General features: G+C 37.0%; 65 protein-coding genes, 1 pseudogene and 1 riboswitch (1 of these 67 running past the window's edge). Of the genes and pseudogenes, 22 read left to right on the top strand and 44 right to left on the bottom strand.

The window, feature by feature from the left end:
• Positions 1 to 105 precede the first annotated feature (105 nt).
• Together galU and JFU18_RS18425 are read right to left on the bottom strand one after the other, a co-directional pair.
• A complete protein-coding gene (galU, locus tag JFU18_RS18430) occupies positions 106 to 993 on the bottom strand; it encodes a UTP--glucose-1-phosphate uridylyltransferase GalU (protein WP_002015869.1) in 888 nt (295 codons plus the stop codon).
• Positions 994 to 1,145: 152 nt separating this feature from the next.
• A complete protein-coding gene (locus JFU18_RS18425) occupies positions 1,146 to 2,870 on the bottom strand; it encodes a phospho-sugar mutase (RefSeq protein ID WP_085312689.1) in 1,725 nt (574 codons plus the stop codon).
• A 143-nt stretch (positions 2,871 to 3,013) separates the two neighbouring features.
• Here JFU18_RS18425 and cdaS point away from each other — a divergent pair, with 143 nt between their 5' ends.
• On the top strand, positions 3,014 to 3,619 hold the full coding sequence (cdaS, locus tag JFU18_RS18420; RefSeq protein WP_002067925.1) for a sporulation-specific diadenylate cyclase CdaS: 606 nt from the start codon (positions 3,014 to 3,016) through the stop codon (positions 3,617 to 3,619).
• A 189-nt stretch (positions 3,620 to 3,808) separates the two neighbouring features.
• On the opposite strand, the gene pepA is transcribed toward cdaS, so the two are convergent.
• The 5 genes from pepA to JFU18_RS18395 all read right to left on the bottom strand — a co-directional run bounded on the left by pepA (position 3,809) and on the right by JFU18_RS18395 (position 8,432).
• Positions 3,809 to 5,293, bottom strand: coding sequence for a cytosol aminopeptidase (gene pepA / locus JFU18_RS18415; RefSeq protein WP_201034449.1), 1,485 nt, complete (start codon positions 5,291 to 5,293; stop codon positions 3,809 to 3,811).
• A gap of 276 nt (positions 5,294 to 5,569) precedes the next feature.
• On the bottom strand, positions 5,570 to 6,196 hold the full coding sequence (locus tag JFU18_RS18410) for a 3D domain-containing protein (protein WP_033709844.1): 627 nt from the start codon (positions 6,194 to 6,196) through the stop codon (positions 5,570 to 5,572).
• An 86-nt stretch (positions 6,197 to 6,282) separates the two neighbouring features.
• Positions 6,283 to 6,600 (bottom strand): YuiB family protein, encoded by a 318-nt coding sequence (locus JFU18_RS18405; RefSeq protein ID WP_002089308.1) that lies wholly within the window; start codon positions 6,598 to 6,600, stop codon positions 6,283 to 6,285.
• The gene (locus JFU18_RS18400; protein WP_002015875.1) at positions 6,597 to 7,103 is read right to left on the bottom strand and encodes an NUDIX hydrolase; all 507 of its coding nucleotides are present in this window, start codon (positions 7,101 to 7,103) and stop codon (positions 6,597 to 6,599) included. The genes JFU18_RS18405 and JFU18_RS18400 overlap by 4 nt, the downstream gene beginning before the upstream one ends.
• 120 nt (positions 7,104 to 7,223) lie before the next feature.
• Positions 7,224 to 8,432, bottom strand: coding sequence for an NAD(P)/FAD-dependent oxidoreductase (locus JFU18_RS18395; RefSeq protein ID WP_002067919.1), 1,209 nt, complete (start codon positions 8,430 to 8,432; stop codon positions 7,224 to 7,226).
• 464 nt (positions 8,433 to 8,896) lie between these two features.
• Between JFU18_RS18395 and JFU18_RS18390 the strand changes: the two genes are divergently transcribed.
• The 3 genes from JFU18_RS18390 (at position 8,897) to JFU18_RS18380 (ending at position 12,074) form a co-directional block, all read left to right on the top strand.
• Positions 8,897 to 9,886, top strand: a complete 990-nt coding sequence (locus tag JFU18_RS18390) for an NAD(P)/FAD-dependent oxidoreductase (RefSeq protein WP_012261913.1) — start codon at positions 8,897 to 8,899, stop codon at positions 9,884 to 9,886.
• Positions 9,887 to 10,064: 178 nt separating this feature from the next.
• Positions 10,065 to 10,541, top strand: a complete 477-nt coding sequence (locus tag JFU18_RS18385; RefSeq protein WP_061673640.1) for a GyrI-like domain-containing protein — start codon at positions 10,065 to 10,067, stop codon at positions 10,539 to 10,541.
• Between the two features lie 285 nt (positions 10,542 to 10,826).
• Positions 10,827 to 12,074 carry an MFS transporter gene (locus JFU18_RS18380; protein ID WP_201032012.1) on the top strand — a complete coding sequence of 416 codons (1,248 nt, stop codon included), beginning with the start codon at positions 10,827 to 10,829 and terminating at the stop codon, positions 12,072 to 12,074.
• A gap of 17 nt (positions 12,075 to 12,091) precedes the next feature.
• Here the strand turns inward: JFU18_RS18380 and JFU18_RS18375 are convergent, their stop codons facing one another.
• Complete coding sequence (locus tag JFU18_RS18375; RefSeq protein WP_201034450.1) at positions 12,092 to 12,973, bottom strand: helix-turn-helix domain-containing protein; 882 nt, start codon at positions 12,971 to 12,973, stop codon at positions 12,092 to 12,094.
• 232 nt (positions 12,974 to 13,205) lie between these two features.
• Here JFU18_RS18375 and JFU18_RS18370 point away from each other — a divergent pair, with 232 nt between their 5' ends.
• A complete protein-coding gene (locus tag JFU18_RS18370) occupies positions 13,206 to 13,667 on the top strand; it encodes a 2-thiouracil desulfurase family protein (protein ID WP_201032017.1) in 462 nt (153 codons plus the stop codon).
• 30 nt (positions 13,668 to 13,697) lie between these two features.
• On the opposite strand, the gene JFU18_RS18365 is transcribed toward JFU18_RS18370, so the two are convergent.
• The 4 genes from JFU18_RS18365 to JFU18_RS18350 all read right to left on the bottom strand — a co-directional run bounded on the left by JFU18_RS18365 (position 13,698) and on the right by JFU18_RS18350 (position 16,051).
• On the bottom strand, positions 13,698 to 14,051 hold the full coding sequence (locus tag JFU18_RS18365) for a YxeA family protein (protein WP_201032018.1): 354 nt from the start codon (positions 14,049 to 14,051) through the stop codon (positions 13,698 to 13,700).
• A 170-nt stretch (positions 14,052 to 14,221) separates the two neighbouring features.
• Positions 14,222 to 14,575 carry a HesB/IscA family protein gene (locus tag JFU18_RS18360; protein WP_002034566.1) on the bottom strand — a complete coding sequence of 118 codons (354 nt, stop codon included), beginning with the start codon at positions 14,573 to 14,575 and terminating at the stop codon, positions 14,222 to 14,224.
• Positions 14,576 to 14,616: 41 nt separating this feature from the next.
• Positions 14,617 to 15,483, bottom strand: a complete 867-nt coding sequence (dapF, locus tag JFU18_RS18355; RefSeq protein WP_002015893.1) for a diaminopimelate epimerase — start codon at positions 15,481 to 15,483, stop codon at positions 14,617 to 14,619.
• Between the two features lie 328 nt (positions 15,484 to 15,811).
• Positions 15,812 to 16,051 carry a YuzB family protein gene (locus tag JFU18_RS18350; RefSeq protein ID WP_002015892.1) on the bottom strand — a complete coding sequence of 80 codons (240 nt, stop codon included), beginning with the start codon at positions 16,049 to 16,051 and terminating at the stop codon, positions 15,812 to 15,814.
• 428 nt (positions 16,052 to 16,479) lie between these two features.
• Between JFU18_RS18350 and JFU18_RS18345 the strand changes: the two genes are divergently transcribed.
• The 3 genes from JFU18_RS18345 to JFU18_RS18335 all read left to right on the top strand — a co-directional run bounded on the left by JFU18_RS18345 (position 16,480) and on the right by JFU18_RS18335 (position 19,251).
• Entirely contained in the window at positions 16,480 to 17,550 is a 1,071-nt protein-coding gene (locus tag JFU18_RS18345) for an NAD(P)/FAD-dependent oxidoreductase (protein WP_002067895.1), read from the top strand.
• A 263-nt stretch (positions 17,551 to 17,813) separates the two neighbouring features.
• Positions 17,814 to 18,473, top strand: coding sequence for an ABC transporter ATP-binding protein (locus tag JFU18_RS18340; RefSeq protein WP_002034567.1), 660 nt, complete (start codon positions 17,814 to 17,816; stop codon positions 18,471 to 18,473).
• Positions 18,457 to 19,251 (top strand): ABC transporter permease, encoded by a 795-nt coding sequence (locus JFU18_RS18335; RefSeq protein WP_002191065.1) that lies wholly within the window; start codon positions 18,457 to 18,459, stop codon positions 19,249 to 19,251. Before JFU18_RS18340 ends, JFU18_RS18335 begins: the two co-directional genes overlap by 17 nt.
• Positions 19,252 to 19,301: 50 nt before the next feature.
• On the opposite strand, the gene phnA is transcribed toward JFU18_RS18335, so the two are convergent.
• The 4 genes from phnA to JFU18_RS18315 form a co-directional block, all read right to left on the bottom strand.
• A complete protein-coding gene (gene phnA / locus JFU18_RS18330) occupies positions 19,302 to 19,643 on the bottom strand; it encodes an alkylphosphonate utilization operon protein PhnA (protein WP_002089332.1) in 342 nt (113 codons plus the stop codon).
• A gap of 429 nt (positions 19,644 to 20,072) precedes the next feature.
• Entirely contained in the window at positions 20,073 to 20,846 is a 774-nt protein-coding gene (locus JFU18_RS18325; RefSeq protein ID WP_002166528.1) for a DUF2628 domain-containing protein, read from the bottom strand.
• Positions 20,847 to 21,489: 643 nt separating this feature from the next.
• Positions 21,490 to 22,284, bottom strand: a complete 795-nt coding sequence (locus JFU18_RS18320) for a nucleotidyltransferase domain-containing protein (protein WP_201034451.1) — start codon at positions 22,282 to 22,284, stop codon at positions 21,490 to 21,492.
• Positions 22,285 to 22,336: 52 nt separating this feature from the next.
• Positions 22,337 to 22,645 carry a YuzD family protein gene (locus tag JFU18_RS18315; protein ID WP_000248598.1) on the bottom strand — a complete coding sequence of 103 codons (309 nt, stop codon included), beginning with the start codon at positions 22,643 to 22,645 and terminating at the stop codon, positions 22,337 to 22,339.
• Positions 22,646 to 22,851: 206 nt separating this feature from the next.
• On the opposite strand from JFU18_RS18315, the gene JFU18_RS18310 reads away from it, so the two are divergent.
• Positions 22,852 to 23,088: a NifU family protein gene (locus JFU18_RS18310; RefSeq protein WP_000431159.1), complete on the top strand. Its 237-nt coding sequence runs from the start codon at positions 22,852 to 22,854 to the stop codon at positions 23,086 to 23,088.
• Positions 23,089 to 23,415: 327 nt separating this feature from the next.
• Positions 23,416 to 23,631, top strand: a complete 216-nt coding sequence (locus JFU18_RS18305; protein WP_002068096.1) for a hypothetical protein — start codon at positions 23,416 to 23,418, stop codon at positions 23,629 to 23,631.
• Between the two features lie 79 nt (positions 23,632 to 23,710).
• Here JFU18_RS18305 and yutH read toward each other — a convergent pair whose 3' ends face one another.
• Positions 23,711 to 24,712, bottom strand: a complete 1,002-nt coding sequence (gene yutH, locus JFU18_RS18300; protein ID WP_061690089.1) for a spore coat putative kinase YutH — start codon at positions 24,710 to 24,712, stop codon at positions 23,711 to 23,713.
• Between the two features lie 120 nt (positions 24,713 to 24,832).
• Here yutH and JFU18_RS18295 point away from each other — a divergent pair, with 120 nt between their 5' ends.
• Positions 24,833 to 25,324, top strand: a complete 492-nt coding sequence (locus JFU18_RS18295) for a phosphatidylglycerophosphatase A family protein (protein ID WP_002015902.1) — start codon at positions 24,833 to 24,835, stop codon at positions 25,322 to 25,324.
• A 19-nt stretch (positions 25,325 to 25,343) separates the two neighbouring features.
• On the opposite strand, the gene JFU18_RS18290 is transcribed toward JFU18_RS18295, so the two are convergent.
• The 5 genes and pseudogenes from JFU18_RS18290 to JFU18_RS18270 all read right to left on the bottom strand — a co-directional run bounded on the left by JFU18_RS18290 (position 25,344) and on the right by JFU18_RS18270 (position 29,886).
• A complete protein-coding gene (locus JFU18_RS18290; protein ID WP_002015903.1) occupies positions 25,344 to 25,823 on the bottom strand; it encodes a GNAT family N-acetyltransferase in 480 nt (159 codons plus the stop codon).
• A 603-nt stretch (positions 25,824 to 26,426) separates the two neighbouring features.
• A pseudogene (locus tag JFU18_RS18285) lies at positions 26,427 to 27,786 on the bottom strand (IS3 family transposase).
• Positions 27,787 to 27,862: 76 nt separating this feature from the next.
• Positions 27,863 to 28,627 carry a TIGR01457 family HAD-type hydrolase gene (locus tag JFU18_RS18280; protein ID WP_201034453.1) on the bottom strand — a complete coding sequence of 255 codons (765 nt, stop codon included), beginning with the start codon at positions 28,625 to 28,627 and terminating at the stop codon, positions 27,863 to 27,865.
• A 107-nt stretch (positions 28,628 to 28,734) separates the two neighbouring features.
• Positions 28,735 to 29,367 (bottom strand): helix-turn-helix transcriptional regulator, encoded by a 633-nt coding sequence (locus JFU18_RS18275; RefSeq protein WP_201034454.1) that lies wholly within the window; start codon positions 29,365 to 29,367, stop codon positions 28,735 to 28,737.
• Positions 29,368 to 29,445: 78 nt separating this feature from the next.
• Positions 29,446 to 29,886 (bottom strand): DUF86 domain-containing protein, encoded by a 441-nt coding sequence (locus JFU18_RS18270; protein ID WP_201034455.1) that lies wholly within the window; start codon positions 29,884 to 29,886, stop codon positions 29,446 to 29,448.
• 147 nt (positions 29,887 to 30,033) lie between these two features.
• Here JFU18_RS18270 and glpX point away from each other — a divergent pair, with 147 nt between their 5' ends.
• The 4 genes from glpX (at position 30,034) to JFU18_RS18250 (ending at position 32,691) form a co-directional block, all read left to right on the top strand.
• Positions 30,034 to 31,005, top strand: a complete 972-nt coding sequence (glpX, locus tag JFU18_RS18265; protein ID WP_002015911.1) for a class II fructose-bisphosphatase — start codon at positions 30,034 to 30,036, stop codon at positions 31,003 to 31,005.
• 16 nt (positions 31,006 to 31,021) lie between these two features.
• Complete coding sequence (locus tag JFU18_RS18260; RefSeq protein ID WP_002034592.1) at positions 31,022 to 31,288, top strand: DUF3055 domain-containing protein; 267 nt, start codon at positions 31,022 to 31,024, stop codon at positions 31,286 to 31,288.
• A gap of 372 nt (positions 31,289 to 31,660) precedes the next feature.
• Positions 31,661 to 32,158 carry a cytoplasmic protein gene (locus JFU18_RS18255; protein WP_085312701.1) on the top strand — a complete coding sequence of 166 codons (498 nt, stop codon included), beginning with the start codon at positions 31,661 to 31,663 and terminating at the stop codon, positions 32,156 to 32,158.
• An 11-nt stretch (positions 32,159 to 32,169) separates the two neighbouring features.
• Entirely contained in the window at positions 32,170 to 32,691 is a 522-nt protein-coding gene (locus tag JFU18_RS18250; protein ID WP_002034590.1) for a GNAT family N-acetyltransferase, read from the top strand.
• Between the two features lie 10 nt (positions 32,692 to 32,701).
• On the opposite strand, the gene JFU18_RS18245 is transcribed toward JFU18_RS18250, so the two are convergent.
• Entirely contained in the window at positions 32,702 to 33,004 is a 303-nt protein-coding gene (locus JFU18_RS18245) for a YutD family protein (protein WP_002015914.1), read from the bottom strand.
• Between the two features lie 118 nt (positions 33,005 to 33,122).
• Here JFU18_RS18245 and JFU18_RS18240 point away from each other — a divergent pair, with 118 nt between their 5' ends.
• Positions 33,123 to 33,701 carry a YhcN/YlaJ family sporulation lipoprotein gene (locus JFU18_RS18240; protein WP_002015915.1) on the top strand — a complete coding sequence of 193 codons (579 nt, stop codon included), beginning with the start codon at positions 33,123 to 33,125 and terminating at the stop codon, positions 33,699 to 33,701.
• 28 nt (positions 33,702 to 33,729) lie between these two features.
• On the opposite strand, the gene JFU18_RS18235 is transcribed toward JFU18_RS18240, so the two are convergent.
• Entirely contained in the window at positions 33,730 to 34,461 is a 732-nt protein-coding gene (locus tag JFU18_RS18235) for a MerR family transcriptional regulator (protein WP_201034456.1), read from the bottom strand.
• Positions 34,462 to 34,560: 99 nt separating this feature from the next.
• Between JFU18_RS18235 and JFU18_RS18230 the strand changes: the two genes are divergently transcribed.
• Entirely contained in the window at positions 34,561 to 35,376 is an 816-nt protein-coding gene (locus JFU18_RS18230; protein ID WP_061690078.1) for a YhfC family intramembrane metalloprotease, read from the top strand.
• A 23-nt stretch (positions 35,377 to 35,399) separates the two neighbouring features.
• Here the strand turns inward: JFU18_RS18230 and JFU18_RS18225 are convergent, their stop codons facing one another.
• Positions 35,400 to 35,843, bottom strand: coding sequence for a hypothetical protein (locus tag JFU18_RS18225; RefSeq protein WP_061690077.1), 444 nt, complete (start codon positions 35,841 to 35,843; stop codon positions 35,400 to 35,402).
• A 133-nt stretch (positions 35,844 to 35,976) separates the two neighbouring features.
• On the opposite strand from JFU18_RS18225, the gene JFU18_RS18220 reads away from it, so the two are divergent.
• Positions 35,977 to 36,531: a histidine phosphatase family protein gene (locus JFU18_RS18220; RefSeq protein ID WP_002034582.1), complete on the top strand. Its 555-nt coding sequence runs from the start codon at positions 35,977 to 35,979 to the stop codon at positions 36,529 to 36,531.
• An 82-nt stretch (positions 36,532 to 36,613) separates the two neighbouring features.
• Positions 36,614 to 37,093, top strand: coding sequence for a YbaK/EbsC family protein (locus JFU18_RS18215; RefSeq protein WP_002089362.1), 480 nt, complete (start codon positions 36,614 to 36,616; stop codon positions 37,091 to 37,093).
• A gap of 20 nt (positions 37,094 to 37,113) precedes the next feature.
• Here the strand turns inward: JFU18_RS18215 and lipA are convergent, their stop codons facing one another.
• A complete protein-coding gene (gene lipA / locus JFU18_RS18210) occupies positions 37,114 to 38,010 on the bottom strand; it encodes a lipoyl synthase (protein WP_002015922.1) in 897 nt (298 codons plus the stop codon).
• A 189-nt stretch (positions 38,011 to 38,199) separates the two neighbouring features.
• Here lipA and JFU18_RS18205 point away from each other — a divergent pair, with 189 nt between their 5' ends.
• On the top strand, positions 38,200 to 39,183 hold the full coding sequence (locus JFU18_RS18205) for a M23 family metallopeptidase (protein WP_078185109.1): 984 nt from the start codon (positions 38,200 to 38,202) through the stop codon (positions 39,181 to 39,183).
• Positions 39,184 to 39,239: 56 nt separating this feature from the next.
• Here JFU18_RS18205 and yunB read toward each other — a convergent pair whose 3' ends face one another.
• The 3 genes from yunB to JFU18_RS18190 all read right to left on the bottom strand — a co-directional run bounded on the left by yunB (position 39,240) and on the right by JFU18_RS18190 (position 41,786).
• Complete coding sequence (gene yunB, locus JFU18_RS18200; protein ID WP_201034457.1) at positions 39,240 to 39,971, bottom strand: sporulation protein YunB; 732 nt, start codon at positions 39,969 to 39,971, stop codon at positions 39,240 to 39,242.
• A gap of 55 nt (positions 39,972 to 40,026) precedes the next feature.
• The gene (locus tag JFU18_RS18195; protein ID WP_002015926.1) at positions 40,027 to 40,329 is read right to left on the bottom strand and encodes a YunC family protein; all 303 of its coding nucleotides are present in this window, start codon (positions 40,327 to 40,329) and stop codon (positions 40,027 to 40,029) included.
• A gap of 65 nt (positions 40,330 to 40,394) precedes the next feature.
• Positions 40,395 to 41,786, bottom strand: a complete 1,392-nt coding sequence (locus JFU18_RS18190) for a bifunctional metallophosphatase/5'-nucleotidase (protein WP_201034620.1) — start codon at positions 41,784 to 41,786, stop codon at positions 40,395 to 40,397.
• A 371-nt stretch (positions 41,787 to 42,157) separates the two neighbouring features.
• Here JFU18_RS18190 and JFU18_RS18185 point away from each other — a divergent pair, with 371 nt between their 5' ends.
• Positions 42,158 to 42,487 (top strand): PadR family transcriptional regulator, encoded by a 330-nt coding sequence (locus JFU18_RS18185; RefSeq protein ID WP_016121000.1) that lies wholly within the window; start codon positions 42,158 to 42,160, stop codon positions 42,485 to 42,487.
• Positions 42,487 to 43,215 carry a VanZ family protein gene (locus JFU18_RS18180; RefSeq protein ID WP_201034458.1) on the top strand — a complete coding sequence of 243 codons (729 nt, stop codon included), beginning with the start codon at positions 42,487 to 42,489 and terminating at the stop codon, positions 43,213 to 43,215. Before JFU18_RS18185 ends, JFU18_RS18180 begins: the two co-directional genes overlap by 1 nt.
• Before the next feature lie 330 nt (positions 43,216 to 43,545).
• Here the strand turns inward: JFU18_RS18180 and sufB are convergent, their stop codons facing one another.
• The 15 genes from sufB to JFU18_RS18105 form a co-directional block, all read right to left on the bottom strand.
• Positions 43,546 to 44,943, bottom strand: coding sequence for a Fe-S cluster assembly protein SufB (gene sufB, locus JFU18_RS18175; protein ID WP_002015928.1), 1,398 nt, complete (start codon positions 44,941 to 44,943; stop codon positions 43,546 to 43,548).
• Between the two features lie 48 nt (positions 44,944 to 44,991).
• Entirely contained in the window at positions 44,992 to 45,423 is a 432-nt protein-coding gene (gene sufU / locus JFU18_RS18170; protein WP_201034459.1) for a Fe-S cluster assembly sulfur transfer protein SufU, read from the bottom strand.
• Entirely contained in the window at positions 45,413 to 46,633 is a 1,221-nt protein-coding gene (sufS, locus tag JFU18_RS18165) for a cysteine desulfurase SufS (protein WP_201034460.1), read from the bottom strand. Before sufS ends, sufU begins: the two co-directional genes overlap by 11 nt.
• Entirely contained in the window at positions 46,633 to 47,925 is a 1,293-nt protein-coding gene (gene sufD, locus JFU18_RS18160; protein WP_088291925.1) for a Fe-S cluster assembly protein SufD, read from the bottom strand. The genes sufS and sufD overlap by 1 nt, the downstream gene beginning before the upstream one ends.
• A 15-nt stretch (positions 47,926 to 47,940) precedes the next feature.
• Entirely contained in the window at positions 47,941 to 48,726 is a 786-nt protein-coding gene (gene sufC, locus JFU18_RS18155) for a Fe-S cluster assembly ATPase SufC (protein WP_002015933.1), read from the bottom strand.
• A gap of 237 nt (positions 48,727 to 48,963) precedes the next feature.
• A complete protein-coding gene (metQ, locus tag JFU18_RS18150) occupies positions 48,964 to 49,770 on the bottom strand; it encodes a methionine ABC transporter substrate-binding lipoprotein MetQ (RefSeq protein ID WP_003192184.1) in 807 nt (268 codons plus the stop codon).
• Positions 49,771 to 49,841: 71 nt separating this feature from the next.
• Positions 49,842 to 50,654, bottom strand: coding sequence for a methionine ABC transporter substrate-binding lipoprotein MetQ (gene metQ / locus JFU18_RS18145; RefSeq protein ID WP_201034461.1), 813 nt, complete (start codon positions 50,652 to 50,654; stop codon positions 49,842 to 49,844).
• Between the two features lie 22 nt (positions 50,655 to 50,676).
• Positions 50,677 to 51,342, bottom strand: coding sequence for a methionine ABC transporter permease (locus JFU18_RS18140; protein WP_002129754.1), 666 nt, complete (start codon positions 51,340 to 51,342; stop codon positions 50,677 to 50,679).
• Positions 51,335 to 52,360 (bottom strand): methionine ABC transporter ATP-binding protein, encoded by a 1,026-nt coding sequence (locus JFU18_RS18135; protein ID WP_201034462.1) that lies wholly within the window; start codon positions 52,358 to 52,360, stop codon positions 51,335 to 51,337. The genes JFU18_RS18140 and JFU18_RS18135 overlap by 8 nt, the downstream gene beginning before the upstream one ends.
• Before the next feature lie 384 nt (positions 52,361 to 52,744).
• A riboswitch (SAM riboswitch) is annotated at positions 52,745 to 52,852 on the bottom strand.
• 125 nt (positions 52,853 to 52,977) lie between these two features.
• Positions 52,978 to 53,322, bottom strand: a complete 345-nt coding sequence (locus JFU18_RS18130; RefSeq protein WP_002015939.1) for a hypothetical protein — start codon at positions 53,320 to 53,322, stop codon at positions 52,978 to 52,980.
• Between the two features lie 152 nt (positions 53,323 to 53,474).
• The gene (locus JFU18_RS18125; protein ID WP_002015940.1) at positions 53,475 to 53,783 is read right to left on the bottom strand and encodes a thioredoxin family protein; all 309 of its coding nucleotides are present in this window, start codon (positions 53,781 to 53,783) and stop codon (positions 53,475 to 53,477) included.
• A gap of 3 nt (positions 53,784 to 53,786) precedes the next feature.
• Positions 53,787 to 54,131, bottom strand: a complete 345-nt coding sequence (locus tag JFU18_RS18120) for a toprim domain-containing protein (protein ID WP_000640865.1) — start codon at positions 54,129 to 54,131, stop codon at positions 53,787 to 53,789.
• A gap of 621 nt (positions 54,132 to 54,752) precedes the next feature.
• Positions 54,753 to 55,136 (bottom strand): glycine cleavage system protein GcvH, encoded by a 384-nt coding sequence (gcvH, locus tag JFU18_RS18115; RefSeq protein WP_000026895.1) that lies wholly within the window; start codon positions 55,134 to 55,136, stop codon positions 54,753 to 54,755.
• 41 nt (positions 55,137 to 55,177) lie between these two features.
• Complete coding sequence (locus JFU18_RS18110; RefSeq protein ID WP_002129756.1) at positions 55,178 to 55,543, bottom strand: arsenate reductase family protein; 366 nt, start codon at positions 55,541 to 55,543, stop codon at positions 55,178 to 55,180.
• A gap of 647 nt (positions 55,544 to 56,190) precedes the next feature.
• Positions 56,191 to 56,483: the 3' portion of a hypothetical protein gene (locus JFU18_RS18105; protein WP_201034463.1), read on the bottom strand. The gene runs 235 nt beyond the window's last position; the window shows 293 of its 528 coding nt (coding positions 236–528); the start codon falls outside the window, past its right edge — the gene reads right to left on this strand; the stop codon is at positions 56,191 to 56,193.

Raw genomic sequence — 56,483 nt, 5'->3', positions numbered from 1 at the left:
AGACACTCTCTCCAGAGTGTCTTTTTTTCTCAAAAAAATCCCCTTTAGATTAAGCAGTAAATACGTTCCTTTACCGCTCATCCAACAGGGGATTATATCACTATATTAAGACTCTTGCTTCATTTGCTCGTCTAAAACTTTCTTCATCATTACTAGCATATCATCACGTAATTCTGGGTGCTGCAATGCCATTTCAATTGTCGTTTGAACGAATCCTAATTTTTCACCAACGTCATAACGCTTTCCTTCAAAATCATATGCAAATACACGTTGAATTTCATTTAAGCTTTGAATTGCATCCGTTAACTGAATTTCGCCACCCGCTCCAACTTGTTGCTGTTCCAAGAACATAAAGATTTCAGGAGTTAAAATGTAACGTCCCATAATCGCTAAGTTTGAAGGCGCAGTACCTTGCGCTGGTTTTTCAACGAATTTACGAACTTGGTAACGACGTCCCTCTTGCTCTAACGGATCGATAATTCCGTAGCGATGTGTTTCTGCTTCAGGAACAGTTTGTACACCAATAACAGAAGAAAGTGTTTTGTCATACTCGTCCATTAATTGACGTAAACATGGTTTTTCAGCTTGAACGATATCATCGCCTAATAATACTGCAAACGGCTCATCACCAATGAATTTACGTGCGCACCAAACAGCATGTCCTAATCCTTTTGGTTCTTTTTGTCGAATGTAGTGAATATCTACCATTTTAGAAGAAGCTTGTACTTTTTCAAGTAACTCATACTTTTTCTTCTCTAATAAGTTTTGCTCTAATTCAAATGCGTTATCAAAATGATCTTCGATAGAGCGCTTTCCTTTACCAGTAACGATAATAATATCTTCGATGCCTGATTTTACTGCTTCTTCTACGATGTATTGAATTGTTGGTTTATCTACAATTGGAAGCATTTCTTTTGGCATTGCTTTCGTTGCTGGTAAAAAGCGTGTTCCCAATCCCGCTGCCGGGATAATTGCTTTTCTCACTTTTTTCATGACAAATACCCTCGCTTTTCATTCTAATTCTCTTAGTAAAGTGTTAATTTCTAACACTCGCTCGTAATAATCCTCTACATCAAACAAAACTACAAGAAAAGAGGAGGCCGTTCTCCGTTCTCCTCTTTTCCTATCAGTAGCATTCTATTCTATTATAAACGATTCATAATATCTTCTTTAATAGTAAGTAACTTTTGTTCACTATTTTGTAAGGAATCATCTTGTACACCAAAGTAGAATTTAATTTTCGGCTCTGTTCCAGATGGACGTAAGCAGAACCAAGAACCATCTTCTAATTGATATTTTAACACATTTGATTTCGGTAAGTGAATCTCTTCCTTATTTCCATCTTGTAACGTTGTAATGATGCTTTCTTTATAATCCTCAACTGCAGCAACTGTTAAACCAGCTACTTCTTTCGGAGGATTCCCGCGGAATGTTGCCATCATCTTTTGAATCTGTTCGGCACCATCTTTTCCTTTTAACGTTAACGATACAAGGTCTTCACGGAAGAAACCGTACTTCTTAAATACTTCTAACAGACCATCGTATAACGTTTTACCTTGTGATTTGTAGTATGCAGCTACTTCACATGCAAATAGGACGGATTGAACCGCATCTTTATCACGGCAGAATGGACGGATTAAATAACCGTAGCTTTCCTCATAACCGAATTGGAATTCATATTGTCCGCTTTCTTCATACTGTTTAATTTTTTCACCGATAAATTTAAATCCAGTTAACGTATCAACTGTATCTAAACCGTATGCTTTTGCGATTGTACGGCCAATTTCAGACGTTACGATTGTTTTTAAAACAACACCGTTTTCTGGAAGCGTTCCGTTTTCCTTCTTTTGTGATAATAAGTAATCAAGCATTAACGCACCTGTTTGGTTACCAGTTAACACTTGGAACTCACCATCGTGATTGCGAACCGCTATACCTAGACGGTCTGCATCAGGATCTGTTGCGATTAGCACGTCTGCGCCTACTTTTTCACCGTCGCGAATTGCATACTCAAACGCTGCATGCTCTTCTGGGTTTGGTGATTTTACTGTAGAGAAGTTTGGATCTGGTAACTCTTGCTCTTTTACAACAGTTACATCTGTAAATCCAACTTCTTCTAAACCACGGCGTACCGAAATATTTGATGTTCCATGCAATGGTGTAAAGACGATTTTTAAATCTTTTCCTACTTCTTTCACCATCTCTTTATTAATAATGACATTGTTCAATTCTGCTGCATAAGCATCATCTACTTCTTGTCCAATTATATGTAATAAACCGTCAGCTTTTAATTGCTCAACATCAGCAACTTCAACTGTTAATTCATTCTCTACTGCATTTACGTAGCTAATTAACTCATCAGCTTCTTTTGGAGGCAACTGGCCACCATCTTCACCATATACTTTATAACCGTTATATTCGGGCGGATTATGGCTTGCCGTAAGAACGATTCCACTTGCTGTATGTAAATGACGAACTGCGAAAGAAAGCACTGGTGTTGGACGTAAGCTTTCAAATACATATGTTGTAATACCGTGTGCACCAAGAGTAGCTGCTACTTCCATTGCGAATTCAGGTGATTTATGACGAGAATCATACGCGACAACAACACCGCGTTTTTTCGCTTCTTCACCTAAGTTTTCAATAAACATAGCTAATCCTTTTGTTGCTTTACGAACTGTATATACATTTAAACGGTTCGTACCAGCACCAAGTTCACCACGCATACCACCTGTGCCGAACTCTAGATTTTTATAAAAGCTATCCTCGATTTTCTTCTCATCTTGCTTCATGTTTTCTAGCTGTTCTTTTAATTCTGCGTCTAATTCTGCATATGAAAGCCAGCGACTAAATTCTTGTTTCCAATTCATACTTCCATCTCCTCTCGCCTGTCGTACCTTCATTATATGAAAAAAACAACCTGAATCTCAATATTTTTTAAAATCTAGCAGGATTTTACTATAAATATTTGTATACACTATGGTTAAATACTCCACCAAAGGGAATGAGGATTATGCAAGAATGGGGCTTGTCAGAAGAGCTCAAAATAAAAACAAAGCAGATGATTGAAATTGCTGAAAAAGAATTATCAAACATGAAGCATGCAATCGATAAAGAAGATGAATGTATTTTATGTAAAATGGAAGATATTCATCATATGTTAACAAATGTACAGACGTTAGCAGCTACATATTATATTCAAGCATATTTATCACCTTATACGGAAAGTTCACATTTCATCACTACAGCTGTCCAACATTTAAGCGCTCGAAAACACGGTGCTCTTATTATTGTGGAACGAAGTGACGCTCTTGATTCTTTCATTCAAACTGGAACGACATTAAACGCACACTTAACCGCGCCACTACTTGAATCGATTTTTTATCCAGGGAACCCTCTTCATGACGGAGCCGTTCTCATTAAAAATAATCATATTGTCTCAGCAGCTAATATTCTCCCATTAACAAAAAGCATGGAAATCAATCCTGAGCTAGGAACACGTCATAGGGCTGCAATTGGCTTATCCGAGAAAATTGATGCACTTATATTAGTTGTCTCTGAGGAAACAGGGCGTACTTCATTCGCTTTAGGCGGGACGTTATATACGATTTCTTTATAGGACGAATCTTTCACTATGTAGCACTTTTTGGAACGGTAAAATAGTAAATGAAATTATATCAACCGTAACTCCAAATATATCGACGTTTCGACAAGGAGTATCGACTTACCGACAAAAACTTACAATAGTCATACCATATCAATAAGAAAAGGCTATCCCAAAAATTTGAGACAGCCCTTTCTTCAAAAATTATTCTTCTCCGAAACGCTCAACAAGTGTTGCAAGTGTACGCACCATTGCACCTGTTGCTCCAGATGGTCCTAAATCATGTGCTCCTGATGTTTCAGATGTTCCAGCGATGTCTAAGTGTACCCATGGTGTTTCTTCTGCAAATTCACCAAGGAATGTCCCAGCCATAACCGCATGTCCTTCACGGCCTGGTGAGTTATTTAAATCAGCAAATTTACTGTTTTTGACACGTTCTTTATCACGTTCAAAAATCGGCAATTGCCAAATTGGCTCATCCGTTTCCATAGAAGCCTCTAACACTTGTTCAAACAACTCTTCATTATTTGTCATCGCGCCTGTTGTATGATTTCCAAGTGCAACAATTACACCGCCTGTTAATGTTGCAACATCAACTAAGTAATTTGCGCCAAGTTTCTTCGCATACGTAATACCGTCAGCTAACGCTAGGCGACCTTCTGCATCTGTATTTAATACTTCAATTGTTTTTCCGCTCATAGATGTAATAACATCATCTGGCTTAAATGCTGTACCACTTACAACGTTGTCAGTTGATGGAATAACAGCAATTACATTTTGCTCTGGGCGAAGTTCACCGATGATCTCCATCGCGCCAAGAACAGCTGCAGCTCCGCCCATATCACCTTTCATACCAACCATGCCTTCACGTGGTTTTAAAGAATAACCGCCTGTATCATATGTAATCCCTTTTCCAACAAATCCAATTACATCTTTCCACTCTTCTTTTCCTTTATAAATAAGAGCGATCATTTTTGGCGGTTCAGTAGATCCTTGGTTTACTGCAAGTAATGCACCCATACCAAGCTCTTCCATCTCTTCTTTCTCAAGAACCTTATAATCCATATCGTATTTTTCTGCTAATTCAACTGCATACTCAGCAAGCTTTGTCGCTGTTAATACGTTTGGCGGCATATTTACAAGCGTACGAGCTGAATTCGTTGCACGTCCATGTACGTATCCTACCGTTAATGCTGCTTCAATTTCTTGTGTATCTTCTGCTGTAATAGCCGTAAACTTCTCTAATTCTACACGATCCTTTTTATCTGATTTATACGTTTGTAATTCATATGTACCAAGACCTTGTACTTCTGCCGCAATATGAGCTACATCAATCGCATCTAATTTATCTGTCACAAAAGAATCAAGTAAGATTGCTGCATCTTGTACTTTTGCTGCTTGTAACGCTTTAAACGCCTTACCAAGAGCAGCACGTAACGTTTCCGTTGTATATGACTCTTTCTTACCTAAACCAACAAAATAATAACGTTTAACATTTGTTTTTCCTAAGCTATGTACTTTTGAAATGGCTTTCTTCTTAGTTGAAAGTTCTTTTTCTTCTAATAAAACTTGTAATTGTCCTTCAAACGCTTTATCCAGTTCTTGTACAAAGCTACTCTTTTTATCTTCTTCAAATAAGGCAACAATTACCGCTTCATGACTTACTAATTCTTTTTGTACTCGAAACATGTTCAGACCCCCTAAATTTCTCTACGTCCATTATAACTTTATTTTCGATAAAATGCGACAATTCTAAATTCTGTTATTTCATATAAAGTGAAACTATAATCCTCCCGCACCAATCGAGCGTTTACGGGCAGCAGGGCTCCCACCTACCTTCTTTGCTCCAGCTGAATTTTGAGGTGGGGGTTTTACCGGCCGCAAATAGCAGGATAAAGATACTATCTCCAATATCTTCTATGGTGAAATAAGACAAGAAAAAAGTCTAGCGTTATTACCACTAGACTATCTTTGTTTTAAATATTGTCCACGAAACACTTGCATCGTTTCGTCTTGATTTAACATCGTTAACTCTTCTTCCGAAAACTTGCCATTTCCTATTTTCACTATATACACATTTACTTTTTTCTTACCCCATTGGCTATAAACATCTTTCACCGTATCATAATATAAATCGAGACGATTTCCTTTTATAGCACCGCCCTTATCAGCTACAACACCATATCCGTAACCTGGCACGAATAGAATTGTCCCAAGCGGGAATACGCGTAAATCGGCAGCGATTGTGGAATATAAATCCCTTTTTGCTTTAACACCTGAATATGTAATGCCATACTCTGGATGCCCCGGCCTCTTTCCAGTTGACTCTATACCTGATGTATAACCAGTTGCAGTCATTTCTATAACACGATATTTAGACCAGTCATTTGCCTGCTCTAAAGCATTTATCACTTCTTTACTCGGAGCAATTTTTTTCTCAATTTCTGCTGCATGTACTTCTTTTACACTTGTTCCTTCATATGATTTTATAATCTCTACTAAAGAAACTCCTGTGAAAGCCTGCCATGTTACGCATAATGCGAATGCAAGTAAACAAGTCATCATAATGCGAATACAATATCGTTTTAACATTTTTATATTCCACACTCCTTCATCGTTAATCATTCCCTATACGATGAAGGAATATGCAAAAAAATAATCTCCAAATTGATTGGAGATTAAAACATTTGATATCCACTTTTCCGAAGTTTTTTAATTATAATTCCTGCTAAAGCAGCACCTACTAATCCAGTAGATAGAATAAACACATCTGCGTGTCCTAAATGCGATACACTTGTCCCAAATGAAGAAAATGTTTCTTTTGGCTTTGAAAAATAGTCCCATACACTCGCTTTATTAATAATAAGCATACAAATAATCGGATATACAATAACCATTACCCACGTAGCTCGCAAAATCATGTTGAGTAAAAATCCAATTCCAAAAAATAAAATAAAGAACAACATCATTGAAATAAGTAGTACCGGTATACTCACTTCTTCTCCCTCTCCTTCGCATACGCCGTAAACACATGATAAGCCGTATAACCAAATTGCTCTCCTGGATTTAATGTTTTGTCCATTTCAAAATGCGACTCTGCTCTTCCTTCTAATAAATATTTGATGAGTACAGAAGTATTTTGATCATCTGCAATATTTTCTGGATGTAAAAAAGCTACTTCCGACAATTCTTTCTCCTGTACGATAACGTCTTCTCCCTCTGGCTCTAGAAGAAAAATAATCATATTATCACTAATTTCATTATGAATAACACCTGAGCGAATACCAATAATCCCCTTTACATGAGCAACAATGCCTGTCTCTTCCAAAATTTCACGTTTCACAGCTTCATCAACAGTCTCGCCTTCATTAACAAAACCAGCAGGTAAAGACCATTGCCCTTTCAATCCACCGTATTTTTTCTTAACGAATAGCCATCTCCCATCTTCTGTAGCTACTAAGCCACTGACAGCTAACCACACTTTCCCTCGCTTCCCCATGATATAACCTCCTCCATCAAAACGAACAGAATATTCTTTCTTTTTTATATATTATACTATATTTTCAATACGAAAAAAGCAGAAACAGCTCATAGCCGTTTCTGCTTTTTCTACTATATATTAAAAGAACTTCAATTTACCTTTTTTAAGAACTAATAAAGGTCCGCCTAGTAAGAATAAGTAACGGTTGTCGATTACTTTCTTCATGAATGAAGCTTTCCAACCTGTTAACTTTTTACCCATAACAACGCCCATTGCATCGTCATGACCTAATGAACATACAGATCCTTTATTATCAAATGCGAACTTTTTCATTTCACCTTTGCCGCGAACTAACACAGTTAAATTGTGTGCAATATTATAACCTTCTTGAATTGCAATCTGTGCTGTTGGTGGGTATGGACGGTTAATCTCTTCGTTGATGATTAACGCTGCATCACCAACCATGAATACATCTTCATGACCTGGAGCGTGCATGTACTCATCCACTTTAATACGTCCGCGCATTGCTTCAAATCCAGACTCTTCCACAATACCATTACCACGAACACCTGCAGCCCAAACTACAGTTTCAGATTTAAGAAGTTCAGCATCATCACCGTTGGCAACGATAATACCTTCTTCAGTTGCTTCCTTAATTGCTGTACCGATGCGGAATTCTACACCTTTTTTCTCAAGTTGTTTTACAGCGTACTCTACTAATGCTGGATCGAAACCAGGAAGTGCTGTTGGAGCAGCTTCTACACAGATGATACGTGCTTTTTCACGTGGAACATCGTACTCTTTGCAAAGTTCAGGAATACGGTTTGCAAGCTCACCTACGTACTCGATACCCGTAAATCCAGCGCCACCAACAACGATTGTTACTAACTCATCACGTTTTTCAGTCGCATATTGAGCGAATTTTTCTTCCATATGCTCACGAATTTGACGAGTTGCATTAATGTTAGTGATTGAGAATGCATGCTCTTTTAATCCTTTAATTCCGAACGTTTCTGATTCGAAACCAAGACCGATTACTAAGTAATCATACTCTAATTCACCATCTTTTAAGATAATACGTTTTTCAGCAGCTTTAATCTCTACTACTGTATCTTGTACAAAGTTCACTTTATTTGTATCGATAACGTCTTGAATATCTAGACAGATTTTATCATCTTGTAATGTACCAGCTGCACTCTCATGTAACCAAGTTGCTTGGTAGTGATAGCTGTTGTTGTTTACTAACGTAATTTCAGCTTCACTTACAGATAATGTTTTTTGCAGACGAACAGTCGTAATCATCCCGCCATAACCTGCACCTAAAACTACGATTTTTGGAGTCTTCACTAAATCACAACCCTTTTCTTTATATAATAGTAATAAAAAATAATACCAAGTACTAAAAACTCTATTTGTCAAGAATGTGGAATTTATCACATTCTATATCATAACAAAACGCAGTCAAAAAATCGTACGAAATTTGTCATAGAAATTTAACATAATACTTCCCTATATTAGTCGGTTTCATTCCATAATTCAAGCACCTAGAGAATTATCAATATTTTAAAATAACATAGCGTTTTCAAGGGTTTTTCAGCCTTTTTTTCATGTATTTTCCTTTCGCTATATTTTATACAATTCTAAAACATCTATGCGCAAACTTACTTATTATTCAGTCGTTTTCAGAAGTATTATTAACTGAAATATGCTATCATTTATTTGAAAGTGTCATCATTTGCAGGATTTTCATGTACATATGAACAATATATGAAATCAATATTAAAATTCCATCATCTATAGGGGGAATGAAAATGACAGAAAATCAAAAAGTTTACGACATAACGATTATTGGTGGTGGCCCAACAGGACTATTCACCGCATTTTATGGCGGAATGAGACAAGCAAGTGTAAAAATTATTGAAAGCTTACCTCAACTTGGAGGGCAATTATCCGCGCTATATCCCGAAAAATATATTTATGATGTAGCTGGATTCCCAAAAGTGCGCGCACAAGAGTTAGTTGATAACTTAAAAGAACAAATGAAAAAGTTCGATCCAACCGTTTGCTTAGAAGAAGCTGTTGATACTCTTGAAAAACAAGCTGACGGTATATTTAAGCTTGTTACAAATAAACAAACTCACTACTCTAAATCTGTCATTATTACTGCTGGTAATGGTGCGTTCCAACCACGCCGCTTAGAATTAGAAGGCACAGCAAAATACGAAAAGAAAAACTTACATTATTTCGTTGATGATATGAATAAATTTGCTGGAAGACGCGTCGTTGTATTCGGCGGTGGTGACTCAGCAGTAGATTGGACAATGATGTTAGAACCGATTGCGGACAAAGTTACAATTGCTCATCGCCGCGACAAATTCCGTGCACATGAACATAGCGTAGAAAGCTTAATGAATTCCCGTGCAGAAGTAAGCACACCTTACGTTCCAGTTGAACTTATCGGTGATGATACTATTGAACAAGTTGTTCTTCAGCACGTAAAAACAGAAGAAAAAATTATCATCGATGTTGATGACGTAATCGTAAACTACGGCTTCGTTTCTTCACTTGGTCCAATTAAAAATTGGGGCTTAGATATTCAAAAGAACAGCATCCTCGTGAACTCAAAAATGGAAACAAATATTCCTGGCATTTACGCTGCTGGTGACATTTGTACATATGAAGGAAAAGTAAAACTCATTGCTTGCGGCTTTGGTGAAGCACCGACAGCAGTAAACAATGCAAAAGCTTACTTCGATCCAAACGCAAAACTTCAACCAATGCATAGCTCAAGCATGTTTTAATATAGAAATGAAAAGAGCTCCTTTTACATGAAAGGAGTTCTTTTGTTATAAAGATCCTTAATCCAAATTACCTCTCTTTCTTCACAGCTATGTACTTTAGAAAAAAATACCATATACTCCTAAAATATGTTACAATAAAATAGAACGTATGTTTCATTCAATGGAGGGGAATTTTATAATGAAAGAACCTATTATCATTAAGAAAGAAGCTTTCCAAGCAATCGGCGTTTCTATTACGACGACAAATGAAAAAGAGGCATCTACTGAAGGAAAAATCCCACAACTTTGGAACCAATACTTCCAAGAACAAATCATGCATCAAATTCCAAATCAACAAACAAAAGAAACATTCGCTTTCTACTCAAACTACGAATCAGATGAAACTGGTACATATCAATTTACTATTGGCATGCCTGTTTCTTCATTAGAAGACGTTCCTGAAAATATGACAGCCTTAACAATACCTGCCGCAACGTATGCGGTATTTACAACGAGAAAAGGTCCTGTGTCTGAAGTCATTTGTGAAACTTGGGAATATATTTGGCAATGGTCGAAAGAAAACAAACGTGCTTTTACAACAGACTTTGAGCTTTATGACGAAAATGCAGTAGATCCAAATAACGTACAAGTGGATATTTATATTGCTTTAGCGTGAATGACAAAAAAGAAGATACCCTTTGGTATCTTCTTTTTTGTCGTTAAATAGCCACTGTGCAAATTCATTATTATTGTCTACAATGAGAAAGTGCAGTATAGAAATATTAGAAACTGTATAAAGTGAAACTATACTCAGTGGGGGTTTACGGGCAGTTGGTCTCCCGCCTAACTTCTTTGCCCTAGCCCAATTTTGAGGTGGGAGTTTTACTGCCCGCCAATAGCGGGATAAAACGATTTTTAATAGGTTTTTTAGTCTAAATTTGGTACATAGAAAGGAAGCAATATGGAGGAACTACAACAAAATAAATCTGCTTTAGAAGGAAGCGGAAAACCGTTATTAAAAAATACGAACTTCCTTTTTCTTTGGGCAGCTACTCTCTTTTCAAGTTTTGCTTTAGCCTTTTTTACTTTTTCACAAACATGGTACATAGCAAAAACATTAAACCTTGAGGCTTCACTCGGTATTGTTTTCGTGGCTCTTAGTGTTCCAAGACTCATCTTTATGATTATCGGCGGAGCATTAGCTGATAAATTCCCGAAAAAAAATATTATGTTTTACTCTAATATTATTCGCGCTATTCTTGTCGCAACCATTCTCACCTGGTTCATCGTCGGTGATGTAACACTATATACATTTGCTTTATTCGCATTGTTCTTCGGACTTGCTGACGCTTTCTTCTGGTCAGCAGATGGATCTATTCTGCCTGAACTTGTAGAAAAGAGCCGTTTAACACAAGCAAATTCACTTACTCAAATGACAAACCAAGGATCGGTCATCTTGGGCCCTGTACTTGGCGGTATTCTCATTAAATTTACGAACTATGAAACGATTTTTTCAATTACAATCCTGCTACTCATTATCGCTGCGATACTCGTTCAAAAAATACAATTTACAGTACCCGAAAAAAATGAAACAGATAAAGGCATGTTTACTTCTATTAAAGAGGGAATTTTATATGTAAAAGAATCACCATTTCTTTCAACTTTCCTCATATGTAGCGCCTTTTTAAACTTATTTTTAATCGGCCCAATGCAAGTAGGCTTCCCGCTCTTCGTCAAAAACGTTCTGCACGGTGATTCACTTCAGTTTAGTTACTTAGAAGCGTCTGTTGGCGGCGGGATGGCAATAGGAGCTGTCATTGTCGGATTAAAAAACATTAACCGCAGACGTGGTCTATTTTGTATTATCATGATGCTACTGTCTGGTATATTCTTCCTAGCCATTAACTTTAGCACCGTACTTTGGCAAGCGTTATTAGCTGGAATGTTTTACGGTATTACAATTGCGATGGCTATCGTTCCACTTATGGCAATGATTCAATCAACAGTAAAAGAAGAGATGATGGGACGCGTTATGAGTTTACTCATGCTTTCATCGATGGGATTCATTCCACTCTCTTACGCATTTACATCGCTTGCACTTGGAATAGGCATTCCAATTGTAACGGTTATGAAAAGCGGTGCAATCGCTGTTATCGTCTTTGTACTATTTGTAGCAATTCGTGTTCCAGTTGTAAGAAAGTTCGATTAGCTACTTGGAGTCATGTATTATACGCATGACTCTTTTTTAAATGGATCGAATAACGGTATTCCCTTACTTCTCCTTAATGCCGCTCCCCACTCTAATCCAATTTCTAAAAATAAATCTCGCATCGTACTATACAACAGTGCTCCAACATCTTTACGAATTTCTCCGTACTTATACGCTCTCACAACACTTTTCACCCGCCAAATTAAATTTCCATACGCTTCTTCATCAGCTAATATCCCCTCTAATAAAGCACCTTGTTCTAGTAATCCGCTCTTTTTATAAGCAAGTTCCACCTTACTCCAAAATATATTAATCTTCTTCGGATTACTCGTCATCGGCACCAGTGCGTATATAAAAGGCTTCGGTATATCGTGACGACAATACGTTTCATCAAGCTCGTACGTTACTTTTCTTTTCTCTTTTATTTGTGGAATGTTTTTAGAAAGAATTGTTTGCCCCTCATTTTTTTGCTCGTTTCCACTACAGCCATCTGTACGATCATCACTTTCACATGCGGACATTTTCATACGGTCATCCATGCGGTCAATTGCAGATTTAAGAAATACATATAAGTTTGCACTATATCCCCCGCGCTTATATCTTTCTTTTGTCGCAACACGTTTTATAATCCCTAGTTCCTCTAACTTTGCAATCGAGCGGCGTACCGTACGAATACTCTTTCCAACATTTGTAGCAATCGTCTCCATTAACGGACAAGCAACTCCCACTGTTTTCTGTTTCTCATTCACTGCATACTTTCCTAAAAAATGAATAATGATAGCATCCGTTTTATTCAATTGAAATCGATAGCACTTCAAAATTTGTTTTTGATATGTATTAAACTCTTCTTTACTTCGAAATTGACTATATGGTTTCATTAAATTATATAAGCTTCCCATTTTTATCACCTCACTTATAGGTAAGAAATAGGAAGAGAAATTGGCGTGATATTTAATATTTTTTTATCCCGCATTAACGGGCAGTAAGACTCCCACCTCCAGATTCGGCGAATGCGAGGAGGTTAGGTGGGAGATCAACTGCCCGTAAAAGCCCGATTGGTTCAACTAATAATCAGTGGGGGATGGACAAAACCCCCACTGATTAAGTTTTCACTTTATTGGAGATGAAAATATGATTGTAATTAGTGCTTGTTTAGGTGGTATTGCTTGTCGTTATGACGGTAACGATAATCTCGTTTCACAAATAGAAGAGTTATTACAGAGGGAAGATACCATCCTTGTTTGTCCCGAAGTATTAGGCGGTTTACCAACACCACGCCCTTCTGCTGAAATTATCGGCGGTAATGGCGATGATGTTTTAGATGGAAAAGCAAAAGTAATGACGAAAGAAGGCCAAGATATCACGGAGGCTTTCGTGCGTGGTGCTTATAAAGCATTAGAACAAATAAAAGATTTAAACCTAGAATATATAATTTTAAAAGAACGCAGTCCATCTTGTGGTAGTTCTACTATTTACACAGGGGAATTTAACGGCAATAAACAAATTGGTTACGGGGTAACAACGGCTTTATTTAAAAGACATGGATTTAAAGTCATTTCAGAAGAGGATTTTGAGAACGAAAAAAGGAATTGACCCTGTTCGTCAATTCCTTTTCTATCTGTCTTATTTCACACTTAATTTTTCTTTCACTTTCACAGGAAGCTCGTCCTTTTTCACTTCTTCCCAAGCAGTTACACCTTTTTTATCTGAGTGGAATACACGCAAGAAAGCTTCTTTACGAAGATTTTTTTGAGCTGTGAATTCTAATTCTTTCTCTTTACCGTTTTTATCAAAACCAGTTAGTTTATATTGGTAATCTTTATATGGCGCACCATCATTAGATTTACCATTGTACTCTTTTCCATCAACTGTAATTTGAACGTAATACTCATCTTTACCCATACGGTTTAAATCGCAGCCAACTAAAAGGCTTGCAAATACAACTAAAATACTAAAAAGTGCAATATGTCTTTTCAATTCCTTCACCTCATGTGTTTTTCTTATATTGTTATCTTAAAGCCTAAGCTTTAAAGAAGAAATTCAAAAACATGACATGAACATTACATTTTTGTAAGATAAAAAGACCCTCCTTAGAAACAAATCATAAGATTCATTTCTAAAAAGGGCCTATATCGTACAAAGTTTTATTAGCAATCTTCTGGCTTACCAGCATTCGACGCTGTACGGAAAGATGATCCGCATCCACATGATGCGATCGCGTTTGGATTGTCGATTGTGAATCCGCCGCCAAGCATAGATTGCTTATAGTCAACTTTCACTCCCTTTACAATCGGAGCACTTTCTTTATCGATAACAAATTCAACACCGAAAAACTCAAGAACTGTGTCGTCTTCTTTTGGTTCTACTTCAAATCCTAAGCCGTAAGAAAGACCACTACATCCGCCGCCATGTACAGCAAGGCGCACGTATTTCTCTCCATCTTCAGCATCTTTTAACATATCTTTAATTTGAAAAGCTGCTTGTTCTGTTACTTCAATCATGAAATACACCATCCTTTCTGTTCTCATTCTATTATACATCTTTACGCTTCTATCTTGTACTCATACACTCCGCGGCAAATTATTTCCGCAGGTCCTTTCATTAATACATTTCCTTCTTCTGTCCATGCGATCATTAAGTCGCCGCCTGCTAAGTGAACCGTAATTTCTTTACCGTGTTCCATTTTCCCATTTAAAATTGCCGCAACGACAGCTGCGCATGCTCCTGTCCCGCAAGCTTGTGTTACACCAGATCCTCGTTCCCAAACGCGGAAATTCATCTCTTCATCATTCAAAATCTCGATGAATTCAACATTCACTCGCTCTGGGAACATTTCATGCGTCTCAAGAACCGGTCCTAACGTTGTAAGAGGCGCTTTTTCTACATCATCAACAAAAATAACCGCATGTGGATTCCCCATTGAAACAGCTGTAAATGCATAACGGTGATTATTGTATAAGAAGTTTTCACGAATAAATGGTGTTTCTCCTTCACCAAGCATCGGTATCTCTTCACGTGTTAAACGAGGTGCCCCCATGTCGATTTTCGCTAATGTAACTTTGTCATCTTCTACCGTTACTTCTGCCGTAACAATACCAGCTAACGTTTCAATTGTGAAAACTTTACCTTCTACTAGTTTATGCTCATACGCATATTTCGCTACGCAGCGTAAACCATTTCCACAGCTCTTTCCTTCTGAGCCATCGTTATTAAACATGCGCATTTTTACTGGTGCCACGTCAGAAGGACAAATTAAAATCATTCCATCTGCACCAATACCAGTATTAATATTTGAAACCTTTTCCGCTACAATTGCTAAATCTTCTTCTCTAATTTGTTCCTCAAACATATTTACATATATATAACTATTTCCAAGACCATGCATTTTTGTAAAAGAAAATTGGCTCATTTTTATTCACTCCAAAAATAATTTATTATTTCAAGTATAAAATGCATGCTTTTAGAACACAATATGAATGTCCCCCGTTTCTCATATTTGACAGTGTTTTGGCAATAAGCCGTTCTTACACAAATCGTGTAAGAAAAAAGCCCTTCTAAAAGGGCCTTTTTTTTCGAAATAAACACTCCTATTAAAGTGAAACTTTAATCAGTCTGGGGACGGGCAGCAGGGATTCAACCTAACTTCTTTGCTTCAGCTGAATTTTGAGGTGGGAGTCTTACTGCCCGCAAATAGCGAGATAAATGAAAAAAGAAAAACGTTGCCTGTTTGCAACGCTTTAAAACATTGGATTTTCATCCATATAATCATATACATTATTTACAAGTTCTTCTACTGTTGCACCTTGTACAACTTCACCATTTACAAGTGCAAATGGACCTTCAAAACAGATGCCACAATATCCTAAACAACCATATTCCATTACGTCTAAATTAGGATCTTTTTCTAATTTTTCTAAAGCTGCTTGCGAACCGCTTGCAAGGTTACCTACACAAAATTCGATTAATGGTTTAATCAAAACTCTCTCCCCCCTGTATCTCTAAACAAATTACCATTTACTTTATATGGTATGTGCATACCTAATTTGCGAAACGGATAAGTAACCCTCTCTACTTGTTACCATTCCACTTTATTTATAAGAAGAAAACTAAGCTGTTTCTTGTTGTTTTCGTTATATATTCTAAACTATTTAGTTACTTCACTATTTCACTTCATAATAGATGGTCTTCTTTATATAACATACTACTCATAATGAAATAGTAAATAGTAACTAGAAAATGAAAACCACTTACTTTACTTTTCTTCTTATTGTACAACAGAGTATTCATTCATGCATTGTTATTTGTTCACAAATTCGATATAATTTGATTGTGTAAAGTCGAAATATTTTATTAATATAAAATTGTATGATTAGGGGATATTTCAACAGAAAAGGGGTAATCCATCATGAAACACCTCGTACTACTAGGTGGTGGCTACGGTGGAATGAGAATTCTGCAGCGGCTACTTCCAAGCAACCAACTTCCAGATGATGTACAAGTGACATTAATCGACAAAGTACCATATCATTGCTTTAAAACTGAATATTATGCATTAGTTGCGGGTACAATTTCAGAAACGCATATTCGCATACCGTTTCCTGAGCACCCACGTCTCAATATTCAATACGGAACAATAACAAATATTGACCTCGAAACGAAGGCCGTTCATCTCGATGGCGGTGAAACGATTCAATATGATGATTTAATTATCGGGCTTGGCTGTGAAGATAAATATCATAACGTTCCTGGGGCAAAGGAATATACACATAGCCTACAATCAATTGAACAAACACGTAAGACATATGAACAATTAAATAGCTTAGAACCAAATGCAACAGTAGCTGTCGTTGGGGCTGGTTTAAGCGGCGTTGAAGTGGCAAGTGAACTTCGCGAAAGCCGTTCAGATTTAAAAATCTATTTATTTGATCGAAAAGATAGAATTTTATTCCCATATCCAGAGAAATTAAGTAGATACGTAGAAGAATGGTTTGTAAAACATAAAGTTACCATTATACGAAACTCTAACATTACAAAAGTGGAACCAAACATTGTATACAACCATGATGAACCACTTGAATGTGATGCAATCGTCTGGACAGCTGGTATTCAAGCAAATGAAGTTGTTCGAAACCTTCCAGTTGAACAAGATGGTAGCGGACGGGTTGTTTTAACTAAATATCACAATATTCCAAATAACGAGCACGTTTATGTCGTAGGAGATTGCGCAGCACTTCCACACGCACCATCTGCTCAACTTGCTGAAGGTCAAGGAGAACAAATTGTCCAAATATTATTAAAACGTTGGAATAATGAACCCCTTCCTGATGAACTGCCTGTTATTAAATTAAAAGGTGTTCTCGGTTCTCTCGGCAAAAAACACGGATTTGGTTTACTAGCAAACCAACCATTAATGGGACGTGTACCGAGATTATTAAAATCCGGTCTTCTTTGGATGTACAAATATCATAACGGTTAATACTTTAAAGGCTGCCTACATAGTAGACAGCCTTTTTCTATTCATTTTTTGTAACTACTCAGTCATTCTATGAAAAACCGACAGAAAAGCATTTTTTTAAATGGCCGAGAGGGACTGGCTATGTATAGGATCCGTCAGTGCCTTTTCCTGCCACGCGCAAAGTTTTAAAACAAAGAAAAAAGATGTTCCTTCTAAAGAGACTTTATTTTTCTATTTTTCTCTCTTTTTGATACGATATAACTAGAATCAGAAAGGAGCAATTTATGTTTATATTAAAAGACATCACATATAAAGATATTCTACACATTCCTTATTTACAGATTCAAAAAGAAAAAACAACTTGTATTATCGGTGAAAGTGGTAGTGGTAAAAGCACATTACTTCGCATGTTAAACGATTTACAATCACCCACATCTGGCACAATTGAATATAACGGAAAATCTATTTTAGATTATCCTCCCATTCAATTACGCCGTGAAGTTGTCATGCTCGGACAAACTCCGCCTATTTTTGATGGAACAATTAAAGATAATTTATTAATGGGACTTCGATTTTCTGAAAAGCCATTTCCAAATGACGATGCCCTGCAAGGCGCATTAACGACTGTTAGCCTAGATAAAAAATTAGAAGATAACGCCTCTTCTTTATCAGGTGGCGAAAAACAAAGACTTGCTTTCGCTCGTATTATACTAATGGATCCACCCGTCTATTTATTAGATGAACCAACTTCGGCACTAGATGGTGACACAGAACGCCGCGTTATGAAACAATTCACTCTACTGGCAAGAGAAAAGAAAAAAACAGTTATCTTCATCACGCACTCGCAACAACTTCCAGAAGAAATCGCAGACGATATTATTGAAATTAGTAAAACAAACGGTGCAACTAGAAAGGAAGTGCTATCAATTGAAGGGCGTTATTGAACTACAAATTTGGCAACTTGCAGCTGCATATATTTTCATCCTTATTTTAATCGGGCTTGTGAAATTAAAAGGAATACCGCGTGAGAAACAAATTACAATTGCTACATTACGTATGACAATTCAGCTCGTACTAGTCGCATATGTTCTTACATACATATTTGAAAATAGTAATCCGTTTTATACAATAGCTCTCATTACTTCTATTACTACATTTGCGATTTTCAACATTTATAAACGAATAAACCTTCCTATGTCAAAAGAATTAAAACGAGTAGCCGCCCTCTCCATGATCGCTGGATCAATCGGCCCTCTTTTACTATTTATCTTTGTCATTATCGGACACGATCCTTGGTATGCTCCGCAGTATATCGTTCCTATTGCCGGTATGCTAATCGGTAATGCTATGACAGGTATTTGCCTCGGGGCAAACACCTTTTTAAACAGTATGAAATCACAAAGAGACCATATTGAAGGGGCACTTATGCTTGGCGCAACTCCAAAACAAGCAGCTGCTCCGCTCATACGGGACGCTTTCGATTCTGCTATTTTACCAACAATTAATTCCATGGTCGGAATGGGAATTATAAGTCTTCCAGGCATGATGACAGGACAAATTTTATCCGGTGTATCACCATTTACAGCTATCCAATATCAAATTGCGATTATACTTGGCATTTCTGGAAGTACAGCTTTCTCTGTTATTATCTTCTTACAGCTTGGGTATAAAACGTTCTTTAATAAGCGGTGCCAGTTGAAAGAAGTTGAAGTACAATCATAAAAAAGACGCTCTGCAAGTTACTTACAGAGCGTCTTTTTTCTTTGCTAATCTTACGCTTTCTTAACGAACTGTGATTTTAACTTCATAGCTCCGAAACCATCGATTTTACAATCAATATCGTGATCTCCCTCAACTAGACGGATACTCTTTACTTTCGTACCAATCTTTACAACTGAAGAAGTTCCTTTTACTTTTAAATCTTTAATTACAGTAACAGCATCGCCATCTTGAAGAACGTTTCCGTTCGCATCTTTTACAACTTTTGCACCATCATTACTTTCAGCTTCCGCTTCTTGACCCCACTCATGGGCACATTCTGGACATACGAAAAGAGCGCCATCCTCATACGTATATTCTGAATTACATTTTGGACAATTTGGTAAAGTAGCCATAAATTCATTTCCTCCGTTCATTATTTATACGTAAAAATCAAATCGAATTTTTACATGTCGATAAAGTGAAACTTTAATAAGTGGAGGATGGAATCCCCCACTTATTATTAGTTGAACCAATCGGGCATTTACGGGCAGTTGACATCCCACCTACATATTTGCTGGCGCCCTATTCTGAGATGAAAGTCTTACTGCCCGTTAATGCGGGATAAATAAAATTTGTATAGCATTTCTTTATACTGCCATAGTCTCACGTTATTGACAAGCCTACCTCAAATTCTCATTTTTTATTGTATTTTACAAAATTTCAATTAGTATGGCGTTTGTTTACTAATGTTTTTCTCTTCTTGTTACATATCCTTTCTCATAAATAAAAAGAAGAATCTTCATTAGACTCTTCTTTTTGCGATACATCATTATCTATTTATATTAATACCAGGCATTCTCTTCAATATAAAATTGATACTCTTCTGCTTCTTCTTCATTTAACTTTTTATCGTTTAAATAAATTTCTTTCCATTCAAATCTCTGTTTATCTAAATACACAGCGAACTTAACCTTTACATCCTTTTTTTCCTCATAATCATAACCAGTAAATTCTACTATATCAAAACGTCCTTCTTTTTTTACATACGTCCATTTTGGATCATCAGTAAAAACTTCCAATGTAATCCCTTCATCACTTAAACGAACTACATCTTTTATATTTGGTTCCGTCGGTAAATACGATAACCCGTAACCAGCTGCACCAAATACTACAAATAATAACGCATTTAATCCAAGCATAATCCCAACATGAGTGCCACCCTTTGTTTGGAAGTAATAATTGTGTTGTGCATCAGATAACTCTTTTGCCTTATGTAAAACACGAACTGTATGCTTGTAATATAAACGATTCCCTTGCCATCCAGTAAATAGCATAGTTCCGAAATAAACAATAAAATCGATCCACATCGGGATATCTATAAAAACAGAGGTAATTAAAGTAGGAACTCCTACTAATGCAATAATAATAAATAATTTATACATCTTGCGATAAGCTAACCACAATAATGGGAAGAAAAAGGCTATCCAGTTCCAACTATTTCCCTTCTCGGGATCTTTTGCTTTCCCCCACTTAAAGTCGTAATATGCAGTATTATTTCTCACAACTTTATGTAACTCTTTAGGAGCTATCGCTTCCTGTAGAACAGTGTCCTTCACGTACATCATCCTTCTCTTATTTCTATATAACTTTATTGTATATCTATAAAAAGAAGGAATCTAACAAAAAATAGTTATATTTCATAAAAATGAACAAAAATCGAATACATTCCGACAATTATCCATTCTATATTCCATTTTACTATTAAATATATTAGAATACTCATATATAAGACATTTAATACACTATGTTAAACATCTTGTATATTCACAGAAAAGGATGTATCAAAATCATTTTGACACAACCTTCTCCTATTAAACTACTATTGTAATATGACCTAGCCTAAAATCTCGACTTAAGAGACTTCACAAATTAGCTCTCTACTATTTCAAACATATTTCCACTTACACAACTAATGAATAATCTATCATTAACTTCCTCAATTGATACAATAAAATCCACTTCAACTACATTTTTAGGCAGTTTAATTATACCTTTCGTTTCGCCAGATTTTGAAGTGAGAGTCTTACTGCCCGTTAATGCGGGATAAACATCAAAAAGAACAGTCTATTGCATAATGTTTCACATGAAACTATCTATATTTTAGATTATCTTTCGACTTCTCATTCCTTGCAAAGTACTTTTTCATTATATAAAAATAGTAAAAGCATCCTTTATATGAAGGATGCTTTTACTATTCACCTACCACTTCCCCCTACACTCTTCAATTACATACAGCAAATACCGCTTCGTCATATCAGCCCGTCTCCACCTAGAGAGCTTTCGCTTTCCTTCTGGATTCTGCCGCATTCGCTCTACTTCCCTTAATAAAGGCTCCCACTTATGAGAGTAAAGTTCCAACATGTATTGTAATCCTCTATCTTTTGAAACAATTGTTTTATGATCTAACGTATATAAAATACGTCCCATCGTAGCGACAGCTGATTCTACCCATTCTTCTATGAAAAATAAATAAGGACGCTTCGCTTTTTCAAACCAGTAATGTTCTACGTTGTATTTCATTGTATTTACTACATCGTCCCACTTTATTTGAAAGGAAAGGTCTTCTACTTCTTTCCCGCTAACTGTAATACCTTCATTTTTCAATGTCCACCATGTGACCGCGTTAATATCCCAATGACCAATATTAGCCTTACCATCTGCACAATACACGTACTCATTTATTTCATCATTGTATTTCCCTAAGTCAGCAAGCGGAATATACATACCGTCCATTCTTTTACCTAACGTACTTTTACTAATTTTTTTATGCAGTTCTATAATTTGTTGTTTTTCAGCTTCATTCACGGAATCACTTATTACCGTAACAAAATCAACATCGCTCGTTTCTATATGAAATGCTCCTAGCGCGATTGATCCGTAAATATATACCCCGACTATTTTTTCATCTAAAAAAATTTCTTTTAATTCTACTATGTACCGCTCCATTAACTGTTGTAATTCCTTTGGTAACGAGTGCTTCACTCCATTTTTCACATCTATCCCTCCATTAAAAAAAGCCTTTGCGAATTCGCAAAGGCTTCCTGCTTTATAAATATTTCTCGATTTCTTCGTAAACATCCTTCAAACGAGGATTTCCTTCTCCTACAATTTCTCCATTTACAAGAACGACCGGATAAAATAGATCTTCTTCCACTACGCGCTCTGCGAATGCTTTTTTATCTTCATCTTCTTGTTCTTGTTGAAAATCAATATACTCGAAATTAAATTTATTTTCTTGTCCTTCATATTTACGACCAATCGCCGCTTGTAACCACTCAAACGTTTCTGTTGAAGATGGCATTCCGACGCAACTCGCACAAATCACTTTCGTCCCATACACTTGCACATTAACCATTTCTTCTCCCCCACTTCTTGCCCTAACAGTATATTCAGATGTCTTAGTACATAAGCACATCATTTTACAAACTTATTCCATACCCCTATACTGAAAAAACACGTTGTACACACGATATAATATTTTGACAATAAAACAAGAAGAGAAAAAATAGATTTTCCCCTCTATCTTGATTATAATAAAACTGATGAAAGGAGTCGATAAAAATGGAAAACCCACATATGCAAGAACAAGTACTAGAGGTATTAGATAAATTACGTCCATTCTTACTTCGCGATGGCGGAGACGTTGAATTAGTAGACATTGAAGAAGGTATCGTAAAATTACGCCTTATGGGTGCATGCGGAAGCTGCCCAAGTTCTACAATCACACTAAAAGCTGGTATCGAACGCGCATTACTTGAAGAAGTACCAGGCGTTATTGAAGTAGAACAAGTATTTTAATTAAAAGCGGAAGCGGCTCGTCCAAAATGTGAGGAGGATGGAGCTTCTGACATAGAGGCGCTTTTTGCCTCGGCGGAAGAAGCGAAGCCACCGAACATTTTAGCCGCTGGAGCTGGATAACATCTAAAAGCAGAAGTGGCTCGTTCAAAGCTACTTCTAAGAAAAGAGACCAAATTTGGTCTCTTTTTTTGTACGCAAAAAAGACATACTCCCCTACACTATTAACATCATAAAACAAAATTGGAAATCCTTCTCAAAAAATGCGATAATTAATATATAGTGAATCGTTCACACATATACAGCGAAAAACATAGGGGGGGACGACGTATGCCAAAAATAGGGAGTACTTTTGTAACAATTCAAGAATTAGAGCAGAAAAAAGAATATTTATTAAGTCTTTCACCCGTTATACCGACATGGAATACGAGCTATCAATTTTTATTTAAAGAAATACAACAAGAATTATTAAAAAAGGTAAATGAAAAAATTGAAAGACACCACATTATTTTAACTATATGTACAGATCAAAAAGTAGGAGCATAGCTTCTTATTATATAAAGATAGACACGGGTATCTGTTGTGGTATAAAAAAAAGACCTCAATTGGTCTCTTTTTTATACGTTTAAGACAGCCAATCTAATTTCCTAATGCCTAACTTATCAACAGGTAAACGAAATGACTCGTAAAAATGATTCATAAATTGCTCAGTGCGCTTCACATCATGTAAAATGATTTCTAAACGGGCTCTATATATGCCTTTTTGTTCTTCGTTTCCTGTTTGATAATATCGTTCAATCGTTTCAAAGTAGTGAAGCGGGAACAGAAGCCTTGCGAATAATAAGCGCCAGCCAAATGAAGAGAGCGAATAATTACGTTCATAATCTGTAATGAATTGAACTACCGTTTGCTCCCAATCTTTCTTTTTTTCTATCATCATATAGCGAATACATTCTGCTATATCTCTACTTGGGTGATCATATACCCAATCAAAAGGAAGTTTTAAACGCTTCGTTTGCTGCCATAATAAAGGTGTAAATCGTTCTTGGCAAATTGTTGCTGCGTCAGTTATTTGTGGTGTATCGTCCATTTCTGTATCGACAACATATTGAATTGCATTTTCTGCAACTCCTAAGTAATACGGGAAGGATTCAATAAACAATTGATCGAATACGTCTGAAGGATGGTTCATCACTTGCGATTGCCAAAACCTTTCTAATTGGTCGAGCCTTTTTTCCCATAATGCTTTCCATTCACCAATGCGGCTTAATTGCTCAACTTCTTCTGGAAAGAATGCGCCACGTTTATGGAATATAGAAAGCTCACTTCCTAATGATGTAGCATGTCGCTCTAACATACGCATACCTTTTAATAAGCAGTAATTTTTTTCTTCTATCTCACTTACATAGTAGCCGTGTATAGTCGGAACGAAAGTCGAAACAGTTATATCCCCTTGCTGGTTCATATAATCACTGAGCTTTTTCATCTCTACAAGTACTTCTTCCTCCATTTCTCCAATTGGAACAAGTACATAAATTTTGTTGCGAATCCAAAAGCTTTTATAGGGGCCAAGGGGGATTAATTCTTTAATATGCATGTGATAATGCTCATAAATATGCTGAATCATCGCAGTCGCCACCTATGGTTTTTCTTTATATATATGAGCTTGTGCTCGCCTTTCATTCCTATGCACATGATAAAGCAACGAAACGTATACAAATACTAAAAAGAAAAAAAGGTGATAAACATGAAAGACTCAAATCAACTACAAGAAAGAGCATTACAACTATTACAAGAGCGCGGTGTAACAATTGACGATATTGCTGATCTTGTTCATTTTCTTCAAAAGAAATACCATGCAAATTTAGAGATGTCAGAATGTCGCTATAACGTTGAGCGTGTACTATCAAAACGAGAAGTACAAAACGCTCTTATTACAGGCATTGAACTTGATGTCCTTGCTGAAAAAGGAATGTTAAGTCAGCCGTTACAAGATATCGTAAAACGCGATGAAGGACTATATGGAATTGATGAAGTCATCGCACTTTCAATCGTTAACGTGTACGGGTCAATTGGCTTCACGAACTTTGGATATATCGATAAATTAAAACCAGGTATTTTAGAATACTTAAATGATAAATCAACTGGAAAGGTGCATACATTCCTTGATGATATCGTTGGCGGAATCGCTGCCGCTGCTTCAAGTCGTTTAGCGCACCGTGCTGAGCATTCAGAATAAGGGGTCTAGGCCGTCAGTCTCATACTGACGGCCTTTCATATTCCATAAGCATGAACTCTCTTCCACGGCTCAAAAAAAGAGGTCCTACTTGAAATCCAATGTTTTTATACAGCCTAATCGCTCTCTTATTGAATGTCGCTACACTCAGTCGAAACATTTTCGAATTCAATTCCTCAGTAGCAAATGCTATTCCCGCTTGAAAAAATATTTCCCCCATCCCTTTCCCTGTTAACTCCGGCTTCATTCCAAGCCCAATATCTACTACATCTTCTCCCCTATATAAATTAGCATCTCTTCCCCCTGGCACTTGTGCATTTTCTCCAAAACAAAAATAGCCGATGAATTCTCCATTCTCTCCGCAACAACCGTAATACGTTCCATCTAGCAACTCTTCTATTACTTCAGCATCTCCCGAAAAGCTATATAACGTATAGGGATTTTCATACTTCCACGTATTTATTTCTTTCGCTTCTTCTTCTGTTAACTTATGTATATCCATTCATCTCGCTCCTTATCAAATACTCTACTAATCTATATGTATTTACTCATTCATTTTCCAAATTTGATTCTCCTCTAATCGTAATATGCATAGTTACATACGCACACCCCTTTAAAAAATGCTACAATTTATTTGAATCGCTGTTGCTACACTTCTTGATTAAAGAAAAGACGTTAAAACGGAAATTAGCGTCTTATCAAACTCAAGCAATTGACACATTTTGTCATCATGAAAGACACTCGAAAGAGTGTCTTTTTTTCTATACCTGAGCAGGACCTGCTCATTTACAAAATTAATGCATAAATTAATATAACTCTTAAACGCATTATTCCCTTTCTATACGTTGCAGCGTTCGTTGCGACAAATTCGGATAATAAAAAGCACTCCAGCCAGAGTGCTTTTTACTTTCAAACAAGGAGGTTACATATATGGATAGTACTCTTGTATTTAACTTTGGCATTGGTATTGTTATCATTTTATTCGTCTTTTTTGTACTTTGTATGAGCGGGATATAGAACGGCTATTTTTAGCGTCTTTATTTTAGAAATAAAAAACAGGCAACCTCTTCTGAACTGACCCCATAAAGTTAGACAGGTCGTTTTATTAGGCAGCCTTTAGGGCATGAGTTCGGTATTGTACCGGACTCATGCCTTTTAATTTCGCCTTAATTCGTTTGTGATTATAATAATCGATATATTTTTCAAATTCTTGTTTAAAGTGTTCTATGCTTTCAAAATCTTTTAGATAAAGAAATTCAGATTTCATAATACCAAAGAAACTTTCAATAACCGCATTATCGTAACAGTTCCCTTTACGAGACATACTTTGAGTAATCTTGCGTTCTTTTAGGGCGTGACGATACTTCTTCATTTGATAATGCCAGCCTTGATCAGAGTGAATAAGGAGTTCGTCTTCTTCTGTCAATTGTTGAAAAGACTTCTCTAACATCTTCGATACAAGTGAATAGGTTGGTCTTGAATCAATTGTATAAGCGATTATCTCTCCATTAAATAAATCTAACATCGGTGATAAGTAGAGCTTCTCGCCGCATAATTTAAATTCGGTTATGTCTGTAACCCATTTTTCGTTCGGCTTTTCAGCCTTAAAGTTACGTTCTAAAATATTTGGCGCAATCTTACCTACTTTTCCTTTATAAGAGCGATATTTTTTCATACGAACTAAGCTCTTCAAACCTAACTCTTTCATAATTCGTTGAACTTTTTTATGGTTGATTTTGTGTCCTTGGTTCATTAACTCATCGCGAATACGGCGATATCCATAACGACCTTGGTGTTCATCGTAAATGTTTTGAATTAAGATCTTTAACTCTTTATCTTTATCCGGGCGATTAGAATTCTGTATCCAGTAATAATACGTACTTCGTGGGAGTTCTGCTAATTTTAAAAGTGCCTTCACTGGAAATACTTTCCTTAGTTCATAGATTACTTGCGCCTTATCTTGTTTGGTGATTTTTCCTTGTTTTGAACTAAGGCATTCAACTTTTTTAAATAAGCATTCTCCATACGCAAACGCTCCAATTCAGCTTGTAATGCTTCTACTGACGCTTCCATTTGTGTTTGTTTGTTGATTGATTTTTGATTGTCCTTAGTCATAGATTGACGCCCCTTTTTCTTCGATTTAAGGGCGTCTACTCCTTTTGATGTAGTTGAATGCGCCATTTTCTAATAAGTCCAGGTGAAGAAATATTAAAAATAACTGCCGTTTCGTTTGGAGACGTCCCATTTTCGAACATATAATTTAGTACGTCTAGTTTATACTGTGCAGAATACGTTGTATAGCCTTTTTCAAATGCCTGGATTCCATGATATTCAAATTGTTTTATCCACATGCGAACCACTTCGTGATTCGCTCCTAATGATTTCGCAATATCTTTTATACTCTCACTTCCATCTTGATAATGTATTACTGCATTCATTTTGTCTTCTGAAGTAAATTTAGTCATAAAAAAACTACACCTCCAATTGTTAGACTGTGTCTAACAATTGGGGTGCAGTTCACTTCCGGTTACCTGCCTTTCATTACATCTTCTCAATCCACTCCGTCAAGTTGTGCACAACTTGCGTCGGTTGTACTTCATATTCTGTTAACTTGTCCACAGTTGTTACTCCAGTGTGGACAAGAAGGGTATGCATACTAGCATTTATCCCCGCTAAAATATCTGTATCGTAGTTATCCCCAACCATTAAAGCTTCTTCTTTTCCTATGCCAAGCACTTTTAACGCTTGTTCCATAATGATTGATTCTGGTTTACCAATAAAGATTGGGTCCACACCTGTTGATACTGCAACAACTGATGTTAATGAACCGTTACCTGGTAATAATCCGCGCTCAGTTGGAATTGCGATATCCCCATTTGTTGAAATAAACGTTGCACCGTTACGCACAGCAAGGCACGCTTTCGCTAATTTTTCATATGTGATATCACGATCTAAACCAACAACAACGAAATCAGGATTTTCATCCACAAGTTCAAAGCCTTTTTCCACAAGTGCAGCGTGTAATCCCTCTTCACCAATCATATATACAGTTGCATCTTGTTTGCGCTCATAAATAAAGTTCGCTGTAGCCATACTCGTTGTGAATATTTGCTCCGCTTTCGCTGGAATATCGAAACGAACAAGCTTTTCTGCAACTTGTTCTGGTTTACGAGTTGAGTTATTTGTAACGAATAAACATGGAATACCGCGTTCTCCTAATGCTTTTACGAAGTCACTTGCTTCTTCAATTTGTTCTTCACCGCGATACATCGTACCGTCTAAATCAATTAAATAGCCTTTATACATCTGTTTGCCTCTCCTTCTATGCTAACGTTCATATCTATCATACCACTCTTATATTAACCCCTTTTTCAAAAGAAAAAAACGCTTTACCTTAAAGCGTCCCATAACGTTCATTTTTTCTCTTTTATTTGGTACGAACAATTACAATCGCCCACGCACATGTTTGCTAACGTCTTCACATTGGCATCTGCAAATAACCGCTTATACATATCTTTTTCATCTTCACACACTTGCGGGAATCTCTCTGCAATTTCCTTTAACGGACAGTTTTGCTTTTCAAGTATGAAAGAGAGTTCCCCATCTCGCTTTATTTGAACCATATAACCGTTTCTCTCTTGCATAGCAGCTACTTCTTGAACTTTATACGCTAAATTGCTTTGATTACTTATCCTCTTTTGCAACTGTTCTTCCATTCGTTTCGTTCTCGCTTGCAAGACGTGACGCAGCATTTTTTCATCGCCCATTCGAGCTAAATCTTCTAGCATATCAATAGCAAATTGCTTATATTCTTTCGGGAATGTATCTTCTCCCTTTTGACTTAATCCATACAAATATGTTGGTCGTCCGACATGCTGTCTTACCATCTTTGAATAGATTAGCTCATCTTTCTCCAGTTTACTTAAATGCCTTCGAATCGCCATCTCAGTAATCTCTAAAGCTTCAGCTAAATCTGCTACAGTATGCTCACCCTTTACCTTCAATAATTGTACAATCTCTTCTTTCGTAGTACGTGCTTCCCCCATATTTCACCCTTCTCCCTTTTCTTTCTCATATACAATATAAGATCCCCAAAGGAATCTCCGGGGATCTTATAAGCATAATTATTCTGGTACAAATGCAGATACAGGTCCTAATTCCTTTTCTAAATAACTACGAATATTCGTTGGGTATTTCTCTACCACTGCGATATTTTTTTGAATCGTCTTATATAATTCATCATGATTCATTTGAATATAATCTTGCGTAAGCATTTTTCGAAGAAGAATAATTTCTTTAATATGCGCTCCCTCTTCTCCACTTATAACTCTCTCGTCCATTAAAATATCAATAATATCTTCGTAACTTCCTGGATCGCGCATAATAAATCCATCAATCATCGCATTCCCTACATCTAATATACAATCGATAATAAGATGGGCTATGCGCTCTAATGCATAAAATTCAAACTCTGTTTCATATGTCTTTTTCTCTTGAAATGTATTTGTTGCTCGTTCTAAACATACTAGCATTTGTTCTATTTTTTTTCTGTCTACGAAGTACATGAATGTCACCTACCTGGAAATTAAAGCATTTACATTTTAATTGTAACGCTTTCTTCTGAAAAAATCGACAATTTTTCGAATTCACCTTTTCCTCGTTATTTGTTATAGTTATATTTGTATGATTTTTGAAATTGGAGGAATGCAACCTTGGAACGTGAACTCGCACTAGAAATTGTCCGTGTAACAGAAGCAGCAGCCTTAGCATCCGCACAGTGGATGGGCCGCGGAAAGAAAAACGAAGCAGATGATGCAGCCACTACAGCTATGCGTGATATGTTCGATTCAGTAAACATGGCAGGTACAGTTGTAATCGGTGAAGGAGAACTTGATGAAGCACCGATGTTGTATATTGGTGAAGAACTAGGAACAGGTAACGGTCCAGAAGTAGATATCGCCGTTGACCCATTAGAAGGTACAAACATCGTTGCGAAAGGTCTTGCAAATGCAATGGCAGTTATCGCAATCGCAGATAAAGGAAACCTTCTTCATGCTCCGGATATGTACATGGAAAAAATCGCGGTTGGTCCAAAAGCAGCTGGTAAAATTAGCTTAGATGATCCAATTGAAAAAACAATTGATATTGTAGCAGAAGCAAACAATAAAAAAATTCGTGACCTAACGGTTATCATCCAAGAACGTGAACGTCATCAAGATATTATTGACCGTGTTCGTGCAAAAGGTGCACGCGTAAAACTATTTGGTGATGGAGATGTTGGTGCATCAATCGCTACAGCTTTACCTGGAACAGGTATCGACTTATTCGTAGGTGTAGGCGGAGCTCCAGAAGGCGTTATTTCTGCAGCAGCATTAAAATGCCTTGAAGGTGAAATGCAAGCTCGCTTAGTTCCAATGAACGAAGAAGAAGAAGCTCGTTGTCGTGAAATGGGATTAGAAGATCCTCGTCAACTTCTTATGTTAGATGACTTAGTATCTGGTGATGATGCAATCTTCTCAGCAACAGGTGTATCTGCTGGTGAATTATTAGACGGCGTGAAATTCCTTGGCGGAGATTTAGCTGAAACATATTCTATCGTTATGCGTTACAAAACAAGAACGGTAAGATTTATTAAAACACACCACCATTTAGACCATAAACCACACTTAAACTTAGATATTTAATAAAGGAGCCATGTGTATGGAAGAACGTTTCTTTCTGTACGACGATACAGTCGCTACAAAAACGCGTTTCGTTAGCTTTTTGGGGGAAAATGAGCGTCATGATTTAGCGCTTCTATACTCCGATCGTCATTACGGTAAAACGATAGTCCTTGATATGCAAAGCAACAAATTTGCTATCATCGGTCCTGACGATTTAAATGAACAAGGCTACTTAGAGCATGCATTTTCGATGTCTGAAGAAAATGCAGAAGAATTACGCTCATTTTTATTTGAACTTATATAATTTATCTGGTGCACCAGCTATGTTAGCTGGTGTTTTTTTACAATTTATATTTCGAATTTTCAATCTTATGTGTTATACTTATGAACAAATCTATTTGGATAGAAAGGACGTTATCTGCGTATGCCAACATTTACTTTGTAATGGACCAGCAATTGGATAGTATTACTCTCAAAAAAGCACCGTGCTTTTTCAAGGGAGTAGTCTGCCATTCCCATTACAAAGGAACGTAACGCATCTGTAGTATGATGTTTACGGAGGTTCCTCTTTCGGGAACCTCCTTTTATTTTTGTCTCTTTCTTATGTCTTCATACTACAAGACATCCAAATAGCTGTATTACGTTTCTTTGCCACTACTATAAGAGGTGAAGGAAAATGCAGAAAGTACAACTTTCTTGGAGTTTATATGAAAATGAGCAAAACACAATCGAAAAGTATTGTAAAAATTGCAGGCGTACTACCCTTTTTACCGACACGAACATTCGCAGACATAACGCAAACGGAAAAAACATATACCGATTTGCCATTTATAAGTGTCCGAAAGATCATACGTGGAACCAAAAGCTTCACATTTATAAATCATTTACTGATCACGTCGAAACTGTCGATATGACTCAGCAAGAACAAACTGAAACAAGTACTACCATTTCCATTACACAATACAAAGAAAGTGGTATAGCCGAAATAACGATCGTATTAGACATCGTTTTTGGTTCCCACCGAATTGATAAAGTGCTATCCACATATATTTCAGATTGGAGCCGTACTATCATTGTGGATAAAATTAAAAATGGAGCTATCCAACTAAATGGACAACAAATGAAACCAAACAAAATGCTTTCTGAAGGTGATTACATTTCAATTTGTTTGTAAGGAGGACTCCCATGTTAACGGTGAGAAAAGGTACGATTGATTTATTGAACGACTTAGATGTAATGTATACAGCATGCAAAGAATTACTCTTACAAAACCAAATTTATCAATGGGATGATTCTTATCCTACGCGAGACCATATTTCCTATCATTTAAAACAAGGTGAACTGTATTGCCTGTTTGAGCATGATTCACTCGTTGGTGCTGTCGTGTTAAACGAGTGGCAATCTCCAGAATACGAACTAATTGATTGGTCAGAAACAGACGGACGCTTTCTTATCGTCCACTCTTTTGTCATCCATCCGCTCGCGCAGGGCAAAGGATATAGCAAAGTACTATTATCCTTTTGGGAAAGTGAAGCAAGACAGGAAGGTTGCAAAGGAATACGCCTAGATTGTTTTACAGGTAATCCCGTTTCATTAAGCCTATACGAAAAAAACAATTATATTTGCCGAGGTGCTGTTTATTTCAAAAGTAAACAGCCTCCTCATAATTGGTATAACTGCTATGAAAAAATCCTCTTACAATCGTAAGAGGATTTTTTCATTTCTTCACTTTTCGTAATACGAAGTGTGCACAACCGAAGTTACAGTACTCGTATAAATACTCTGATAAAGTACTAATTTTCGTATCATATGTCGAACGTTGATTACTATCATCAAAGAATCCGCGCAATCTAAGTTGCTCATAACCCCAGTCTCCAACGATATAATCATATTTATTTAAAATTTCTGCATAGCGCTCTTTAAGTGCTTCTTCACTAAAACCGTCACGAAAGTTTTTAATTACTTCGTACTGAACATTATTAACGCTCACCGTAGTATGAATCTCTTGCTTTTGCTCCATTATGAACTTCCTCTCTAAGCATTCTTCTTTTTATCGTATCACAAAGCATAACAACCAACAATTTCAAATACAAAAAATTGAAAATTAGTGCATGCTATGGAGAAGGAGGTGCTACATCGTGAAAAAACAAATTATACTCTCTCTTCTCACTCTTTCCTTATTTGCAGGCTGCCAATCAACTAATAAAGCCGAAATGGAGCGTGAAGAAGGAAGTCGTGTTCTTGTTTCCAACAAAAACGACATGTATCATACGGAAAATACAAATACACGGCTCACAAGGGTGGGCTATTCATCTAAACAAAAACATGAAGTATCTAACAAACAAGTAGGCGCCATTAACCGTGAGAAAGTCGCTGAAATGATTACAAGCATGACAGTCAAACTTCCTGACGTCACCAATGCCGCTACACTCGTTACCGACGACGAAGTGTTCGTTGTATACCGTGCAAACACAACGGATCCAAAACTCGTAACAGATCAAGTATATAAAACTGCTTTGTCCATCGTTCCTCGCTATTATAAAGCATATGTATCAACAAACCAAAAGTTGATTTCTCAAATTCAAGGTCTTCAATCTGGTAGCTTAAACGATAAAGAATATGAACAAAGTCTTGATATGTTAAAACGTGAAATGAGCGATAATCCTCATTTGAACAATACGGGGGATCAAACTTTAAATGACATGATTAAAAAATAAAAAGGTGGAGAAAACCTCCACCTTTTTACTATTTCTTACGATCCGCATAAACCTCCATCGCATCACACATAAACTGCGCTAAACCTTCACCAAACTTATCAATATTTTTCGTAAAACGCTCATCAGCAACATACATTTGACCGAGCCCCTTAAAGGATTCTAATGAATATTCACCAAAGTTTTGCAAGTAATCGTACCATACCCCGATTGCGGATTGCGCCTCTTTAGAATCAGGTGCTCCATTTCGAATTGTTGCTAGATTTCTATAAATATTATTAAACTCCTCCTGTTTCTCTTTAGACATCCCCTTCGCTGTTTTATTCGCTTTATCTACAGCCTCATCTCCCCATCGTTCACGTGCTTCTTCTTCGTACGGGTTATGACTAAAATCAAATCCTTCAAATTTCTCTTTATTCGTCATATCAATCTCTCCTTTTGTATGCTGAATTGTTTTATCAATCGTCGCAATCACTTTATCTAACCTAGCACGCTTTTCAAGAAGCATTTTCTTATGAAGCTGTAGCGCTTCTTCATGATCAAATGATGGACTCATGATAATTTCTTTAATCTTCTTCAAAGGGAAGCCTAGTTCTTTAAAAAATAAAATTTGCTGCAGTGTCTCTAAATTTTCATTGGAATACAGACGATATCCAGACTCTGTCGTCTCGTCTGGGGTTAATAACCCAATTTCATCGTAATGATGCAGTGTGCGCACACTAATTCCAACTAAATTAGCTACTTCTTTTACCTTCATTGTCATGTGTATCTCCCCCTTAGTACATACGATAAAGTATGACGCAACGTTAGAGTCAATAAGTAAATTCATTTATCTCTAAAAGTTTCATCTCTCCCATATTTCATGCATAATAGATATGTACATATATTAGAAAGCGGTGAAAGTATGGTTTCAAATACTGTAATTGCCAGCATCATATTTCAACTCGTTGTTTCGGTTCTGGTCCCAATTATTGTACTCGTTTATTTCCGTAAAAAATATAATATTAATTGGAAAGTGGTCGGCGTTGGTGTTCTTATCTTTATTGGATTTACCCAAATTCTCGAAACACCGTTCCACCTATTTATACGTGGTAATCCAGCAATCGCTCCATTTTTAGAAAATCCGTATGTCTTTGCAATTTATGGCGGACTAACTGCTGGTATTTTTGAAGAATTAGGACGCTTCGTTGCCTTCTTCTTCCTACTAAAAAAATATCTAGAATATAAAGATGGCTTCGCTTATGGAATTGGTCATGGCGGGACTGAATCCATTTTAGTTGGCGGATTCTCTGCATTGCAGACACTTATATTCGCTAATGCTATTAACAATGGTAGCTTCGCTCAAATGGCAGAAAAACTACCACAATTAAACCTTGTAAAGGATATGTTAATAGAACAACCTGCTTATTTATACTTCCTTGGCAGCTTGGAAAGAATTATGGCTCTTGTATTGCAAATTGCCTTCACAATGCTTGTCGTATACGCGGTAAAACAAAAGAAATACATCTTCCTCGTATACGCTATACTATTCCACGCACTTGTAGACTTTTTCGCAGCACTTTACCAAACAAAAATGATTAACATCTTTGTAGCAGAAGGAATTACTCTTCTCTTCGCGATTGGTGGTTTCATTCTTATTCGTAAAATGAAAGAGAAATTAGTAAGTGTGCCAGAGTAAAAAATAACCCACCAGTTGGTGGGTTATTTTTTATATGGATTTTCGTAGTGATGATAACTTTTCCCCCCTCGCAGCTCCCTCTTTGTTTCTGCATCTATAACGATGTACTTATGAAACTCATCTACTTCATCTTGAGAAAAGGAACCAAAAAAATAAACTTGGCGATCTGGATGAACAAACGAATCCTGAATCACCACTCTACTACGACAGCCGACAGCTGTTTTTTGTCGGAAGGTAAATTCTGCATCTTGTACTTCTTTCCATAAAATTTTCTTTCGAACACTATACGAAGCATTTTTGTATTCCTTATAGACCTTCTTATCTAACTGTTCATAAAATAGATTTTCATTCACAAACGATTTATTTCGATTGCTTGGATAGTCTAATTTTTGATTTGATTGTGCATATGTTGTGGACAATTGCGCGAGAAAACAAATACTGAATACAATGCATATCATTTTTTTCATAATTGCACCTCAAATTTTCATTATCCACATTATTTTTCCACATACTTAGATCACTATTCCGTTTCCAATAAAAAGGAATTTTTCCCACATTTGTCGAAGTATATATGGTCAACTTGAAAGATGGGGATGAATTATGAAGAAAATTATTGTAATACGACATTGTTCCGCAACTGGACAAGAGCGTAATGCCGAATTAACAAACATGGGAAGAGACCAATCAAACACCGTTGCTACATTCCTCATGGAAAATCATCTACAAATAGATCATATTATTTCAAGCCCATTTGTCCGAGCTATCGATTCTATTCGGCCATATGCCCTCCAAGCTAATTTATCTATTCAAGAAGATGAACGGTTAGCAGAACGCATATTAAGCACTGTTTCAATGGATGATTGGCTTCAAAAACTAGAATACACTTTTACCAATATAGATATTGCCTTTTCAGGCGGAGAGTCAACAAAACAAGCGATGGATCGCGCCATCTCACTTATTCAGGAAGTTTTAAAACTAGAGCATGACACAACATTACTCGTTACACACGGCAACTTACTCACATTAATTTTAAAGCACTTTGATCATACTATTGGCTTTGACACATGGAAAACTTTAACGAATCCTGATATTTATGAAATTACACTTGATGAACAATCTATCATAAAACGATTATGGGAAGCGCCATCCAAGTAATATCCCTTTCCAATACATTCAGTTGACACCGCGAGGAGATATGGTAGAACTGCAGTAAACATAGAGAGGGGTATCATTCAATATGTACGAAGACGTACTTTCTTTACTACATAAAACAAATGCTTCTTATGAAAAATTTGAACACGAACCAGTACTTGACTATGAAACAGATCGTATCGTTCGTGAAAGACTTGGTTTGCAAGGCACTCCAAGTAAAAGCTTATTTTTAAAATCAAAATCCGGGGAGCATTACGTATTCTTTACGTTAGAAGGCACTCGCCTCAACCGAGGAGAGATGAAGGAAATAACAGGAGAGAACTTATCTCTCTGTTCTCCTAATGAGCTAAGAGAAGAAACTGGTTGCACTCCTGGATGTGTAGCTCCTTTCGGTTATTCACAAGATGTAACGATTATTGTGGACAGTTCAATTTATACTTACGATAAAATTTTAATTACACCTGGTGTACCTGAATTTACAATTGAATTATCCACAGAGGAATTAAAAAAGATTTTATCCACATGTCAAAATAAAGTTTTAGAGTATAAGAAAAAAGAGAGCTAATGATTAGCTCTCTTTTTTCATTATTTCGCTTCTGCTACTTTTTCTTTTGCAGAACGTACTTGCTCGTCCGCATGATAAGAAGAACGTACAAGTGGGCCAGCTTCACAGTGGCTAAATCCTTTGCTAAGTGCAATTTCTTTTAGCTCTGCAAATTCTGCTGGTGGATAATATTTAATAACTGGTAAATGCTTCTTAGATGGTTGTAGGTATTGTCCAAGAGTTAAAATATCCACATTGTTTGCACGTAAGTCATCCATTGCTTCAATTAAATCTTCTCTCGTTTCACCTAAGCCCAGCATAATGCTCGATTTAGTTGGAATATCAGGCTGCATTTCTTTTGCTCGACGTAAAAACTCTAATGAACGGTCATATTTTGCTCTAGCGCGAACTCGGTTAGATAATCGACGTACTGTTTCAATGTTATGGTTCAAAATATCTGGTTTTGCATCCATTAACATTTTTAAGTTTTCTTCTACCCCACCCATATCAGATGGTAATACTTCGATAGACGTGAATGGATTTTCACGACGTACAGCGCGTACTGTTTCAGCAAAAACAGCTGCTCCGCCGTCCTTTAAATCATCACGTGCAACCGCTGTTATAACAACGTGCTTTAAGCCCATTTGTACTACAGAATCTGCTACGCGTTCTGGCTCTTGTAAATCAAGCTCAGTTGGTAAGCCTGTTTTAACCGCACAAAAACGACAAGCACGTGTACAAACCGCACCTAAGATCATAAATGTTGCTGTTTTCCTTACAGCCCAGCATTCATGAATATTCGGACATTTCGCCTCTTCACAAACTGTATGAAGATTCTTAGAACGCATCATTTTCTTTAAGCCTGTATAGTTTTCATTCGTGTTTAACTTAATTTTCAACCATTCGGGCTTGCGCTTATACTCTGTTTGTTTTGTCATGGTTATCAACTCCGCACAATATGAAATAGTTTACCGTGTTCGCTTCTTTCAATGTAACATATCTATTCTAACGTATGAAAGCGATTTGCTCAAATGAAGATTCTAAGATTTTTTCCAATCGTTCCCTATAATGAAATACTCCGTATATCCCACACTAAAAAGAGTGATGTTGTGAAAGGAGTCTATTTCATGCTTCGAAAAATTTCTCTTTTGCTTTCGATTTGCTTTCTTCTCCACCAAAACATCGCTTACGGTGAAGATAATCAGCAAAGCATATATGAAAAGCGCATGGCACTATATAAAGAAACTGAGCAATCTTCAGGTATTCCGTGGTATTACTTAGCTGCAATGGATCAATACGAAAGAAACATACGGAGCGTAAGAAAGGATATTCCGAAAAAAACCGATGCCATCATTTCCCTTTATTTCAAACCTGAAATATGGGCTGGACCTGTTAATAGTAATGATACTCTCCCCCATACAATTTCTCTATTTGGCGGAATGGGTTTAGATGGTGACAAAGATGGATTTGCAAATGCAAATAACGACCGTGATCTTCTGCATACAGCAGCAACTATTTTAAAGAAACAAGGAACGTCGGAAGACCGTATTAACATTATGCTTTGGGAATATTATAGACGTGCAAAAACAGTTGAATTAATTACAGAATACGCCCGAATTTATAAACATTATGGACGCATTAATTTAGAAGGTAATGCTTTCCCTCTCCCGATTCGCAGTGACCATAGCTATCGTAGTACTTTCGGTGCTGGTAGAAGCTTTGGCGGCAGGAGGATTCATGAAGGAACCGATATTTTTGCTGGATATGGCGTACCAGTACGATCAACCTGCTATGGCGTTATTGAAACAAAAGGATGGAATCGTCTTGGTGGATGGCGCATTGGTATTCGTGACCTTCATAATAATTACCACTATTACGCTCATTTAGGCGGGTTCTCTAAAGAAATACAGCTCGGACAAATTGTCGAACCAGGAAAAGTAATCGGATTTGTCGGTAGTACCGGCTACGGTCCTCCTGGTACAGCTGGAAAATTCCCGCCCCACTTACATTTCGGCATGTATAAAGACAATGGCTATACAGAATGGGCTTTCGATCCATACATGCATTTAAGCCTTTGGGAACGAAAAGAACGAGCAAATACAAAACGATAACCGTAGCAAATCGCTACGGTTATTTTTATAAATATAAATCAATAGAACACTACTGACTAATTATCCGTTTTCTTTTTATCTGGTACAACAACACCCCCGCTTCCGTAATAAGTAGGCACTTCACCTTGAACGATGCGCGTCGCAATCGGAATGTTTTGCTTCACTTTAATTTCTTTCGTGCGTAACGGAATCATAACTTGTAACGTCACTTCCACTTCCATAATAATTTTGATCGCTGTATTATTAATTCCTTGCGGCTCAACTAATTGTTTAATATCCGTATTCACATGACCAATTGGCGTAAAATTAATCGGAATATCTGGTCCTATATTACCAAGAAGCGCATTATCAGTTATGCGTCCAAAAGGAACTGACATAGATACCCCATTCTCTTCAAAAATACCAAGTGCTTTCGTATCCCCTTTTTCTACTTGTTGTAAATATTTTTCTATGTATGCAGTAGTCGATGTTAATATTTCATTTACTTGTTTTGTATTTAAATCAATTGTAGATACTTTCCCGTTCCTATCCGTTTGTACTTTCATTAATGAATCTACATCAAACCCTTCATTAATTCGGTCTTTTACCGCTTTCGTCATAACTGCTGTTGCCATTTTATGAGTCTCTGTTTCCCCATACTTAATTAACGTTGGCTGAATACTTTTATTTACAATCCATAAACCTTGAACTACCATTACGATAAAAATAATAAATGAAATAAGCAGTATATACCGAAAGGAAATCGGTCCCCTTCGAAACCGCGAATTTTTCGAACGAAATATGTCCATAAGAAAACCCTCCTTCTTATATTATTTCTATGCAAGAAAGAGGGACGATATATGCTTATCTCATTTTTAATAGTGCATCTTTTCCGATTGTGCCTACCGGAATACCTAAAGCTTCGGCTCCAGTCGTTACTGATTCCAGCGGTGCTTCAAGAAGTTGTTCAATCGTTCTTACACCAACCGCACGGCCAGCAATAATTCCTCGATCACCTAACTTCTCATTTAGAAGACCTACATCTAAAGCACCGCACATAATATATCCTTTATCGCTCATTACAGCTAGCAAATTTGTCTTTGGAAGTTTTACGCTAACAGCAATGAACGTATAGTTATCAATTATAATTGGCTCTACATTAACCATAGTTCACACTCCTCTCTTTCTTATCTTTATGACAAGAGAAAAATGAGTGTTACAAGTTAACTAGCCTATAGTTTGACTGAAGATGTATAAGTTATCAACATGTCTGTTAATACATCTCTAAGCAATTCCGGCATATAATATTGTTTGTCAGAAAGTGTGGATAGCTCTGGGTATAAGTATCCGAATGTAAACATATCAATCGTTCCTACCGTATATATCCGGTCTAATTCCAGCGATTCGCCGTTAATCAATACATCTTCTAGTAAAATTTTATTCCCTGGAATCGTATCTGGAATCACTTCCAAACCATCGTAAATCATTTTCCCCATTACTTTTCCACGAAATCCGAATCCTTTCACCTCAAGATTCTCCATATTCGGGCGGCGCGCTTTCAAAATAACTTCTCTTAACGTTTTCCCTGGTACTTTTAACAGACATGGATTAATGGGATGTGGACAAATCCGATGAATATCTCCGCGCGTCACAACACCTTCATTTAATCCCTCAAGAAGTACACCAGCATTCACCATCCCAACATCCGCATTACACCACTCTTTAAGTGCACTTGCCAACATATGAGAAAACGTCGTCTCCTTAAACCAATCAACCGGCAATGATTCTTTTAAATGAACGACAGGCTCAGCCATTATCTGTTTACTTTCTTCCTTTAGCATTTCAATTGTGGATAACGGCTCGCTATAAGCACCTAACCGTTCTGTCTTAATCGCTCTACCGTCTTTTTTCAACAGTCTCTTCGTCTCTTTATCCACAGTAAGCTGAACGTGACCAACGTAATGTCCCCACTTTTCACAACAGCAAAGCAAAGTATTATCCACAAGAACGCCACGCTCAAATAAATGATGCGTATGTGCCCCTAAAATAACATCTATATCATAATGCTCCGCCATATACTCATCCATATTTTTTCCAAGATGAGAAAGCACAACAGTAATATGAGCTGTATCCTTAACTTCTTCTAAAATAGACTCTAAATGGATGATTGGATCTTCAATATGCCAATCGAGCATATGATAAAACTCTGGATAAGCTACCGTTAATCCAATAAAGGCAATCGTAATCCCATCTGTCGTTGTATGTAATTTATAAGGCTGCGCCCACGCTGGACGTACACCTTCTTTTTCAAATAAGTTCGCTACGAGCACCTCAAAACCAGCATCATCATATAGACGATTCAAATGCTCTTTCGCCAATGTAATTCCTTCATTATTTCCGATCGTTACATAATCATATAACGCCTCATTTAATAATTTTGTATTCCCAAGTCCATTTGTCGCTTCCGAAATACTATGAAAACGATCCACATGATCGCCAATATCCACAGTTAAAACAGTCTCTCCCGCTTCCTGTCTTCGCCTTTTCTCCCCTTGTACAAACCGAGAAATTTGCGGCCAATTTTCAAAATGACTATGTATATCGTTTGTATGATAAAGGTGGATGATTGTTTCTTTATTTATATTCAGAGAAAAAACCTCCTCTCAGTTCCTTACTGCCATTTACGCTATACGTACGCAATAATCCTGTAAATACTTTTCGTCTTTTCTTGCTATTCTACATTGTACTCGCATTATAAGAAAAAGCCAAAGATTGCCCTTTTAATATGGAAAACTTTATTTTTTCTAATCTGTGGATTAGTTGGAGGAGGATTCTTTTTGTAGTCGGTGTTGGGGACCTATTTGTCAGGAAGTTTGTTGGACGGATTGGCGAAGAGCTTTTTGCTGCCTACTAGATGGAGTATTACCCTACACATATACCTTGTAACACGACATATGTCGTGTTACAATCTCATCATAAGGTGGTGAACCATAAAATGGATAAAGAGATATTAAAAGGAAGTATTGATATTTTACTTCTCTCCATCATTAAACAGCACGATACGTACGGCTATGAAATTATTCAAAGGCTAAAAGAAAACAGCAATGATCTATACACGATGAGCCAAGGTACACTCTATCCAGCACTCAAACGTTTGGAACAAAAGGATTTAATAAATTCATACTGGGGTGAATCTGAAACTGGTATGAAACGAAAATTTTATCGCATTACTACGAACGGAAAGAAAATTTTAGAAGAAAAACTAACAGCATGGGATTCAGTTACAACTCTTATTAAAACTTGTCAGAAAGGAGCTTTAAATTAATGACGATTGAAGAATACATAAAAAGTATTGTTCAAAAAACAAGCCTATCGCAATCTGATAGAGACGAACTATACTTTGAAATTTACGATCATCTTACAAGTTTAAAACAAGAATTTCTCGATCAAGGAAAATCTGAAGAAGAAGCTACTACATTAGCTATTCAAAACTTCGGAGAAGCCTCTACTTTAGGAACTGAAATTGAAAAAGCGATGCAATCTTCTACGCAAAAATATGTACAGTGGATTGGTTGGGGATTATTTTTACCGTATTCATTTGTTTTATTATTTAAACTGTTGCTCGGGAGGCCAGCTTTTTACTTTGGTAATCTGAAGTACTTCTTTGAAACAGGTGACTGGCATTCTATACACGGTGGGTTAATAAACTTAATTCCTTTCAGAAGTATAATCCGCTATTTAACTGAATTTGATTCTTATAATCTAGACATCGTACTTATGAATACATTAGGAAACGTCATCATATTTATCCCATTCGGATTCCTTCTACCTTTATTATTTAAACAAATAAACAATGTAAAAATGGCATCAAAAATTTTCATTAAGTTTATTTTATTAATTGAATCGTTACAACTCCTTACTTTTACTGGTGTTTTCGATATTGATGACATCATATTGAATATGTTAGGTGCTTTAATTGGATATGGTTCTTTCATTAGGATGAAACATATTTGGGAGCGTATTAAACCTGTGGATAAGGTGGATACGATTTAGATTCGGGGTATACGGCCTGTTCTTCCTGTCGTAATTTGTTAATAAATCGATATATTAAAAAATCGTTGATATATTTAGCTGAACACCAAGCCTAATCCAGACTAGCTTACACAACACAAAAAAGCACCCTGCTATGCAAGGCGCTTTCTTCATACATATATTATCCAGTTCCAGCGGCTAGAATGTTCGGTGGCTTCCACTTTAAATATTGTCCAGCTTCGCCTCCTAGCCCCTCATGTCTAAGAACCTTCCGCACCAGAAGATAAAAAGCATCTTCTGTGCGAAAGAACCTTAGCCAACGGGTCTGGACAGTCGGCTCCGCATTTCTATTTAACCAATAGAACCTTCCATCTCAAACTTGATTAGACGGTTCATTTCAACTGCGTATTCCATTGGAAGTTCGCGAGTGAATGGCTCGATGAAGCCCATTACGATCATTTCTGTAGCTTCTTGCTCAGAAATACCGCGGCTCATTAGGTAGAATAATTGTTCTTCTGATACTTTAGATACTTTCGCTTCGTGCTCAAGTGAAACGTAATCGTTTTTGATTTCGTTGTAAGGAATTGTATCAGATGTAGATTGGTTATCCATGATTAACGTATCACACTCGATGTTAGAGCGAGAGTTTTTCGCTTTTGGTCCGAATTGTACGATACCACGGTAAGTTACTTTACCACCATGCTTCGCAATCGATTTAGAAACGATTGTTGAAGACGTGTTTGGTGCTAAGTGAATCATTTTCGCACCAGCATCTTGGTGTTGGCCTTTACCAGCAATCGCGATAGATAATGTTAAACCACGAGCGCCTTCGCCTTTTAAGATAACTGCTGGGTATTTCATCGTTAATTTAGATCCGATGTTACCGTCAATCCATTCCATCGTTGCGTTTTCTTCACAAACCGCACGTTTTGTAACTAGGTTGTATACGTTGTTCGCCCAGTTTTGGATTGTTGTATAACGGCAATATGCATCTTTTTTAATGATGATTTCTACTACCGCACTATGAAGTGAGTTAGTCGTGTAAACAGGTGCTGTACAACCTTCTACGTAGTGTACGTGTGCGCCTTCGTCTACGATGATAAGCGTACGCTCGAATTGTCCCATATTTTCAGAGTTAATACGGAAATACGCTTGAAGTGGTGTATCAACTTTAATACCTTTTGGAACGTAGATGAATGATCCACCAGACCAAACTGCAGAGTTTAATGCAGAGAATTTGTTGTCTGTTGGTGGGATTACTTTTCCGAAATGCTCACGGAAAATATCTTCGTTCTCTTTTAATGCGCTATCTGTATCTTTGAAGACAACTCCTAGATCTTCTAGGTCTTCTTTCATGTTGTGGTATACAACTTCAGATTCGTACTGTGCAGATACACCAGCTAAATATTTTTGCTCAGCTTCAGGAATACCTAATTTATCAAATGTCGCTTTAATTTCCTCAGGTACTTCATCCCAAGACTTCTCAGATTTCTCAGATGGTTTTACGTAGTACGTAATTTCATCGAAATCTAAGTCGTTTAAGTCGCCGCCCCATTGTGGCATTGGCATTTCATAGAACTTATCCAGTGATTTTAAACGGAAGTCTAACATCCACTGTGGTTCTTCTTTCATACGTGAAATCTCTTCAACGATTTCTTTTGTTAAACCGCGTCCAGCACGGAAAATCGAAACGTCTTTATCCTTGAAACCATATTTATAATCGCCGATATCTGGCAGTTGCTTCGCCATGTTGGTGTGTCCCTCCTTATATAACCTCGTTTTTAGGAACCTTTAACATTACTTATCTTCGTCTAAGCCCTTTTCTAACGCTTTCCACGCTAATGTTGCACATTTAATACGTGCCGGGAACTTGCATACGCCTTGTAATGCTTCAATATCTCCTAAATCAATGCTGTCATCATACTCTTTTCCTAGCATCATGTCAGAGAAAATTTTAGAAAGCTTAAGAGCCTCTTCAATTTTCTTTCCTTTTACTGCTTGTGTCATCATTGAAGCTGAAGACATTGAAATTGAACATCCTTCGCCTTCAAACTTCGCTTCTTGTACAATACCCTCTTCTACTTTCATCGTAAGTTGAATACGATCGCCGCAAGTTGGATTGTTCAAGTTAACGGTAACACTATCTTCTAACACGCCATGGTTACGAGGATTTTTGTAATGATCCATAATAACTTGACGATATAACGTATCTAAATTATTAAATGACATTTGTGAAATACTCCTTTGTCTTGATTAGCGATTCAACAAATGTATCAATTTCTTCTTTTGTATTATATAAATAGAAGCTCGCACGTGCTGTAGAAGAAGCTTTCAGCCACTTCATAAGTGGTTGTGCACAGTGATGTCCTGCGCGAACCGCAATGCCTTCTACATCTAATACAGTTGCTACATCGTGAGGATGTACGTCATCAATATTAAATGTAACTAGACCAGCGCGATGCTTTGGACCATAAATTGTAACGCCCTCTACTTCTGATAGTCTCTCTAAAGCGTATTGCGCTAATTCATGTTCATGCTTTTCAATATTATGAAGACCGATTTCTTCTAGGAAATCAATTGCCGCACCAAGTCCGATTGCATTACCGATAATCGGTGTACCTGCTTCGAACTTCCACGGAAGCTCTTTCCAAGTAGACTCTTGTAAATCTACGAAATCAATCATTTCACCACCAAATTCAATTGGCTCCATATTGTTTAGCAATTCTTTCTTACCATATAATACGCCGACACCTGTTGGTCCGCACATCTTATGAGCAGATAATGCGTAGAAATCACAGTTTAAATCTTGTACATCCACTTTCATATGAGGTGCACTTTGTGCTCCATCAACGATCATGATTGCACCGTTTTCATGTGCGATTGCTCCGATTTCTTTTACAGGGTTAATCGTTCCAAGTACGTTAGAAACGTGCATGATAGAAACGATTTTTGTATTCGGTGTAACTGTTTGACGAACATCTTCTAAAGAAATTGTACCGTCTAGTTGAAGCGGAAGGTATTTTAAAGTTGCACCAGTTTTCTTCGCAACTTGTTGCCACGGAATGATGTTACTATGGTGCTCCATGTAAGAGATGACGATTTCATCGCCTTCTTTTACATTATCAAGACCATAGCTAGCTGCTACTGTATTTAATGCAGTTGTCGTTCCGCGCGTGAAAATAATCTCTTCCATTGATTTCGCATTAATAAACTTGCGAACTTTCTCACGTGCACCTTCATACGCGTCGGTAGCTTTCGTACCGAGCGTATGAACACCGCGATGCACGTTAGAATTATATTCTTTATAATAACGTTCTAACGTTTCAATGACTTGAATTGGTTTTTGAGAAGTTGCTGCACTATCGAAATAAACAAGTTGTTTGCCGTTCACTTTTTGATCAAGAATTGGAAACTGTTTGCGTATTTCATGAATATTCATTAGCGAACTTTCCTTTCAATTACCTCAACAAGCTGTGCCTTTACTCCTTCAATTGGAAGCTCATTTACTACAGGTGCTAAGAATCCATGGATGACTAAACGTTCTGCTTCGCGTTTTGGAATCCCACGGCTCATCAAGTAGTATAATTGGTATGGATCTACGCGGCCTACTGAAGCTGCGTGACCTGCCATTACATCATCTTCATCGATTAAAAGAATTGGGTTTGCATCACCGCGAGCTTTCTCATCTAACATAAGAACGCGAGAAGATTGTTGTGCATTTGATTTAGATGCACCGTGTTCAATCTTACCAATTCCGTTAAAGATAGATGTTGCACTATCTTTTTGTACACCGTGTTTTAAAATCCAACCTTCAGAGTGTTTACCGAAGTGAACAACTTTAGTTGTAAAGTTTTGTGTTTGGTTACCACGGCCAATTGTTACTGTTTTTGTATCAGCATATGATCCGTCGCCCATTAAGTTCGTAACGTTCTCTGAGATTGTATTTCCGTCATTCATAAGGCCTAGAGCCCAATCAATGCGGCCGTCGCGTCCAACAATTCCGCGGCGGTTAACGTAAGTTGTTACGTCTTTTGCTAATAGATCAACCGCACCGAATTTCACTTGTGCGCCTTGTTCCACGATTACTTCTGCTACGATATTTGCAATACCTTTAGCATTTTCATTTGCAACGTAGTTTTCTACATATGTTGCAGTACTGTTCGCATCAGCTACGAATAATACGTGGTTATATACGTTAGCTTCTTCGCCGTCTACTAAGAATACAGCTTGAAGTGGAGTTTCAAGAACAACGTTTTTCGGAACATATACGAATGCACCGCCGTTGATTAATGCAGCATGAAGTGCGGTTAGACGATGCTCGTCTACTTTCACGCCGTCTTTCATTAAGTACTTTTGTACTAGTTCAGCATGCTCTGTTGCAGCTGTTACGATGTCTGTAAAAATAACACCTTTTTCTTTTGCTTCGTCTGCTAAAGAAACGAACGCAGTTGTACCAGCACGTTGTACTAATACGCTGTTATTTTCATCGATTAAGTTTTTCACTGCTTCTGGAAGCTCTGTTAAAGAACTTACAGGCTCTTGCTTAGCAGCGTCGCCTTTTCCGATAAAGTCCCATTTTTCAATTTTCGTTTTATCAGGCGTTGGCATTGGAAGTTCAGTTGCTTGTGCAAGAGCTTGTAAGCGGAACTCAGTCAACCAAGCAGCTTCGTTTACTTCGCTTGCGCGCTGACGGATTGTTTCTTGATCGAAAGGTAATGTACCGATTGTCATGTTTATGCTCCTCTCTTACGCTTCTTGCTCTGCTGTTTCGTCTTCAATACCTAATTCTTTTTTAATCCAGTCGTAACCTTCAGCTTCTAGACGTTGTGCAAGCTCAGGGCCACCAGATTTAACGATACGACCGTTCATCATAACGTGAACGAAGTCTGGAGTGATGTAGTTTAATAAACGTTGGTAATGCGTAATCATTAGGCAACCGAACTCTTCGCCGCGCATTTGGTTAATACCTTTAGATACAACTTTTAATGCATCGATATCAAGACCTGAGTCGATTTCATCTAAGATTGCGATTTTTGGCTCAATCATCATTAATTGAAGAATTTCGTTACGTTTTTTCTCTCCACCAGAGAAACCTTCGTTTAAGTAACGTTGTGCCATTTCTGGATCCATTTCTAGGAATTCCATGTTTTTATCTAATGTACGGATAAATTTCATAAGAGAAATTTCTTCGCCTTCTTCACGACGTGCATTAATTGCAGAACGTAAGAAGTCAGCGTTTGTTACTCCGCTAATTTCACTTGGATATTGCATTGCTAAAAATAGACCTGCTAGTGCGCGCTCGTCTACTTCCATTTCTAATACATCTTCACCGTCGATGATGATGCTACCTTCTGTTACTTCATACTTTGGGTGACCCATAATCGCAGAAGATAAAGTTGATTTACCTGTTCCGTTAGGTCCCATAATTGCGTGGATTTCTCCACCTTTTACTTCAAGGTTTACACCTTTTAAAATTTCTTTACCGTCGATTGATACGTGTAAGTCTTTAACCGTTAATGTAGAACCAGCCATCTCAATACCTCCATTAATCCTCTATATACATTTTAAAAATTACTAAAACGTTCATATTCTCATTTTATTCTCATTCTAATCTTATAGCAAATAAAATGATATCGCAAACGACGAAAAAAAGTAACAATTTTTTCACAAATGTATATAAGTATTTCCCTTGCATCCTTATATGATACACTTTTCTTCTTATATATATAAAGAAAAAAGGACTGGGAATTTCCCAATCCTTTCCTGCACTTATTCATTTACTGGAAGTACAGCACCTTTATATTCTTTATTGATAAAGTCTTGAATTTCTTTTGAATGCAATACATCTACTAACTCTTTAATTTCTTTTTTCTTCTCGTCACCTTTACGAACTGCGATAATATTTGCATAAGGAGAGTCTGATCCTTCAATTGCAATTGCATCCTTTGTTGGATTTAATTTCGCATCAATTGCGTAGTTTGAATTAATAAATAAAGCATCACCTTCATTGTTTTCGTACAGCTTCGGTGAAAGTCCAGGTTCTACATCTGTTTTAAACTTTAAATTTTTCGGATTTTCTACAACATCTTTTACTGTCGCTTTAACAACATCTACACCGTCTTTTAATTTAATAGCGCCGCCTTTTTGTAACAATGCGAGCATACGGCCACGCTCCGCTACGTTATTACTCATAATAACTGTTCCGCCATCTGGAAGTTCTTTTAAACTTTTATATTTCTTAGAATAAATGCCCATTGGCTCTAAATGGATTTTTCCTGCGTTTACAATTTTATATCCCTTTTCTTGAATTTCTTTATCTAAGTAAGGAATGTGCTGGAAGTAGTTCGCATCAATTTCTTTATCCGCTAACGCTTTATTCGGCAGAACATAATCCTGGAACTTTTTAATCTCTAATTTAATACCCTTTTTCTCTAATATCGGCTGTGCCTTTTCTAAAATAACAGCGTGCGGTATATTAGAAGCGCCAACGACAAGCTTATTCTCATCTTTCCCCCCGCAAGCAGCTAATGTAAATACAGACAGTGCTGTAACAACTGACAATAGAATCTTTTTCATATGATGTCCCCTTCTCCCCTATAGTTATGTAGTAAAAAAAGGACCGGCATACACCAGCCCTTTTTCCGCAATTATTCTTTTACAGGAACAACTGTCCCTTTATATTCTTTAGTAATAAAGTCTTCAATTTCTTTAGAATGCAGTACTTCTATAAGAGCTTTAATCTCTTTTTTATCTTTATCGCCTTTACGAACAGCTACTACGTTTGCGTATGGAGAATCATTTCCTTCAATTGCAATCGCGTCTTTTTCTGGGTTTAATTTCGCATCAATTGCATAGTTAGAATTAATTAGAACAGCGTCGCCTTCTTTATTGTTATACACTTGTGGCAATAGACCCGGCTCGATATCTGTTTTGAACTTTAAGTTTTTCGGATTATCCGCAATATCTTTTGGAGTTGCTTTAACTGGCTCTACTCCGTCTTTAATTTTTAAAATGCCTTCTTTTTGTAAAATTGCTAAACCACGACCATGATCAGTAACAGAATTACTCATAATAATTGTCGCCCCGTTTGGAAGTTCTTTTAAGCTCTTATATTTTTGAGAATACACACCAATCGGTTCTAAATGGATTTTTCCTGCTATTTCAAAATCATATTTTTTATCTTTAATTTCCTTTTCTAAATACGGAATGTGCTGGAAGTAGTTCGCATCTAATTCTTTATCTGCTAACGATTTATTCGGTAACACGTAGTCTTGGAATTTTTTAATTTCTAACTCAATTCCTTTTTTCTCAAGTAATGGCTTTGCCTTTTCTAAAATTTCAGCGTGCGGTACGTTAGACGCACCAACAACAAGTTTCTTTTCATCTTTATCTTTCCCGCCACAAGCAGCTAACCCAAAAATTGAAGTTGAAATAAGTGCTGTAAGTAATAATTTTTTCATTTGAAATATCCCCCTGTTTTCATTATCTTTTATCTATTCGAGTCGTTAAACTATCACCAATCCACTGAATTAAAAATACAACGAGTAATACACAAATTGTCGCAACGATTGTTACATCGTTATTTCCACGCTGGAATCCCTCTAAGTAAGCAAGTGTTCCAAGACCACCAGCACCAACAACACCTGCCATTGCTGTATAGCCTACTAAAGCAATTGTCGTTACCGTAATACCAGATACTAAAGCTGGTAACGATTCTGGAATTAACACTTTCAAAATGATTGTGCTTGTTTTTGCTCCCATTGCTTTTGAAGCTTCAATTACACCTTTATCAATTTCACGAAGCGCGATTTCAACCATTCTCGCGTAAAATGGTGCCGCTCCAATAATTAAAGCTGGCAGCGCTGCACTCGCTCCGAGTATTGTTCCAAGAAGAATCTTTGTGAACGGGATTAATAAAATAATTAAAATGATGAACGGTATAGAACGGAAAATGTTTACGAACGCTCCAATCACCGTATTAATCGCTTTATTTTCCCATAAATTATCTTTCGCTGTCATAAAGAGTAATAATCCTAAAATAAGTCCTAAAACAAATGTGGCAAGCGCTGCGATTGCCGTCATATATAACGTTTCACCAGTTGCTTCTAACATTTGATTCCAATCAATATTTGCGATTAACTTATCCATGTGCAATCACCTCCAGCTCTACTTGATCTTGATGAATCCCTTCTATTGCTTGCTGGATCGCTGTTTCTTCACCATTTAAATGAACGACTAAACTTCCGTAAGAGCCGTTATTCGTTTGCGCAATATTTCCTTGCAAAATGCTAACTTCTATATCACCGCGCTGCATTAACCTTTGAAGTACCGGTCTTTCTACCGCCTCACCGACAAACTGCAAACGAATTACTTTTCCATCTGGATACTTTTCTATTAAACTTTCAATCGTTTCATTCGTATCTTCAGAATCAGTTAACTGCTGTACAAATCGTTTTGTAATGTCTTGCTGTGGATTACGGAATACGTCAAGTACTGGACCCGTTTCTACGATCTTCCCTTTCTCCATTACAGCAACTCGATTACAAATTTTGCGAATAACGTGCATCTCATGCGTAATCAATACAATTGTTAAGCCGAGACGCTTATTAATATCTAACAATAAATCTAAAATTTGATCTGTCGTTTCCGGATCAAGAGCTGACGTTGCTTCATCACATAAAAGTACTTGTGGATTATTTGCTAACGCTCTTGCAATCCCGACGCGCTGCTTTTGTCCACCACTTAGCTGAGATGGGTAAGCGTCTCCTCTTCCTTCTAATCCAACAAGATGAATTAACTCATCGACACGTTTTCTTCTCTCCACCTTATCGACACCTGCAATTTCAAGTGGGAATGCGATATTTTCACGCACAGTTCGTGACCAAAGTAAGTTGAAATGCTGAAAAATCATTCCGATTTCTTGTCTTGCCTTACGAAGTTCACTTCCTGTAATTGCTGAAATCACACGATTTGCGATTGTAATTTGACCAGACGTTGGTTTCTCTAACTGATTAAACAATCTAATTAAAGAACTTTTCCCAGCGCCACTATATCCGATAACACCAAATATTTCGCCTTTCTCTATTTGTAAGTTGGCGTTATCTACAGCAGTGACATCACCGCTTTTTGCCTTATATATTTTCTTTACATTTTCTAATAAAATCATGATGTTCACCCCTTTTTTAAATAAAAAGCGCAAGCGGCTCGCTTAGAACAAGAGGGCGTTGGAATCCCAGACGTAGAGGCGCTTTTTGCCTCATAGGAAGGGATGAAACGACCGACTGTTCTAGCCGCTGGAGCTAGATTTAGTAAAAAGCGCAAGCGGCTCGTTTAGAATGTGAAGCGAAGCCATCGAACATTCTAGCCGCTGGAGCTGGATTTCATAAAAACTTTGGATAGACTCCGCAATTTTTTTATTTTTCATGCATGTAGTCCATCGTTATAGCTCCTCTTATTATTTGAATGTCCTCCGCATTTAAACGACAAAAAACCTTTCCGCTTCTAGAGAAGCAGAAAGGTTTATATGCGTATATAACAACATTATCCCTCTCTCTCATCTCTCAAAGCATTTGCTTTGCAGGAATTGGCACCATTTCAACATAAGTTGACGGTTGCCGGGCTTCACAGGGCACAGTCCCTCCACCTCTCTTAATAAGAGAAATCAGATTAAATTTTCGTCTGATTTAAAATTTATGAAATTGTCTATATTTTATGAATTGAATTGTATCAATATCCACACGCTCTGTCAACAGAAATTTTCGCAAAAAAAGAAACTTCAGAATTTTAAGCTCCGACTGACATCGGTTTACATATATGAAACATCGATTCAACTAATAACATCGTTCGATACGTTCCAGAATATTGTACCCGTCCATCACTCATTAACTTTTGCAACCTCATATTTCCAGTCACTAATTTTTGTACATCCTCTTCCTCTAAACAAACGATTTGTTCCGTTCCTCTCGCCTCTTTCAAAAGTTCTATATAATCTCTTGAAATTTGTAACGAACAGCATTCATCTCCAAAACGAAAATTAACAGTTCTTTCTCCTTGCCTTAAAAGCGGTTCTAAATGATATTGACCATTAGCGTAATTTACAAATGATTGAAGCAAAGAATATAATTTCATCCTAAACCACATCCCTCATATCACTTTCTATTACATACCATTCCCTCTTATTAAAGGGCAATCCTGTTATTTTCGCTCGACAAATACTGTATCTATCACGCATGTCGACATATTTCCCAAGAAATATGTCGAGGCGGCAAAAACTTTGCCGCCTACTTTAATTCCGTATATAAATATTCAACCGAATGAAATGCATATATTTTCTTCATCAGTGTCCCATTTTCAAAAATAAGTAAACACGGTACACTTTCTATCCCATACTCTTTCGCTAAATGCGGGGCATAATTTAAATCTAACATTCCAATTTTCAAATCTTCAATCGTCATCTCAACGACCGTTAACATCTTCTTTGCCAATTGGCATGTTCCACACATTGGTGTATACACATATAACACTGTTTTTTCTTCATTTCCTATTAGGGCTGTAGCTTCGGCACCTGTCCAATCAATCACTTCTATCATTCCTTACCGTAAATATTCTGTATAAACGTCAATGTCTGCTCCCCATAATACATTTGCTAAATGTGAAGAAGGTGCAGTCGCCACCTCGCGATACGAGCGATCAATATAAATATGCTCTGCTTGCGGAAATTCTTTTCGGAATTGTTTCCTTAACTTTTCTCCTGCATCATCAGCATCCACTAGCACATATACGTCCTTATCAAAAAATTGATCAATGAGCTCATCCATTTTCGACAAACCAATTGTACCATTTGTACAAACAATTTCCACTGGTTCACGAATAATAGATTCAATCTTTCTTCTATCCGATTTACCTTCTACAATAATGACTTTTTCCACATAAATCATATGTCATCACCCGATCACCATATACTATACAACCTTTAACTTAGTATATAGTATATTCGTTATTTTCATGTTGTTTCCTGTTTATTTTTGCAAAAGAAAAGCAGAAGCGGCTCGTTCAGAACAGGAGGGCATTGGAACTCCTGAACTAGAGGCGCTCTTTGCCTCAAGTGAAGGAGTGAAATGACCGACTGTTCTAGCCGCTGGAGCTGGATCACAAAGAAAAGCGCAAGCGGCTTGCTCAGATTGTGAGGGGGATGGAGCTTCTGACGTAAAGGCGCTTTTTGCCTTGTAGGAAGAAGCGAAGCCACCGAACAATCTAGCCGCTGGAGGTGGATCACAAAGAAAAGCGCAAGCGGCTCTCTCAGATTGTGAGGGGGATGGAGCTTCTGACGTAAAGGCGCTTTTTGCCTCGCAGGAAGACGTGAAGCCCCCTCACAATCTAGCCGCTGGAGCTGGATCATAATGAAAAGCGCAAGCGGCTCCCTCAGCATGAAGCCTCCATGAAAAAGGTTTTTCAAAAACGTTCTCCTACATAATAATTAATATCTATGTTTTTAAATTCATTATGTACACAACATAAAAAAGGACAGCACAAAGGCTGTCCTTTTTCTTCGACTATAATTAGTCTTGGTTTGTCATTTCTGCATATTTTTCTGCAGTTAATAACTTCTCAACTTGGCTTGCATCAGAAAGTTCAACTTTAACCATCCATGCACCCTCGTATGGAGATTCGTTAACTAGTTCTGGTTGGTCACTTAATTCTTCGTTTACTGCTACAACTTTACCACTTACAGGTGCGTATAATTCAGAAACTGTTTTAACAGATTCTACGCTTCCGAATGGCTCGTCAGCTTGGATTGTTGCACCTACTTCAGGAAGTTCAACGAATACGATATCGCCTAACTCACCTTGCGCAAAATGAGTAATACCGATAACAACCGCATTACCTTCTGTTTTTACCCATTCGTGTTCTTCAGAGTAACGTAAATTATTTGGAATGCTCATGACTGTACCTCCAGTGAATGTATTAATTATGTAAAAATACCTTATTGGTACTTTTTCCACACACTTTCAAACTGCTCTTCGTTAAAACCAAGTGTTACACTCGTTCCATCTGTTACAATTGGACGTTTAATTAACATGCCATCAGATGCTAAAAGCTCATACATTTCGTCTTCGCTTGCATCCTTTAACTTATCTTTTAAACCAAGTTCGCGGTAACGCATTCCACTTGTATTAAAGAATTTTTTTAATGGTAATTCACTTTTCTCATGTAAATTACGTAAATCTTCTTTTGACGGTGGATTTTCAACAATATGAATCATCTCATATGCTACATCGTTTGCCTCAAACCATTTCTTTGCTTTTTGACATGTGCCACATTTTGGATATGAATAAAATGTTACTGTCATAAATTCACCTACTTTTTTACTAACCTTTACCTTTATCATATAGAAAACATTTTATTATTTCAAACGATTATTCGCTAAACTTTTACTTATTTCGTGATAATTTTTAATAATCCTGCTAATTTTTCTTATTTTTCCGCCATTTATTAAGAAAAAATAAATATATAATTTTTTAAAATTTTTTCTCATCCCACGCCGAACATATATCTTAAACAAACGTTTGATTAATTTCATATTTTTCTACCCCAACCTTCGGAATACGTAGATTCTTTTATACCGAACATATACCTTAAACAAACGTTTGATTAATTTCATGTTTTTCTACCCCAATCTTTGGAATACATGAATTCTTCCATACCGAACATACCTCTTAAACAAACGTTTGATTAATTTCATGTTTTTCTATATCACCTTTGGAATACATGATTTTCTATACCGAACATATATCTTAAACAAACGTTTATCCCGCTATTTGCGGGCAGTAAGACTCCCACCTCGAAATTCGGCAAATGCGAGGAAGTTAGGTGGGAGATAACTGCTCGTAAAAGCCCGATTGGTGCGGGCTAATAATCAGTGGGGGATGGACACCCCCCACTGATTAAAGTTTCACTTTATTTAAAAAATAAGAAGTCCTTTTACAGGCTCCTTCATCATCGACTTAAATAGTCCGAAATGGTTTGAAATACTACTATATACATATTATGAATACTTTCTTCTGTATTTCCACCATTCGATAAACCTACTCCCCATTGTTGCCCTTCGCCACTTCCAATATTTGCAAAACCTTGCACGTACATAGCATTTACATCTTTTCGTGCACTGTTATACTCTATCCCTTTTGTAATAAAAGTTGAATATGATTTATCTTGTAAACCAATAAAAAATACTGGTTTCTTTAGCGATGAAAATACATCTTTATACTGCTCTTTCGAAGCTTCTTGAA

The sequence above is a fragment of the Bacillus sp. TH22 genome (genome assembly GCF_016651015.1).
Taxonomy (GTDB): domain Bacteria; phylum Bacillota; class Bacilli; order Bacillales; family Bacillaceae_G; genus Bacillus_A; species Bacillus_A mycoides.
The sequence above is the reverse complement of the archived record's forward strand: the minus strand, read 5'-3'. Positions and strand labels throughout refer to the sequence as shown.

What these genes read in the sequence shown, in the direction of transcription:
- galU (WP_002015869.1), bottom strand. Translation starts at nt 993, where the DNA reads ATGAAAAAAGTGAGAAAAGCAATTATCCCGGCAGCGGGATTGGGAACA.
- JFU18_RS18425 (WP_085312689.1), bottom strand. Translation starts at nt 2,870, where the DNA reads ATGAATTGGAAACAAGAATTTAGTCGCTGGCTTTCATATGCAGAATTA.
- cdaS (WP_002067925.1), top strand. Translation starts at nt 3,014, where the DNA reads ATGCAAGAATGGGGCTTGTCAGAAGAGCTCAAAATAAAAACAAAGCAG.
- pepA (WP_201034449.1), bottom strand. Translation starts at nt 5,293, where the DNA reads ATGTTTCGAGTACAAAAAGAATTAGTAAGTCATGAAGCGGTAATTGTT.
- JFU18_RS18410 (WP_033709844.1), bottom strand. Translation starts at nt 6,196, where the DNA reads ATGTTAAAACGATATTGTATTCGCATTATGATGACTTGTTTACTTGCA.
- JFU18_RS18400 (WP_002015875.1), bottom strand. Translation starts at nt 7,103, where the DNA reads ATGGGGAAGCGAGGGAAAGTGTGGTTAGCTGTCAGTGGCTTAGTAGCT.
- JFU18_RS18390 (WP_012261913.1), top strand. Translation starts at nt 8,897, where the DNA reads ATGACAGAAAATCAAAAAGTTTACGACATAACGATTATTGGTGGTGGC.
- JFU18_RS18385 (WP_061673640.1), top strand. Translation starts at nt 10,065, where the DNA reads ATGAAAGAACCTATTATCATTAAGAAAGAAGCTTTCCAAGCAATCGGC.
- JFU18_RS18380 (WP_201032012.1), top strand. Translation starts at nt 10,827, where the DNA reads ATGGAGGAACTACAACAAAATAAATCTGCTTTAGAAGGAAGCGGAAAA.
- JFU18_RS18375 (WP_201034450.1), bottom strand. Translation starts at nt 12,973, where the DNA reads ATGGGAAGCTTATATAATTTAATGAAACCATATAGTCAATTTCGAAGT.
- JFU18_RS18370 (WP_201032017.1), top strand. Translation starts at nt 13,206, where the DNA reads ATGATTGTAATTAGTGCTTGTTTAGGTGGTATTGCTTGTCGTTATGAC.
- JFU18_RS18360 (WP_002034566.1), bottom strand. Translation starts at nt 14,575, where the DNA reads ATGATTGAAGTAACAGAACAAGCAGCTTTTCAAATTAAAGATATGTTA.
- dapF (WP_002015893.1), bottom strand. Translation starts at nt 15,483, where the DNA reads ATGAGCCAATTTTCTTTTACAAAAATGCATGGTCTTGGAAATAGTTAT.
- JFU18_RS18345 (WP_002067895.1), top strand. Translation starts at nt 16,480, where the DNA reads ATGAAACACCTCGTACTACTAGGTGGTGGCTACGGTGGAATGAGAATT.
- JFU18_RS18340 (WP_002034567.1), top strand. Translation starts at nt 17,814, where the DNA reads ATGTTTATATTAAAAGACATCACATATAAAGATATTCTACACATTCCT.
- phnA (WP_002089332.1), bottom strand. Translation starts at nt 19,643, where the DNA reads ATGGCTACTTTACCAAATTGTCCAAAATGTAATTCAGAATATACGTAT.
- JFU18_RS18315 (WP_000248598.1), bottom strand. Translation starts at nt 22,645, where the DNA reads ATGGTTAATGTGCAAGTGTATGGGACGAAAGTGATTTGTGCGAGTTGC.
- JFU18_RS18310 (WP_000431159.1), top strand. Translation starts at nt 22,852, where the DNA reads ATGGAAAACCCACATATGCAAGAACAAGTACTAGAGGTATTAGATAAA.
- JFU18_RS18305 (WP_002068096.1), top strand. Translation starts at nt 23,416, where the DNA reads ATGCCAAAAATAGGGAGTACTTTTGTAACAATTCAAGAATTAGAGCAG.
- yutH (WP_061690089.1), bottom strand. Translation starts at nt 24,712, where the DNA reads ATGATTCAGCATATTTATGAGCATTATCACATGCATATTAAAGAATTA.
- JFU18_RS18295 (WP_002015902.1), top strand. Translation starts at nt 24,833, where the DNA reads ATGAAAGACTCAAATCAACTACAAGAAAGAGCATTACAACTATTACAA.
- JFU18_RS18290 (WP_002015903.1), bottom strand. Translation starts at nt 25,823, where the DNA reads ATGGATATACATAAGTTAACAGAAGAAGAAGCGAAAGAAATAAATACG.
- JFU18_RS18280 (WP_201034453.1), bottom strand. Translation starts at nt 28,627, where the DNA reads ATGTATAAAGGCTATTTAATTGATTTAGACGGTACGATGTATCGCGGT.
- JFU18_RS18275 (WP_201034454.1), bottom strand. Translation starts at nt 29,367, where the DNA reads ATGGGGGAAGCACGTACTACGAAAGAAGAGATTGTACAATTATTGAAG.
- JFU18_RS18270 (WP_201034455.1), bottom strand. Translation starts at nt 29,886, where the DNA reads ATGTACTTCGTAGACAGAAAAAAAATAGAACAAATGCTAGTATGTTTA.
- JFU18_RS18260 (WP_002034592.1), top strand. Translation starts at nt 31,022, where the DNA reads ATGGAAGAACGTTTCTTTCTGTACGACGATACAGTCGCTACAAAAACG.
- JFU18_RS18255 (WP_085312701.1), top strand. Translation starts at nt 31,661, where the DNA reads ATGCAGAAAGTACAACTTTCTTGGAGTTTATATGAAAATGAGCAAAAC.
- JFU18_RS18250 (WP_002034590.1), top strand. Translation starts at nt 32,170, where the DNA reads ATGTTAACGGTGAGAAAAGGTACGATTGATTTATTGAACGACTTAGAT.
- JFU18_RS18245 (WP_002015914.1), bottom strand. Translation starts at nt 33,004, where the DNA reads ATGGAGCAAAAGCAAGAGATTCATACTACGGTGAGCGTTAATAATGTT.
- JFU18_RS18235 (WP_201034456.1), bottom strand. Translation starts at nt 34,461, where the DNA reads ATGACAATGAAGGTAAAAGAAGTAGCTAATTTAGTTGGAATTAGTGTG.
- JFU18_RS18230 (WP_061690078.1), top strand. Translation starts at nt 34,561, where the DNA reads ATGCATAATAGATATGTACATATATTAGAAAGCGGTGAAAGTATGGTT.
- JFU18_RS18225 (WP_061690077.1), bottom strand. Translation starts at nt 35,843, where the DNA reads ATGAAAAAAATGATATGCATTGTATTCAGTATTTGTTTTCTCGCGCAA.
- JFU18_RS18220 (WP_002034582.1), top strand. Translation starts at nt 35,977, where the DNA reads ATGAAGAAAATTATTGTAATACGACATTGTTCCGCAACTGGACAAGAG.
- JFU18_RS18215 (WP_002089362.1), top strand. Translation starts at nt 36,614, where the DNA reads ATGTACGAAGACGTACTTTCTTTACTACATAAAACAAATGCTTCTTAT.
- lipA (WP_002015922.1), bottom strand. Translation starts at nt 38,010, where the DNA reads ATGACAAAACAAACAGAGTATAAGCGCAAGCCCGAATGGTTGAAAATT.
- JFU18_RS18205 (WP_078185109.1), top strand. Translation starts at nt 38,200, where the DNA reads ATGCTTCGAAAAATTTCTCTTTTGCTTTCGATTTGCTTTCTTCTCCAC.
- yunB (WP_201034457.1), bottom strand. Translation starts at nt 39,971, where the DNA reads ATGGACATATTTCGTTCGAAAAATTCGCGGTTTCGAAGGGGACCGATT.
- JFU18_RS18195 (WP_002015926.1), bottom strand. Translation starts at nt 40,329, where the DNA reads ATGGTTAATGTAGAGCCAATTATAATTGATAACTATACGTTCATTGCT.
- JFU18_RS18185 (WP_016121000.1), top strand. Translation starts at nt 42,158, where the DNA reads ATGGATAAAGAGATATTAAAAGGAAGTATTGATATTTTACTTCTCTCC.
- JFU18_RS18180 (WP_201034458.1), top strand. Translation starts at nt 42,487, where the DNA reads ATGACGATTGAAGAATACATAAAAAGTATTGTTCAAAAAACAAGCCTA.
- sufB (WP_002015928.1), bottom strand. Translation starts at nt 44,943, where the DNA reads ATGGCGAAGCAACTGCCAGATATCGGCGATTATAAATATGGTTTCAAG.
- sufU (WP_201034459.1), bottom strand. Translation starts at nt 45,423, where the DNA reads ATGTCATTTAATAATTTAGATACGTTATATCGTCAAGTTATTATGGAT.
- sufS (WP_201034460.1), bottom strand. Translation starts at nt 46,633, where the DNA reads ATGAATATTCATGAAATACGCAAACAGTTTCCAATTCTTGATCAAAAA.
- sufD (WP_088291925.1), bottom strand. Translation starts at nt 47,925, where the DNA reads ATGACAATCGGTACATTACCTTTCGATCAAGAAACAATCCGTCAGCGC.
- sufC (WP_002015933.1), bottom strand. Translation starts at nt 48,726, where the DNA reads ATGGCTGGTTCTACATTAACGGTTAAAGACTTACACGTATCAATCGAC.
- metQ (WP_003192184.1), bottom strand. Translation starts at nt 49,770, where the DNA reads ATGAAAAAGATTCTATTGTCAGTTGTTACAGCACTGTCTGTATTTACA.
- metQ (WP_201034461.1), bottom strand. Translation starts at nt 50,654, where the DNA reads ATGAAAAAATTATTACTTACAGCACTTATTTCAACTTCAATTTTTGGG.
- JFU18_RS18140 (WP_002129754.1), bottom strand. Translation starts at nt 51,342, where the DNA reads ATGGATAAGTTAATCGCAAATATTGATTGGAATCAAATGTTAGAAGCA.
- JFU18_RS18135 (WP_201034462.1), bottom strand. Translation starts at nt 52,360, where the DNA reads ATGATTTTATTAGAAAATGTAAAGAAAATATATAAGGCAAAAAGCGGT.
- JFU18_RS18130 (WP_002015939.1), bottom strand. Translation starts at nt 53,322, where the DNA reads ATGAAATTATATTCTTTGCTTCAATCATTTGTAAATTACGCTAATGGT.
- JFU18_RS18125 (WP_002015940.1), bottom strand. Translation starts at nt 53,783, where the DNA reads ATGATAGAAGTGATTGATTGGACAGGTGCCGAAGCTACAGCCCTAATA.
- JFU18_RS18120 (WP_000640865.1), bottom strand. Translation starts at nt 54,131, where the DNA reads ATGATTTATGTGGAAAAAGTCATTATTGTAGAAGGTAAATCGGATAGA.
- gcvH (WP_000026895.1), bottom strand. Translation starts at nt 55,136, where the DNA reads ATGAGCATTCCAAATAATTTACGTTACTCTGAAGAACACGAATGGGTA.
- JFU18_RS18110 (WP_002129756.1), bottom strand. Translation starts at nt 55,543, where the DNA reads ATGACAGTAACATTTTATTCATATCCAAAATGTGGCACATGTCAAAAA.